Annotated in this window: 43 protein-coding genes and 1 pseudogene (2 of these 44 only partly in view); 17 read left to right on the plus strand and 27 right to left on the minus strand. The window is 52.7% G+C overall.

From position 1 onward, the window contains the following. The 5 genes from IEY39_RS05190 to IEY39_RS05210 all read right to left on the minus strand — a co-directional run. A protein-coding gene (locus IEY39_RS05190; protein WP_188929182.1) for a nucleoside phosphorylase-I family protein crosses the window boundary here: on the minus strand, window positions 1-659 show its 5' portion. It extends 448 nt beyond the left edge of the window; the window shows 659 of its 1107 coding nt (coding positions 1-659); its start codon is at window positions 657-659; its stop codon lies off the left edge, out of view. A 133-nt stretch (window positions 660-792) separates the two neighbouring features. After that, window positions 793-1788, minus strand: a complete 996-nt coding sequence (locus tag IEY39_RS05195; protein ID WP_188929184.1) for a bile acid:sodium symporter family protein — start codon at window positions 1786-1788, stop codon at window positions 793-795. 15 nt (window positions 1789-1803) lie between these two features. Next, window positions 1804-3195 (minus strand): mandelate racemase/muconate lactonizing enzyme family protein, encoded by a 1392-nt coding sequence (locus tag IEY39_RS05200; protein WP_188929186.1) that lies wholly within the window; start codon window positions 3193-3195, stop codon window positions 1804-1806. Window positions 3196-3199: 4 nt separating this feature from the next. After that, complete coding sequence (locus IEY39_RS05205) at window positions 3200-4132, minus strand: RraA family protein (protein ID WP_188929188.1); 933 nt, start codon at window positions 4130-4132, stop codon at window positions 3200-3202. Further along, window positions 4129-8115 carry a hybrid sensor histidine kinase/response regulator transcription factor gene (locus IEY39_RS05210; protein WP_188929190.1) on the minus strand — a complete coding sequence of 1329 codons (3987 nt, stop codon included), beginning with the start codon at window positions 8113-8115 and terminating at the stop codon, window positions 4129-4131. The genes IEY39_RS05205 and IEY39_RS05210 overlap by 4 nt, the downstream gene beginning before the upstream one ends. Before the next feature lie 339 nt (window positions 8116-8454). Here IEY39_RS05210 and IEY39_RS05215 point away from each other — a divergent pair, with 339 nt between their 5' ends. Genes IEY39_RS05215 through IEY39_RS05225 form a run of 3 tightly spaced genes read left to right on the plus strand, consistent with a single transcriptional unit; the run spans window position 8455 to window position 17011 of the window. Continuing rightward, the gene (locus tag IEY39_RS05215; protein ID WP_188929192.1) at window positions 8455-11658 is read left to right on the plus strand and encodes a SusC/RagA family TonB-linked outer membrane protein; all 3204 of its coding nucleotides are present in this window, start codon (window positions 8455-8457) and stop codon (window positions 11656-11658) included. A gap of 23 nt (window positions 11659-11681) precedes the next feature. Then, window positions 11682-13436 (plus strand): RagB/SusD family nutrient uptake outer membrane protein, encoded by a 1755-nt coding sequence (locus IEY39_RS05220; RefSeq protein ID WP_188929194.1) that lies wholly within the window; start codon window positions 11682-11684, stop codon window positions 13434-13436. 41 nt (window positions 13437-13477) lie between these two features. Continuing rightward, window positions 13478-17011: a VCBS repeat-containing protein gene (locus tag IEY39_RS05225; RefSeq protein WP_188929196.1), complete on the plus strand. Its 3534-nt coding sequence runs from the start codon at window positions 13478-13480 to the stop codon at window positions 17009-17011. Window positions 17012-17092: 81 nt separating this feature from the next. Here the strand turns inward: IEY39_RS05225 and IEY39_RS05230 are convergent, their stop codons facing one another. The 3 genes from IEY39_RS05230 to IEY39_RS05240 form a co-directional block, all read right to left on the minus strand. Next, window positions 17093-18844 carry an SMP-30/gluconolactonase/LRE family protein gene (locus IEY39_RS05230; RefSeq protein ID WP_188929198.1) on the minus strand — a complete coding sequence of 584 codons (1752 nt, stop codon included), beginning with the start codon at window positions 18842-18844 and terminating at the stop codon, window positions 17093-17095. A gap of 126 nt (window positions 18845-18970) precedes the next feature. Further along, the gene (locus IEY39_RS05235) at window positions 18971-22138 is read right to left on the minus strand and encodes an efflux RND transporter permease subunit (protein WP_188929200.1); all 3168 of its coding nucleotides are present in this window, start codon (window positions 22136-22138) and stop codon (window positions 18971-18973) included. A 162-nt stretch (window positions 22139-22300) separates the two neighbouring features. Then, window positions 22301-22855 carry a TetR/AcrR family transcriptional regulator gene (locus tag IEY39_RS05240; protein WP_188929202.1) on the minus strand — a complete coding sequence of 185 codons (555 nt, stop codon included), beginning with the start codon at window positions 22853-22855 and terminating at the stop codon, window positions 22301-22303. Window positions 22856-23029: 174 nt separating this feature from the next. On the opposite strand from IEY39_RS05240, the gene IEY39_RS05245 reads away from it, so the two are divergent. Together IEY39_RS05245 and IEY39_RS05250 are read left to right on the plus strand one after the other, a co-directional pair. Next, entirely contained in the window at window positions 23030-23641 is a 612-nt protein-coding gene (locus IEY39_RS05245; RefSeq protein ID WP_188929204.1) for a TlpA family protein disulfide reductase, read from the plus strand. A gap of 22 nt (window positions 23642-23663) precedes the next feature. Further along, a complete protein-coding gene (locus IEY39_RS05250; RefSeq protein WP_188929206.1) occupies window positions 23664-25919 on the plus strand; it encodes a response regulator in 2256 nt (751 codons plus the stop codon). Window positions 25920-26170: 251 nt separating this feature from the next. Here the strand turns inward: IEY39_RS05250 and IEY39_RS05255 are convergent, their stop codons facing one another. Further along, a complete protein-coding gene (locus IEY39_RS05255; RefSeq protein ID WP_188929208.1) occupies window positions 26171-26401 on the minus strand; it encodes a hypothetical protein in 231 nt (76 codons plus the stop codon). Window positions 26402-26420: 19 nt separating this feature from the next. On the opposite strand from IEY39_RS05255, the gene IEY39_RS05260 reads away from it, so the two are divergent. Further along, on the plus strand, window positions 26421-27407 hold the full coding sequence (locus tag IEY39_RS05260; protein ID WP_188929210.1) for an aldo/keto reductase: 987 nt from the start codon (window positions 26421-26423) through the stop codon (window positions 27405-27407). 45 nt (window positions 27408-27452) lie between these two features. On the opposite strand, the gene IEY39_RS29730 is transcribed toward IEY39_RS05260, so the two are convergent. Then, on the minus strand, window positions 27453-28100 hold the full coding sequence (locus tag IEY39_RS29730; protein WP_229688779.1) for a hypothetical protein: 648 nt from the start codon (window positions 28098-28100) through the stop codon (window positions 27453-27455). Between the two features lie 223 nt (window positions 28101-28323). Here IEY39_RS29730 and IEY39_RS05270 point away from each other — a divergent pair, with 223 nt between their 5' ends. Then, on the plus strand, window positions 28324-28509 hold the full coding sequence (locus tag IEY39_RS05270; RefSeq protein ID WP_188929212.1) for a type II toxin-antitoxin system HicA family toxin: 186 nt from the start codon (window positions 28324-28326) through the stop codon (window positions 28507-28509). 10 nt (window positions 28510-28519) lie between these two features. Next, window positions 28520-28897, plus strand: a complete 378-nt coding sequence (locus IEY39_RS05275) for an XRE family transcriptional regulator (protein WP_188929214.1) — start codon at window positions 28520-28522, stop codon at window positions 28895-28897. Window positions 28898-28900: 3 nt separating this feature from the next. Here the strand turns inward: IEY39_RS05275 and IEY39_RS05280 are convergent, their stop codons facing one another. Genes IEY39_RS05280 through IEY39_RS05305 form a run of 6 tightly spaced genes read right to left on the minus strand, consistent with a single transcriptional unit; the run spans window position 28901 to window position 36483 of the window. Further along, window positions 28901-29653: a metallophosphoesterase family protein gene (locus tag IEY39_RS05280; protein ID WP_188929216.1), complete on the minus strand. Its 753-nt coding sequence runs from the start codon at window positions 29651-29653 to the stop codon at window positions 28901-28903. A 4-nt stretch (window positions 29654-29657) separates the two neighbouring features. Then, window positions 29658-31394, minus strand: a complete 1737-nt coding sequence (locus IEY39_RS05285; RefSeq protein ID WP_188929218.1) for a bpX3 domain-containing protein — start codon at window positions 31392-31394, stop codon at window positions 29658-29660. Beyond that, window positions 31366-33984 carry a ribosomal protein L7/L12 gene (locus IEY39_RS05290; protein ID WP_188929220.1) on the minus strand — a complete coding sequence of 873 codons (2619 nt, stop codon included), beginning with the start codon at window positions 33982-33984 and terminating at the stop codon, window positions 31366-31368. Before IEY39_RS05290 ends, IEY39_RS05285 begins: the two co-directional genes overlap by 29 nt. Then, window positions 33981-34739 (minus strand): hypothetical protein, encoded by a 759-nt coding sequence (locus IEY39_RS05295; protein ID WP_188929222.1) that lies wholly within the window; start codon window positions 34737-34739, stop codon window positions 33981-33983. The genes IEY39_RS05290 and IEY39_RS05295 overlap by 4 nt, the downstream gene beginning before the upstream one ends. Next, the gene (locus IEY39_RS05300; protein WP_188929224.1) at window positions 34712-35842 is read right to left on the minus strand and encodes an AAA family ATPase; all 1131 of its coding nucleotides are present in this window, start codon (window positions 35840-35842) and stop codon (window positions 34712-34714) included. Before IEY39_RS05300 ends, IEY39_RS05295 begins: the two co-directional genes overlap by 28 nt. Then, window positions 35839-36483: a conflict system bpX4 domain-containing protein gene (locus tag IEY39_RS05305; RefSeq protein WP_188929234.1), complete on the minus strand. Its 645-nt coding sequence runs from the start codon at window positions 36481-36483 to the stop codon at window positions 35839-35841. The genes IEY39_RS05300 and IEY39_RS05305 overlap by 4 nt, the downstream gene beginning before the upstream one ends. Before the next feature lie 41 nt (window positions 36484-36524). Between IEY39_RS05305 and ppk1 the strand changes: the two genes are divergently transcribed. Together ppk1 and IEY39_RS05315 are read left to right on the plus strand one after the other, a co-directional pair. Further along, window positions 36525-38657, plus strand: coding sequence for a polyphosphate kinase 1 (gene ppk1, locus IEY39_RS05310; RefSeq protein ID WP_188929236.1), 2133 nt, complete (start codon window positions 36525-36527; stop codon window positions 38655-38657). Window positions 38658-38681: 24 nt separating this feature from the next. After that, the gene (locus IEY39_RS05315; protein ID WP_188929238.1) at window positions 38682-39446 is read left to right on the plus strand and encodes a lipocalin-like domain-containing protein; all 765 of its coding nucleotides are present in this window, start codon (window positions 38682-38684) and stop codon (window positions 39444-39446) included. 51 nt (window positions 39447-39497) lie between these two features. Here the strand turns inward: IEY39_RS05315 and IEY39_RS05320 are convergent, their stop codons facing one another. Next, entirely contained in the window at window positions 39498-40730 is a 1233-nt protein-coding gene (locus IEY39_RS05320; protein WP_188929240.1) for a glycoside hydrolase family 5 protein, read from the minus strand. Between the two features lie 62 nt (window positions 40731-40792). On the opposite strand from IEY39_RS05320, the gene IEY39_RS05325 reads away from it, so the two are divergent. Further along, window positions 40793-41953, plus strand: a complete 1161-nt coding sequence (locus IEY39_RS05325; protein WP_188929242.1) for an acetyltransferase domain-containing protein — start codon at window positions 40793-40795, stop codon at window positions 41951-41953. 5 nt (window positions 41954-41958) lie between these two features. Here IEY39_RS05325 and IEY39_RS05330 read toward each other — a convergent pair whose 3' ends face one another. Next, on the minus strand, window positions 41959-42786 hold the full coding sequence (locus tag IEY39_RS05330; protein WP_188929244.1) for a hypothetical protein: 828 nt from the start codon (window positions 42784-42786) through the stop codon (window positions 41959-41961). Between the two features lie 184 nt (window positions 42787-42970). Between IEY39_RS05330 and IEY39_RS05335 the strand changes: the two genes are divergently transcribed. After that, complete coding sequence (locus tag IEY39_RS05335; protein ID WP_188929246.1) at window positions 42971-43519, plus strand: RNA polymerase sigma factor; 549 nt, start codon at window positions 42971-42973, stop codon at window positions 43517-43519. A gap of 86 nt (window positions 43520-43605) precedes the next feature. Here IEY39_RS05335 and IEY39_RS05340 read toward each other — a convergent pair whose 3' ends face one another. From IEY39_RS05340 to IEY39_RS05375, 8 genes and pseudogenes are all read right to left on the minus strand, one after another. Beyond that, a complete protein-coding gene (locus IEY39_RS05340; RefSeq protein ID WP_188929248.1) occupies window positions 43606-44373 on the minus strand; it encodes a hypothetical protein in 768 nt (255 codons plus the stop codon). A gap of 26 nt (window positions 44374-44399) precedes the next feature. Next, window positions 44400-45356: a relaxase/mobilization nuclease domain-containing protein gene (locus IEY39_RS05345; protein ID WP_188929251.1), complete on the minus strand. Its 957-nt coding sequence runs from the start codon at window positions 45354-45356 to the stop codon at window positions 44400-44402. Then, window positions 45353-45700: a plasmid mobilization protein gene (locus IEY39_RS05350; RefSeq protein ID WP_188929252.1), complete on the minus strand. Its 348-nt coding sequence runs from the start codon at window positions 45698-45700 to the stop codon at window positions 45353-45355. The genes IEY39_RS05345 and IEY39_RS05350 overlap by 4 nt, the downstream gene beginning before the upstream one ends. Before the next feature lie 121 nt (window positions 45701-45821). After that, window positions 45822-46661 carry a Rossmann-fold NAD(P)-binding domain-containing protein gene (locus IEY39_RS05355; RefSeq protein ID WP_188929253.1) on the minus strand — a complete coding sequence of 280 codons (840 nt, stop codon included), beginning with the start codon at window positions 46659-46661 and terminating at the stop codon, window positions 45822-45824. Between the two features lie 140 nt (window positions 46662-46801). After that, window positions 46802-46972 (minus strand): annotated as a pseudogene (locus tag IEY39_RS05360) (ORF6N domain-containing protein); the annotation flags it as partial. A gap of 55 nt (window positions 46973-47027) precedes the next feature. Beyond that, window positions 47028-47678 (minus strand): YdcF family protein, encoded by a 651-nt coding sequence (locus tag IEY39_RS05365; RefSeq protein WP_188929255.1) that lies wholly within the window; start codon window positions 47676-47678, stop codon window positions 47028-47030. 79 nt (window positions 47679-47757) lie between these two features. Beyond that, window positions 47758-49143, minus strand: a complete 1386-nt coding sequence (locus IEY39_RS05370) for an ammonium transporter (protein ID WP_188929256.1) — start codon at window positions 49141-49143, stop codon at window positions 47758-47760. 224 nt (window positions 49144-49367) lie between these two features. Further along, window positions 49368-50162: a DUF3108 domain-containing protein gene (locus tag IEY39_RS05375; RefSeq protein ID WP_188929258.1), complete on the minus strand. Its 795-nt coding sequence runs from the start codon at window positions 50160-50162 to the stop codon at window positions 49368-49370. A gap of 178 nt (window positions 50163-50340) precedes the next feature. Here IEY39_RS05375 and IEY39_RS05380 point away from each other — a divergent pair, with 178 nt between their 5' ends. The 4 genes from IEY39_RS05380 to IEY39_RS05395 all read left to right on the plus strand — a co-directional run bounded on the left by IEY39_RS05380 (window position 50341) and on the right by IEY39_RS05395 (window position 56150). After that, on the plus strand, window positions 50341-51363 hold the full coding sequence (locus IEY39_RS05380; RefSeq protein ID WP_188929259.1) for a sensor histidine kinase: 1023 nt from the start codon (window positions 50341-50343) through the stop codon (window positions 51361-51363). Beyond that, window positions 51360-52091 (plus strand): LytR/AlgR family response regulator transcription factor, encoded by a 732-nt coding sequence (locus IEY39_RS05385; RefSeq protein WP_188929261.1) that lies wholly within the window; start codon window positions 51360-51362, stop codon window positions 52089-52091. The genes IEY39_RS05380 and IEY39_RS05385 overlap by 4 nt, the downstream gene beginning before the upstream one ends. A gap of 100 nt (window positions 52092-52191) precedes the next feature. Further along, window positions 52192-54471: a transglycosylase domain-containing protein gene (locus tag IEY39_RS05390; protein WP_188929263.1), complete on the plus strand. Its 2280-nt coding sequence runs from the start codon at window positions 52192-52194 to the stop codon at window positions 54469-54471. A 140-nt stretch (window positions 54472-54611) separates the two neighbouring features. Beyond that, window positions 54612-56150 (plus strand): T9SS type A sorting domain-containing protein, encoded by a 1539-nt coding sequence (locus IEY39_RS05395; RefSeq protein ID WP_188929266.1) that lies wholly within the window; start codon window positions 54612-54614, stop codon window positions 56148-56150. A gap of 81 nt (window positions 56151-56231) precedes the next feature. On the opposite strand, the gene IEY39_RS05400 is transcribed toward IEY39_RS05395, so the two are convergent. Further along, window positions 56232-57257 carry a Kelch repeat-containing protein gene (locus IEY39_RS05400; RefSeq protein ID WP_188929268.1) on the minus strand — a complete coding sequence of 342 codons (1026 nt, stop codon included), beginning with the start codon at window positions 57255-57257 and terminating at the stop codon, window positions 56232-56234. A gap of 231 nt (window positions 57258-57488) precedes the next feature. On the opposite strand from IEY39_RS05400, the gene IEY39_RS05405 reads away from it, so the two are divergent. Further along, window positions 57489-57671, plus strand: the 5' portion of a protein-coding gene (locus IEY39_RS05405; RefSeq protein ID WP_229688780.1) for a family 8 glycosyl hydrolase. The gene runs 1041 nt beyond the window's last position; 183 of the gene's 1224 nt are visible here — the first part of the coding sequence; its start codon is at window positions 57489-57491; its stop codon lies beyond the right edge, outside the window.

Raw genomic sequence — 57671 nt, forward strand, 5'->3', positions numbered from 1 at the left:
CTGAACCCGGGCAACCCGGCAACACCCCAGTCGGCATTCCAGCCATTGGAATAGGTCGGCCATTTGGACTCAGGCTGCCCCGTCTCATACATCGTTCCGGCCCTGACGATACTAACCGTACCGATATGGTCCGCCGGCTTCGCACCGCCCGCCGTACCCGCGGAGATGATCAGTTTTGGTTTTACCACACTGATGATCCGGCTGATCAGATCGGAAAGAAAGGTCTCACCCGGCCAGTCGAGATGGGTATTGGATTTGAACAGCAATACTTTGCTGTTGTTTATCTGTACCAACTTATAATACCCCCAATAGGTCCAGGTGTTGTCCGAATGCGCAGGCATGTCCTTATCGTATTGCTGCCAGCCCGGCCAGGTGCCGTTGGTCCGCTGACTATACGGCATTGCCTTGTCGCTGGCACAAAAGACATGCTCCAGCGCCGCCCATTCGGCACTCGCCCAGGTGATGACGACCGCATCCGCGGCCGGCAATTCACCAGCAGGAGTAGACAACGATTTCGGCGCCTGCTTTCCGATAACGCTCCAATTGATGGCCGGGATGTCAGGGGTATTGGTGATCGTTGGTTCAAATTTTTTTCTTGCTTCGGCGGCTTGGGCCAACTCCGGTGCGAAAAGGCGGGTTACATGAGGTCTGTCTGTCATAAAATGAGGTTTAGCTATAAATGTAGCCACCTCCGGTAGAATTCCCTCCCGTATAAACACGGTATTTTATCCCCCGCAAAAAAAATAACCCTGGGTTAATACAAGCCGTTAGGCCCCGGCTGGCGCCGAAACGTTAGGCCCCCACTGGCGCCGAAGCCCCATTCGCCGCCGGTGCGTCGGTTTGTACCGGCTCGCCGCTCCTGTCCTCCGGTGGTCGCCGATGCCAATACGACGCCAGCAACGACCCGGTCGTATTCATCAGCGGTCCGAAGATCGCAGGCGCAAGCCCCACCGTCGCTATCTTGCCAAGCCCTTTGGCCAGACCCGAAGCAAGCCCGGCATTCTGCATACCCACCTCGATGGCCATCGTCCGGCAATCCCGCTCGCTCATCCTGAACAGCCGCCCCGACCAATACCCCAGGCAATAACCAAGCAGGTTATGCGTAACCACCAGCACGATCAGCAGGGGACCGATCGTCAGCAGGCTATTCCTCCCCGCAGCCGTAATGATGGTGATGATCACCGCTATCGCCCCCATGGACAACAGCGGCATCGCCTTGTCCAGCCATTTCACCTTTCCATGCAGGAAATGATTGAAGATAAGCCCCGCGCCAATAGGGATGATCACCATCTTCATGATGTCCCAGGTCATGGCCGCGACGTCGATGGCGATCATCTGTCCCGCCAGCCATTTCATCAACAGCGGCGTCAACAAGGGCGACAACAACGTGGACACCGCCGTCAGCGTCACCGAGAGCGCAAGATTAGCCCTTGCAAGATAGGAGATGACATTGGAAGCAAGCCCGTTCGGCGAGCAGCCGACAAGGACGATGCCCGCCGCGATCTCTGACGGCAGCCCGCTGATGCTGGCCAGGGTAAAGCCCAGGAGAGGCATGATAAGATAATGACTGAATACACCGATGATGACGCCCTTCGGTGTCTTGATCACCCCCGCGAAATCATGAATGCTCATGGAGGTTCCCATGCCGAACATTATGACCTGCAACAACGGCGTGATCAGTCCCGCCAGTTTGAAACCCGCGATAGCAATAAAATAGCGGGGAAAGCAAAGCGAAATGATCACCGCCGCAATGATGACCAGTGTGTAGGTAAAGTCTTTTCTTTTCAAGCAATACTTTTTTTATTAACTAAAAATCCTGTCGTGGCTGCGCAGGTCATTCCATTCCGGTGTAGGTGCAAAATAACTCTTATCCTTTTCTGTAAGATGTTTTTTTACTTCTTCGTCATTCAATTCGATGCCAAGCCCGGGCGCGCTCAGCGGAACATTGGCAAAGCCCTTGGTGATCAGCGCCCGGCCGTCCGTCGTTCGCACCAGGCTTTCCCACCAGGGCACATCGATGGAATGATGCTCCAGCGCGAGAAAGTTCTGCGTGGCGGCCGCGCAATGGACATTGGCCATAAAGCTCACCGGCGTACCCGCCTGGTGCATGGCCATGGCAATACCATGTTCTTCGGCATAGTCGCCGATATGCTTTGTCTCCAGCAACCCGCCGCTGGTCACCAGGTCGGGGTGGATGATGTCTACGGCATGCGTATCGATCAGCGGTTTGAAGTTCTTCAACAGATAGATGTCCTCTCCCGTCAGGGTTGGCGTCTCCAGCGCATCTGTTATCGTCTTCCACTGATCGGTCAATTCCCAGGAGATGATATCCTCCAGCCAGGCCAACCGGTACTTCTCCAGCGCGCGCCCGAGCCGGATGCCGTTGTTCAGATCGAAATGCCCGTAATGGTCCGTCGATAGCGGTATCTGGTAGCCGACCATGCTGCGGACATTCTCAACTATCTTGGAAAGCTCTTCAAAACCCTGGTCCGTGATCTGTATCTGTGTAAAGGGATGTTCCGTCTCGGCATAAGACATATATCCCCCCTGCCATTGGCTGAGCTTCGGCCCCCAGTATTCCCAATTCACCAGCGTCCCGGGGATGTCCTTTATCTCCTCGATACCCAGGTCCATCTTCAGCCAGGTGTAGCCTTGCTGCTCCAGACGATAGCGGATCAGCCGCCGCTGCTCTTCCGGGGAACTGGCCTCCGGCGTATCGGCATAGAGCCTTATCTTGTCCCGATAGCGGCCACCCAGCAATTGCCAGGCAGGAACATTGTACGCTTTGCCGCACAGATCCCACAGCGCCATCTCCACCCCACAAACCCCGCCAGCCTGGCGGCTGGCGCCGCCGAACTGCCTTATCATCTTAAAGATCATCTCCACATTACAGGGGTTCTGCCCGAGGATGCGGCTCTTTAATAGCAGCGCATAACGTTCGTCTGCACCATCCCTCACCTCTCCCAGGCCATAAATACCCTGGTTGGTGTCGATCCGGATGATGGCGGTACGCCCGACATTCTGGACAACGGCATAGCGCATATCCGTTATCTTTAGATCGGAGGGCGCCGAAGCCCGGCTGACAGCCCGCGTCGTCTCCGCAACCCTGTCTTCAAAAGACAGGTTGAACAGCCCGCCAAGAGCAAGCCCGCCCAGGGCGCTGTTCTTTATAAAGCTTCTTCTGTCGTTTGACATAAGATCAATAATTTCTTTCCTTCAGATAGTCATCCAGCTCCTTCTTCGTCATCGGCAATTTTCCCGGGTAATGGTTCAGCCAGTCCAGGAAATCCTTTTTGATGTCTTCCGTCCACTCGCTGTCGATCTGTCCGGTGAGGTATTTCTTCTCCCGCAACCGCTGATGGCCAAACTCATCCCGTAATTCCGTCACTTCGGAAGTGATCACCACCTCCTGGCAGAGATAGGCGGGTATAAAGATAACACCCCATTTATTAGCCAGCACGATATCCCCGGGAAGCACGGTAGCCCTGCCGACCCTGATCGGCTGATTGATAGAGGTCAGCATCATCTGCTGGATATAGGAAGGGTCCGATCCCTTTACCCATCCGTTGAATCCCTTTATCTCGCTAAGCCCGGCCATGTCCCGGACACTTCCATAAAAGATGACCCCGCGGTGCGAATGCGCATAAATAGAATTTCCCAGATTATCCCCGATCAACGTCCCATCGGCCATTTTTTCATAGCTATCTGCGACATAGACATCGCCGTCTGCAAGGATATCTATCGGCCAGGAATTCGTTCCCCCATGCTGGCCGCGGCCTTCTTTCTTACCCTCTTCTTTGATGAGGTCTGAAAAGTCCGGGCGCAACGGCATGTATTGCGCCGTCACCACGCGGCCCGTCATCACGCTGTCCGGATTCACCACCTGCCAGTTGCCTTCGAATTGATTCTGATATCCCTTATTCCGCAGCACGCTCCACACGTCTTCCAGCGAAAGGGGCTTTAGCCGTTCGAGCAGGTCATCCGGCACCCGGGGCCGGCCATCAGGAAACCGTTCGCCCTTCCATTGCGAGGTCAGGGCCCTGATATACTCCGGGGAAGCGCCTACGGTCTGGGCCTTGGTGCAATAATAGCCAAGAAGAAGAAAGCCAAAGAAGAGCAGTTTTTTATTCATATTTGATTTTTTTTGGTATTCACATATTCGCTAGGGGTCATCCCGAATTGCTTATGGAAATCCCTGGCAAAATTGGATGCCAGGGTGTATCCGACAAAATCGGCCACTTCATATACTTTGTAGTCGCCTTCCGCCAATAGCCGCGCCGCTTTTTGCAGCCGGGAGATATTGATCAGCTCATGGGGGGTTAAGTTCGATAAAGCCTTTACCTTCCGGTGAAATGTCGCCCTGCTCATATTCATCAGCCTCGCCAGGTTCTCCACGTCACTTTCCATATTAGTGAGATTCTGCTGGATCATCGTATCCAGCCGCTCGAGGAATTGCTTATCCGCTTTCGAATGACCCATACTCTTGATGTGCACAAGCGGCGAACTGGCAAAATACTCCATCATCTTGGCACGGTTGGAAAGGAGATTGGATATCTGGGCTTTGAGGTGCTCAAGATCAAAAGGCTTTTCAAGGTAGGCATCCGCGCCCACTTCCAATCCTTCTATTTTGGCATGCAGGGTATTTTTGGCAGTGAGCAAAATGATAGGGATATGGCTATAGTCAAGATCGGTTTTCAACGCTTTACACAATTCGATCCCATCCATGACGGGCATCATGATATCACTGATGATCAGCTGAACGTTCTCATCAGATAACACCTCCAATGCCTGTTTTCCATTCAGCGCCTGCCGGACAGTGTATTGGCATTGAAGCTCCCGGGAAACAAAATCAAGTATCTCTTTATTATCTTCCACGAACAGGATCACCGGCCTCGAAGGGTCCGGGCCTTCTTCCGGGCGCCCGTTCGGCAAGATAGTCGCAGCTTCGTCATTTTGCAAAACAAACTCCTTGTCCTGGTGGATAGGCAACACCAGCAAAAAGATGTTAAGGTCATTTTCCGGTTTCTTCAGGTCGAGTATGCCCTTGTGCAGCTCGGCCAGCGATCGGGCCAACGGCAGACCGATGCCTGAGCCCGGTTGTTTCTCCGTCGCCTTCAAGCGGTAAAAAGGCTGAAATATCTTCTCTTTTTGATCATATGGGATAAGAAGACCATCATTCCTCACCTCGATGCTGAACACGTTATCCTCGCTGTTGAATGCCAGCAGTTGTACAAAGACCTTGCTGCCGGCGTATTTGATGGCATTGTTGATCAGGTTGTTCAATATTTTCCTGACAGCCTCGGGGTCCACGAATGCCTGCAGGGTGAGCCTGGGCATCTCCAGTCTGAAGCTGATGCTCTTTTCCTCCGCGGCAAGCTGAAAATTGGCGAAGGTCTCGCTGATCAGCCCGGAAATATCGGTTTTCACAAAGTTCAGACTGAACTTATCGGTCTCTGTCTTTCTGAAATCGAGCAGCTGGTTCGTCAGGTCGATAAGACGATTGGTGTTTCTTTCCATTGTACACAGGTTTTCATTTATCTCAGGACATTGACTTCGCTTCTTCATCAATTTGTCGAGCGGCATTTTGATCAATGTCAGCGGTGTTCTTATTTCATGAGCAATGTTGGTGAAAAATTCGATCTTCGCATGGTAGATCTCCCGCTCCTTTTCCCTCTCCAGCAGTTCGAGCATCCGCCTGTTCCTTTCTCCGGCCCGAACCACATAATACCGTATGATGAGACACACCAGCAGCACGCCAACAAACGCATACAGCGCATAGGCCTTGGTACTGGCCCAATAAGGCGGCAGTATCTCTATTGCCAGCTCCGCCTCCTTTTCATTCCATATGCCGCTGCTGTTCGACCCCTTCACTTTAAAGATATATTTTCCGGGCGGGAGTTTGGTAAAATACGCCTTTCGGTTCGTCTTCAGGTAGGTCCAATCCTTATCAAACCCTTGAAGCATGTAGGCATACTCATTCATTTCAGGCCCGGTATAGCTCAATGCGGCAAAATCGATACTGATGGTCGATTCGTCAAAAGGCAGCCCTATCGCCCTTGCATAAGTGATAGCTTCCTTTAGGGGTAATTTTTTATCCCTCACCGTGTATTCCTTGTTGTTCACCTGTATCCCGGTGATGTATACCGGTGGGACAAAAGTGTCTTTCCGGAATTGCGCCGGGTTAAACCCGATCAATCCTTTAACACTACCGAAATAGATCGTCCCGTCGACATCCTTAAAGGAAGAATTATAGTTGAACTGATCGCTCAGCAACCCGTCACTTCGCTTGTATGTCCTGATGTCCCTTGTATCCGGGTTAAAACAGACCAGGCCTTTGGATGTGCTGATCCAAAGATTATTTTTCCCGTCTTCCACTATGCGGAATATAAGGTTGTCCGGCAGGCCGTTCTTCGTAGTATACCGGGTGAATTTCCTGCTCTGCTTCTGGTATTGGCAAAGGCCGCCTTCCGTAGCAAACCACAGGTTATTCCTGCCGTCCTGGAAAATACTATTGACATGGTTGTCGCCCAGGCTGTTCGTGTCGTTGGGGTCATACCTGAAATTCCCGTATTGCCCGGTCCGGGGGTCATAATAATAGACTCCTTCGCCCTGCGTACAGCACCAAAGGATGCCCTGCTCGTCCTCCAAAAGGGCCTGGATATGCAAACCCAATGCCGGCTCGGGGGTAAAATCCCCGGTATCCTTGTTATATTTATACAACCCGCCCCATGTGCCGATAAAGATCTCGTGCGCCCTTGTCTGAAAGATCGTAACGATAAAATTGTTTTTCAAACTATGCTCGCCCGGCCCTGCATTATAATGACGTACGACTTTCCCTGTCGTTATATCCAATACATCCAACCCATGCTCAAACGTCCCGATCCACAGTTCGTTGCCCGTCGCCAGCAGACCGTGGATATTATGATAGGCGATGCTGCCTTTCGAAGGTCCTGGCTTGAAACACGCAAATGTCCCTTCTTGCAGATTGACCTTATCCACACCGGCGTCTTCCGTCCCGATCCAGAAATTCCCGAACCGGTCCTTACAGATCTCATGTACCCCGTTGCCGCTGAGGGAGGGCCACCGGAGGCGCGGGAAGAATTTTTCAAAGAAGACGAACTTTTCAGGCAGGTAATTGAGCCCTCCCAGGTAGGTACCGACCCATAATCCCCCTTCCCTGTCCCGGCAGAAAGCAAAAACGACATTATCCGATATCGAATAAGGGTTATCATATTCCCGTTGCAAATGGGTCACCGACCCAATGCTGCTATTATATATGTAGATGCCCGTCTCTGTCCCTATCCAGTACTCATTTTCATTTCGTTTGATAAAAGTCCGCACATAAATACCGGTTCCCTCTTCGTTGAGGGTGATGATATCCCTGTATTTCCCCGTCTTTGTATCGAGCACCTTTACCCCCTCGTTCTTGGTGCCGATGAGGAATGTGCTGTCGCTCATTGGGTATATTTTCTCGATCGAGGTTGAAAGCCGGCCCTTTTGGTAGATGCTATAGGTATAAAAGGAGTCCGGCCCCGGCACGTATTTTCTGATACAACCAGTGGAGGTAGAGACCCACAAGGCATCATCAGGAGTAATCGCGATAGACATCGCCACCGGCGCCTGCCCGGCCATCGGGTAGAATGTCACTTTCCCCGTTTCCGCTTCGAGCCGGTAAACAAGCTGGTCGATGATAAACCAGAAGCACCCCCTTCCATCACATATTATCTCCGTGCTGTTGCCCTTGGGCAAGGTCCTCACCAGCTTGAACTGCTCCCTCAGCTTGTCAAAAGTATACACTCCATTATTGGTACCCACCCATATGATCCCCCGGCTGTCGTTATACAGGCATCGGATGAAATTGCTCCCGATGCTGGTGCTATCCCCGGCATCGTGGTAGAACGTCTTGAAGGTATATCCATCAAAACGGTTCAATCCGTTAATGGTCCCGAACCATAAAAAGCCGTCGCTATCCTGGATGCTGCATTCCACAGAATTATTCGACAGCCCGTTCTCCACCTGGAAGTGATTGAAATAATAGGACTGGCCATCCGCCCTGCCAAACAAAAGGACAGTGATAAAGACAAGCAGCGATATGGCAATCTTGATACTATGCATCAGGCTGTACAAATTAGCCACAAAAACCGGCTGTCATCTTTTGAGCCGGGGGGAAATGATAGAAAATGAAAAGAATTTGATAAATATTGAGCAGGTAAACATGCCTAAAATTACCAAACTTTGCCTTGGCTGACAGCAGCTGAGGCGGGTCACCGACCTGCCTTTTGCATCCATCCGACATGTTCAATTCGATTGCTTATGACCAAATTCAGATTTTCTTCCCCACATTATCTTTCCGGCAATATACATGCAACCGATTTAACTCGCAGGCGCTCATTTGCCTTATAGCAAATTTTAGCAATGCTGCTGGTGGCCATTAATACATTAAAACCAAAACACATGAAGAGAGATTCGCTGCTTTACCAACATGCGTACAGGAGGCTGACCTTCCTCCTGTCGTTGATCTGCATTACGGGTGCCTTGTTCGGTCAAGGCCGGCAGATCACAGGCAAAGTCGTTGAAAATGAGAATGATAGCCTCATTGTCGGCGCTACCGTTGCAGTCAAAGGAAAGAATATCAGCACCCTCACCGCAAATGACGGATCCTTTTCCCTGATGGTGCCCCCCAATTCCATCCTGGTGATCAGCTATGTCGGCTTCACTACCCAGGAAATTCCCGTGCGCAACCTTTCCAGGTTCGATGTCCGGCTTGTTTCCAATCTTCAAAGCATCCAACAGGTGGTTGTCATCGGGTACGGTACGGCAAAACGCAAGGACATTACGGGGTCCATCGCCAGCGTGACTTCCGACCAGATCGCAAAAGTTCCCATCACTTCGGCGGAACAGGCCCTGCAGGGCAGAGCGGCCGGCGTTCAGGTCATCAATAATGACGCCTCTCCCGGTGGCAACACCAGCGTGCTGATCAGAGGCATCGGCAGCCTGGCAAGTGGTGGCAATAACCCCCTGTATGTGGTCGACGGCTACCCTACCACCAGCGGCATCAACAATATCAACCCCAATGACATTGCCTCGATAGACGTGTTGAAAGATGCCTCCGCTACCGCGGTATACGGCATCCGTGCCGCCAATGGAGTGGTGATCATCACCACCAAAAAAGGTCTTAAAGGCAAGACACAGGTTTCCTATGACATGTACGAAACCGTCAATTCCCGGCCAAAAGAATATAACCTGCTGAATGCACAGCAGTGGGCTACGCTGTCCAACCAGGTGGAGGCAGCGGATTCTACCCACACCTATCACGGGTTGTCCATCTGGCACACACCCGCCCAGCTCCACAACGTAGACTGGCAAAACGCGCTTTACCAGGTGGGCCTCACACAGAGTTATAGTGTAGCCCTCCGGGGTGGTAACGATAAAGCCCAATCCGCTTTTTCATTGGGGTATTACGACCAGAAAGGGATCTTGCTGCAATCGTTCTTCAAAAGACTGACTGCCGGGCTGAACCTGGATTACCAGCCGGCCAAATGGCTCAAATCCTCCACCAGCCTGAAGTATACCTACCAGAACTCGAACAATCCTTATGCGGTAGCCTCCGGCAGCCAGGGATCGCTTTTTCAACTCGCAGTAAACCCTCCTACGCTGGATAGCGGCAACCGGCTCACCTACCAGATAAGTGACGGTAAAGGCAACTATGGCTTCTATAATCCTGTAAACCCCAACGTATTTAAATTCAACAACCCTGTCTACTCGGTCGAGACAAACCAGTATAAGAACATAACCAACTTTGTGCTGGCCAGTTCATCGCTGGAAGTAATGCCCGTTGACGGCCTTCGGCTCAAGACCAATGCCGGCATCAACATCAGTGATTATTCAGGTTCCTTTTATCAACCCGAAGATAACCGGGCCAACATCCAATACCCGGGATCGATCGTATCCCCAGCCAACTATCACCAGAGTATGAACAATCTCTTTGAGTGGATATGGGAAAATACGGTGGCTTATGACAAGACGTTCGGAAAACATACGATCAATTTTGTCGGTGGCATCTCCGCGCAGAAAACTACCAACGACATGATGGGTGCCGGCGGTATCCCGCCTAACGGCGTTATCCGCGATCTGGGCCAGCTCACCAACCTGAAATTTGACCAATTCGGCAATGGCGAGAACATCTCGACCCTGGCCTCCGAATTTGCAAGGTTAACCTATCAATATAACGATAAGTACATCATCACCGGTACCATCCGGCGGGATGGGTCTTCCAAATTCGACACCGGTCACCAATATGGCGTATTCCCATCAGGCGCCATAGCGTGGAAAATAAAGAATGAGGACTTTATGCGTGATGTCACCTGGCTCAACGACCTGAAGATCAGGGGCAGCTATGGTTCTGTCGGCAACCAGAGCGCTATAGGCCTGTTCCAGTACCAGGCGCTGTACGCCGGCAACTTTGCGGCCAATGTGAATGGCGGTGGTGCCGACAATCTTGGCTATCCCTTTAATAAAGTCTATCAGAACGGTATTGCCCAAAGTCAGCCCAGTAACCCCAATCTGAAATGGGAAACGGATATCCAGACGGACGTCGGGGTGGACGCGGCCTTTCTCGACGGAGCCCTCTCCGTGACGGCTGACTGGTTCAACAGGGATTCAAAGGATTTTCTGCTGACGCTCGCATCGCCTGCACAAACCGGGTATAACTTTATCACCCGCAATGTCGGTAGCATGAATAACAAAGGCTTTGAAATTGCGGCCAGTTACAGGGGCAACAAAGGAAAGGATATTCACTATGGGATAACGGCCACGGTGTCCGCGATCAAGAATACGCTGACCAGCATCGCATCAGGAACCAGCTTTGTAAGTAATTTTGGCGGCCTTACGCTAACAGGGCAGGGCTGGAACGAATTTTCCCGGTCCTATGTAGGCGGCCCCATCGGCGAGTTCTATGGGTATAAATCCTTGGGCATTTTTCAATCTCAGGCTCAGATCACCGCGTTGAATGCAAAAGCCCCGGGTGGCATCTATTATAGGGCTGCTACCAGCCCGGGTGACCGCTATTTTGCAGATATCAATGGGGATGGCGTAGTAAATAATGACAGCGACCGGGTACGCTTAGGCAACCCCCAACCGAAGTTCTACGGCGGCCTTAACCTCGACTTCTCTTACAAAGCATGGGATATCAACCTGTATTTTTACGGTACCTATGGCAACAAAATTCTCAACTACATCGAAAGTGACCTCGAATCCTTCCAGAAACGGGGTTCGGAAGGAGTGGAGAACGTTTCTGTGAATTATTATCAGAACCACTGGACTCCTACCAACCCATCGAACAAGTATCCCAGGGCGCTCGCCAATGATGACAATACCCTCAATGCTGTTCCATCCAGCGCCTTTGTGGAGAATGGGAGTTACCTGAAATTGAAAAACCTGACGGTTGGGTATACGCTACCGGAGTCCCTGGCCAAAAGCCTGTCGATTGCCAGGCTGCGGGTCTATTTCTCTACGCAAAACCTGTTCACGATCACCAAATACAGCGGGCTTGATCCGGAGATCGGGATACAGTTCGGTAATGCTACTCAGAATGGGGTGGACAACGGAACCTATCCTTCATCCAGGTCCTACACCTTTGGCCTGAACGTAACATTTTAATTAAAGATTGAAAAATCAACGATATGAAAAGAAGCAAAACAATCATCATCCTGACAGCCCTTTCCCTGACGATGGGCCTGTCGGCATGTAAAAGAAGCTTCCTGGTACAGACCAACTCGTTTCAGGGTACCGCGAACGCTACGTTCAATACGCCGGCCGATGTGACAGCCCTGATCAACGCCATTTACGATACCTACCAGAACAGCGATCTGCTCAAAAAATGTCTCTGGTACAGGGCCAATTTCGGCAGCCATGACTTTTTCAACTGGGGCGGCGACGTGTTCTGGAACAACTATCAGATCCCCTCTACGTTTGGCGGATTGATCACCTTTTGGAACCAATCCTACATCGGCATAGCAAGAGCCAACTCAGCATTTCCCATCATTACGTCCGCCGAGCAAAGGGGTATCATCGATGTCTCGTTGGGCAACCGCTTAAGAGGAGAGGCCTTTTTCCTGCGCGGCCTGACGTATTATTACCTGGCATCTTCCTTTGGCGGCGTTCCACTGGAGGTAGACACTACCGGCAATGTAAATCTTGGTCTGAAACCAAGGTCTGCCCGGGATTCGGTGTTTCAGCAGGTGGTTAAAGATATGCAGCTGGCGGAAGGTCTTCTGCTGTCAAAGACGACATTGGCCACTGCCGATCTGGGCCGGGCGACAAAAGGCGCAGCATATGCCTACGAGGGCGCTGCCCGGATGTGGTTGAAAGACTACACCAACGCATTAGCCGCCTTCAATAATCCGGAGCTGACCGGTAACTACCATCTGATGCCGAATTTCGCCGATGCGAATGAATACAACCACCAAAACAATGATGAGTCGCTGTTTGAAATCCAGTTTGAAAAGAAGGCCGGCGATCCGCAGGACTGGGGTGGCAGCTGGCAACCGCCTGGAGCCGAACTCGCATGGATAGATGATTTCAGCTGGCCTCAGGAGCTAACCGGGCAAGGGTATGATTATGGCAACCCTGCCCTGTGGAATTCTTATCAATCCGGGGACAAACGTAAGCTGCTTACCATCTGTGGCCCCGGCGACACCCTGGCAAGTCCGGGAATAGTCGCGGCGCTTGGCGGACTAAAAGGGTATTACCAGGTTCAACAGGGCTTTGCAGCCGGTAACCCCATCTACACCGGGGATGACGGCAAGATCCTGAATACGGTTGGAACCCTGACCAGGCCCTGGTATGGTGACGACAAAGGCCGTAGCGGCTATTATTGTGCAAAGAAATGGCGGGATCCGAATCTTACTGGCGGCAATTCGAACGCGGCGGGTAAGAGTAATCTGTTCGGCGATCAAAATCAAATACTCCTCCGCTATGCGGAGGTGCTCTTGGACAGGGCCGAATGTAAAGTGCGCACCGGGGATGTCACCGGGGCGATGGCCGATCTGGCCACCGTGCGCAACAGGGCATGGGGTGGAACAGCTCCGGCCATAATGCAGGACAGCGCTAATTTTGACGGTACCCCCGGCAAACCGATAACAGATCCGCTGCAAATGGTATTGAGCGAATACCGGCACGAGCTCAGCGGCGAATACTCTGTTTTTTATGACCTTTGCAGGGCGGGACCCGATGTCGCGATCGCTTTTATAAAAGCAGCCAACGGTACAGTGGATGGAAGCTATCTCCCCGTTCCTAACCCGGCGCCGGGTCCGACCCATGATGGCAAGCAACATGGCCTGTACAATACGAGCCTTACTTTAAATGGTGTCATCCTTCCGATACCCTCGTCGGCGATAGCCCTTAACCCGAACCTGACGCAGAACCCGGGATATTGACGAGACTCCGATCCATATTTGTTTTTGTATCCCTGTGTTGGATGTCGGCCTGCCATAGCAAAACCACGCTATTCGAGAAGCTGCCGGCCTCCCGCACAGGGATTGCTTTCAATAACCAGATCACAGAGAGCGACTCCCTCAACCCGATGGATGTGGTGAATATCTACAACGGGGGTGGTGTGGGCATCGGGGATTTCAACAACGATGGATTGCAGGACATTTTCCTCACCGGCAACATGGTGCCTTGCAGATTATATCTGAACAAGGGTAACTTTCAATTCCAGGATATCACCGATGCAGCGGGCGTCGGAGGGTTGGGAAGATGGGCCCGGGGCGTATCGATAGTAGACATAAACAACGATGGCCTGATGGATATCTACATCTGCAATACCATTTACAAGGATTCTCTCCGGCGGCGGAATATCCTCTATGTAAACCAGGGCATCGGCAAGGACGGCATACCGCATTTCAAAGATATGGCCGCCGAATACGGCCTGGATATCCACGTACAATCTACCATGGCCAGCTTTTTTGATTACGACAACGATGGCGACCTGGATATGTACCTCACCGTTAATGAGGCTTCCAACGGCTATAATTCCTCCGTTTTTACCCGCCGTCATGAAAGCACCAACAGCGCACCCAACAGAGGCAGGCTGTATCGCAACGACATGGACCCGGTTTTGAAGCACCCTGTTTTCCATGACGTTTCCGACGAGGCGGGGATAAAATACGAGGGCTATGGACATGCGGCCACCATTTGCGACATCAATAACGATGGATGGAAAGACATCTATGTTTCGGATGATTTTTTGTCGAACAATATTCTCTATATCAACAATCACGACGGAACTTTTACCAATCGCGCAAAGGAATATTTTAAGCATACATCGTTCAATTCGATGGGGCAGGATGTCGTAGACATCAATAATGATGGCCTTCCCGACGTAGTGGAGCTCGACATGAACCCTGAAGACAACTATCGCAAGAAGATGATGTCGGCGTCCAATAACACCAACACATACCAGAACTTCGATCAGTACGGCTACCAATATCAGTATGTACGCAACACGCTCCAGCTGAACCAGGGACCGGGCCTTAAACAAAATGATTCCATCGGCATTCCGGCGTTTAGCGACATCGCCTTCATGAGCGGGATATCCCAGACAGACTGGAGCTGGACCCCTTTGATCGTCGATTTCGATAATGACGGCTATCGCGATCTCATCATAACCAATGGATTTCCGCGTGACGTGTCGGACCATGATTTCATAGCCTACCGGGAAAGATCAACCGGCCTGGTAAGCAAAACGGAGATGATCCGGCAGATTCCACAAATAAAGCTGCACAACTACGCCTTCCGAAACAACGGCGATTGCAGCTTCAGGGACGCGACGGTTGAATGGGGACTCGAGACACCTGCTTTTTCCAATGGGGCGGCTTATGCAGACCTGGACAACGACGGTGCGATGGATATGGTTGTAAACAATATCAATGATCCGGCCTTTGTCTACCGGAATACGTCCCGCGATAAAGACACGGCAACCACGCACTTCCTGCACATCAGATTCGTGGGTAATAAACAAAACGTCAACGGACTTGGAGCAACCGCAACTATCTTTTACGACCACGGGAAAAAACAGGTCTATGAGAACAATCCCTATAGAGGCTATTTGTCCACGATGCAATATGGGGCCCATTTCGGTTTGGGCAAGACGCAATGGCTGGATTCTGTCGTCATAAAATGGCAGAACGAAAAACAACAGACGCTGAAGAACGTACGATCCAACCAGGAGCTGACGGTAAATATCGCCGACGCAAAGGATTCGTTTACGTCAAAACAGCCGGTTCTGGCCTCGGGCGCCCTGTTCCGGGAAATAACGGATTCCCTCGGCCTTAGATACACGCATAAAGATGTTGAATACATAGATTTCAATATCCAGAACTTATTGCCGCACAAACTTTCCGAATATTGTCCAGCCCTCGCAGCAGGCGATGTCGATGGAAATGGACTGGATGACCTTGTCATCGGTGGCAACGCCTATACCCATGCTCATTTGTTCCTGCAACAACCAAACGGAAGATTTATACAAAAAGACCTGCTTCCCGGGGCCCCCATGGCGACAGAATATAGAAAGGACGAAGGGATCTTGTTGTTCGATGCCAACGGGGATGGCAAGCCCGACCTGTACATCGCCAGCGGAGGATATAAAGGCGCCCCGGACATCAACGAATTCCAGGACAGGTTATATATCAATGATGGTAAGGGTAATTTTACGGAAGACTCCCTGGCATTACCGGTCAATCACGCCTCCAAATTCTGTGTCAGGGCCATGGATTTCAACAATGACGGGAAACCCGATCTCTTTGTATCCGGCCGCGTGGACCCGGGCCATTATCCGAAGCCGGTAAGCAGCTTCCTGTTCAGGAATGATACCGAGAACGGTCATGTAAAATTTACCGATGCGACGGCCGACCTCGCTCCCGCGCTGAAGGACATCGGGATGGTATGCGATGCCTTGTTCTCCGATTTTGACGGCGACGGGCAAACGGACCTTATCCTGGTAGGCGAATGGATGCCCGTCACATTTTTAAAAAATGTCAACGGAAAATTTGTAAACGTGACTTCGTCCTCGGGGATAGCGGGCAAATTCGGTTGGTGGAATTCCATCGTGGCCGGAGACTTTCGTCATACGGGCAGAATGGACTACATCGTAGGTAACGTGGGGCAGAATACGCTGTACCAGGCAAGCGACAGCTTTCCGGTGTACATCACGGCCGCAGATTTTGATAAGAGCGGTAATTATATTGCCATTCCTTCGCTGTTCCTGAAAGACATCAATGGCGAGAAAAAAGAATTTCCCGCGCCAGTGAAGGACGATATTGCAAAGCATTGGACCAGTATCAAGAAAAGATTCCCTACCTATAAACCCTTCGCCCTTGCCACGATGGATGACCTGTTGACGCCCGAACAGCGTAACGGCGCCCTGCGGCTAAAGGCAAATATGCTGCAGTCCTGCTATCTGAGAAATGACGGCGGCGGAAAATTTACCATGATACCCTTGCCGCCAATGGCGCAAATGTCCGTCCTGAATGGGATGGTCGTGGATGATTTTGACGGGGACGGCAACCTTGATGTGTTGATCAACGGTAACGATTTCGGCACCGAAGTCGGTATTGGCCGCTATGATGCCCTGAATGGGTTGCTGTTAAAAGGTGACGGGACCGGGAATTTTACTCCCCTTAGCATTCTTCAGAGCGGCATCTATATTCCGGGCGATGGCAAGGCATTGGTGAAGCTGCGCAGCGCAGGGGGCGGCTATCTGGTGGCGGCCAGCCAGTACAAGGATGCGCTGAAAGTATTCGAGGGAAAGAAAAGGGTGAAGAACATTCCGGTTGGCCCCGGCGATGTCAGCGCGATGCTACACTTTGCCAACGGCAAAACGCAAAAGGTAGAGTTCTACTATGGTTCCTCCTTCCTGTCCCAGTCCTCACGCTTCCTTTCACTTGGACCAACGGTGGTGAGTGCCGTGGTCACCGACAGTAAGGGCAAGAGCCGCAACGTATGGCCCTGACACCGGCTGCCGGCGCCCACAGCCCCAAGCCGGCTGCTACAGTAGGCGCCTGCGCGCTGGCAGGAAGCCCCAGGCCGGCCGCTACAGATGCGGTGGGCCAGGTTTATTCGGCGCTTCGAATGGATTACAACCCCGTACATGCAATTGCCGGCGATATACTTTATCCCCGCTGCTGACATAGAGGATGTCGAAGTCCGGTCCCCCAAAACAGCAATTCGATGCCTGTCCCGAAGGCACAGGAACTATCGCATTGACCCGGCCCAACGGGTCAAGCACCTGGATCCCAAGCCGGGTAGCCACATAGAGCCGGCCCTCACGGTCGCATTTCATCCCATCCGGCCAGGCCGTCTCCGAATTGTCGGGACAATGCAGCCAGCCAAACCGCTGTTTGTTCGCCAGCCTGCCATCGGGCATCACCGTATAGATCCAGATCCAGTGCGACGCCGATTCGGCAACGTATAGTTGGGTCTGATCAGGCGTTAGTGTAAGCCCATTGATAAATTTCAGGCCGCTGTCGACGACCAGCTTTTCTCCGCCCGGCCGGATTAGGATCAGTTTACTGGGTCGTTCCGTACCGTCGGGCGCCGTGACATAGACATTCCCGTTGCGCGTGACAAGCAGGTCGTTGCCGGAGATGCCATCCGCAATCACGTTCATCGTCCCGTTCTTGTCATAACGCAGGATTTGTTTTGTCGCACCGGCCACTTCATACCGGCTTCCATCAGTGGCAAAACAGGTACCGCTGGCCCGCCGGGCATCGGTGGAGAGCACGACAGGCCGGCCATCAGTGCCTACCCGGTAAGTAGTGGAGGCAGGTATAGCCTGGAAGAAGACGGTACCGGCCGCATCCGCGGCCGTCCCTTCGGTGAAACCATATTTCTCTCCTACCAGTTCCCAGTCCTTGCCCGGGATAAGGATGTCGCGCAGGGTCTGGTTGCCGGAGCTGCCCTTTACAACAGGTTGCGGCCAGCCCTTCCACAGCCACCGCATCGCTTCTGGAAAAAGGGCGGTTCCCTGCGCTCCGCTGTGAGCACCCTCACCCCATACATGATTTACCTCATAGCCAGCGAAAACCAGCGCCCTTTCCATCATCTGGTTCGCCATCCACCAGTCCCCGCCGTAAATATTGTTGTCATGACTGCCATCCTGCAGGAAGATACGCAGGCCTTTGGGTTCATATTTCCTGATCAGTATCGGATAACGGTCGCCACCCCTGAGCCCCACGTAAGTTCCGATGGCGCTGTACACCCGGGTAAATTCATGCGGCCGCTCCCAGGCAGCAGTGAAGGCGCAGATGGCCCCGCTGCTGCTGCCACCGATGGCCCTGTCATTGCCATTGTGCGAGAGGTGGATGGCCCGACCGTCGCCGGTCTGGTGCTTCTCCACATCCGGTAATATCTCTTCCAGCAAAAAACGCGCATAAGCATCCCCAAGGCCATCGTATTCAAAGCTGCGGTCAAACCGGTCAAGCGCAGCCGCCGTGTCTGTAACCGGCACCCGGCCCGGCTGGATAAAGACGCCGATGGTGACGGGCATCTCCCCCGAAGCGATGAGATTGTCAAAAACCGTAGGTGCTTTCCACTGAACGCCGTCCTGGTTGACATAGACACAGGCCGGATGGTCGGGCCGGTATTGCGCCGGAACATAGATCCAGTATTCACGCCTGGTACCCGGGAAGATGACCGAATGGTCCCAGCGGCAATGGATCAACTCTCCCTTTGGTACACCCGCATGTTCCACCGATGCGGAATCGACCGGGTATTTTTCCGCGGGCGCCTGGGCAATTGCGCACATCTGCAATAGAACGGCAGCAACCGTTGTAATGATCTTCATGGAAGGAAGGTACTAAATAAGCATCAAGCGCCATCCCTATCTTTTACCTTAGTAAGTCCTCACCAATTCACCCGCGGGTCTATTCTTGCAGCGTCAGCATCCCGAGACGGCATCCCTTATCCGGCGCTAATGCCAGTGTTGCATCCCCGCCGCAGCCAGGTATTCCCGGCTTGCCGCATCTTCCGGCTCCAGCGACACCGATGCCGTACCCGACTTCTCGCGGCCCCAGGCAAACACCAGCGGCAGGATGAACAGGGCGGCAAAAGTAGAGGCCACAAGCCCGCCGATAACGGCGCGGCCCAGCGGAGAAGACTGGTCACCGGCTTCACCAATACCACTCGCCATCGGGATCATCCCCACCACCATCGCCAGCGCCGTCATCACTATCGGCCGGATACGCAACGCCGCAGATTCCCGTGCAGACAATTGCGCATTACCGTTATCCTTCCGCAGATGCTCGGCATTGGTGATCAGCAATACGGCATTGGAGATGGATACCCCCACCGACATAATGATGCCCATATACGATTGCAGATTTAGCGTAGAACCCGTGGCCAGCAGCAGGAGCAGCGAACCCAGGATGACAGCCGGCACCGTTGCCAGGACGATGGCGCTCACCTTGAAGGATTGAAAGTTGGCCGCCAGCATAAGAAAGATAACGACAATCGCCACCACCAACCCGGTTTGCAGGCTGTCCAGCGTTTCGGTAAGCGTCTGGCTCATCCCGATAGGCTCTACCGTAAGCCCACGGGGCAATGATCCCAGCGAAGCAATGGCCGCCCGTACATCCTTGGTGGCGGCCCCAAGATCTTTTTTATTGAGATTAGCCGTTACCGAAAGGACAGGAATGGCGCCCAGGTTATCGCTCTCGCCATACGTAGTGTCCTCTTTTATGGTCGCCACATCACCCAACACCGGCCGCGCGGCATTACGCAGCAAGGGTATCTCGCCGATGTCGCCAAGCGACTTCATCTTGTTCTCCGGCACCTCCACCTGCACGCTATAGCTGTTGCCCACTTTCTGATCCACCCAGATATTTTTGTCGGTATACCGGGAAGAAGAAGTAGAGGCCGTCAGCGACCGGGCCACATCGTTGATGTCCACACCCAGCTGGGCCGCACGAACCCGGTCGACATCGATGCTTATCGCCGGATAATGCGTCGACTGCCCCAGCTGAACATCCCGCAGATAGGTTATTTTTTTGAGCCTGTCGATCAGCTTCAGTGCGTAAGTCTCGTTGTTCTTCTTGTTCCGGCCCGAAAACCGCACTTCCACCGGTGTCGGCGAGCCCTGGCTCAGTATCTTGTCCGTCAATTCTATCGGCTCGAAAGATAGGGCTATATCGGGCAGGATGCTATCCACCCTGGCCCTGATCTTTTCTTTCAGATCGTCCAGGTTGACTTTGTAGTGTTCGTCCAACCCCACCTGTAACACCGCTTCCTGCGGCCCGGCCATCCACAGATAGATGGGGTTGACGGAGAACAGCGAAGGATGTTGTCCCACATAGGCCGAAGTGATCCCGACATGTTGAGCCCCTACGATATCCTTTATGATCGCAATCGTTTTGAGGGTCTTCTCTTCCGTCCGTTCGATCCGGGTCCCTTCCGGCGCGCGAAGCCTCACCTGGAACTGACTGCCATTCACCTTGGGAAGAACATCCTTACCGATGCCGCGCAGGAGAAAGACCGCAACTACGCTCGTCAGCAACAGATAGGTGATGACGATGGGTCTCCGGTAGGGCATCATCCGGTCGACGAAACGCAGGTATCGGGCGCGTACCCTGTCAAAGCCTCCGGTCTTGCCTTCCTTACCATGCGGCCGCCCGGACAATATCCAGTTGGCCATCACCGGTACAAAGGTCTGTGCAAGGAAATAGGAAACGATCATGCTGAATCCGATGGCCAGCGATAAGGGCAGGAACAGCGAACCCGGAATGCCGCCCATCGTAAAGGCCGGGGCAAAGACGGCAAGGATACAAAAAAGGATCAGCAGCTTTGGGAACGCGATCTCCTTACACGCATCCCATACCGCCAGCCGCTTGGGCTTACCCATGTCGAGATGCTGGTGGATATTCTCGATGGTTACCGTACTCTCATCCACCAGGATACCGATGGCAAGCGCAAGTCCGCTCAGGGTCATGATATTGATAGTCTGGCCGAAGAGGTTCAGGAAGAGCACCCCGGAGATGATGGAAGTGGGAATCGTCATGACCACGATCAACGCCCCCCGCAAATCACCCAGGAACAGAACTACCATCAACCCTGTGAGCACGGCGCCGATGGCGCCTTCCGAGATAAGACTCTTTACGGAATTGAGCACATATACGGACTGGTCGAATTCATACGACAGCTTCACATCCTCCGGCAGTTGGGCCTGCATCCTGGGGATGGCCGCCTTTAACTTTTGAACCACCTCCCAGGTAGAAGCATCCGCACTCTTGGCGATGCTGAGATATACGCTGCGCTTGCCGTTGACAAGACCATAACCCGCCGTTACATCGGCCCCGTCTTCAACGGTCGCCACATCCCGGATATAGAGATTTTGCACGTCCCCTTTATAAATAGGGATATTGCCGAAGTCTTTGACATCCCGGATGGTCGTATTCACCGGGGTGATATAGTTCTTGTCCCCAATGCGGACATTACCCGAAGGCGCCATCTGGTTATTGACATCGATAGCCTGTACGAGCTGGTCGGCCGTGAGATTATGCGCCCGTAACAGCTCGGGGTCCGCCTTTATCACCACCGTTCGGATATTGCCGCCAAAAGGCGGGGCCGACAACAGCCCGGGAATGGAGGTAAACGAACTGCGCACATATAGGTTAGCCAGGTCGAGCAGTTCATTATTGCTCCGCACCGCGCTGCTCAACACCAGTTGCCCCACCGGCAGGGTCGACGCGTCAAAGCGGATAATAAAAGGTGGGTTGGAACCCGGCGGGAAAAGCACCTGGGCCCGGTTGCTCACCGCGCTGACCTCTGCCGCCGCCTGCGCCATATTGGTGCCGGGATAGAAATTCAGCTTCATCAGGGTAAGCCCCTGTATATTCTTTGTCTCAATGCTCTTGATCCCGTTGACAAACAGTAATACATTAATGTATTGTTTGGCAAAAAGGGTCTCCATCTGTTCAGGAGTAAAACCACCATATGGGTGAGCGATGTACAATACCGGGAGGTTGAGCGCCGGAAAAATGTCAACCCTAATCGAACGAAGGGCGCCGATACCAAAGAAAAAGAGGGCGGCAACCACCACCAAAATTGTGATTGGCTTGCGTAAAGCAAAGAGGATCAATTTCATAGACTGTAGTTGATAGACATTGAAGAAACCTTTCCACCAGGTGGGCAATCGTCTGCTATCAGTTTGAGCAGACAAGTCTATCTACTAAATTTGAAGTAAATTTGAAATTCCGGTTTAGCACCGGTTTTTTTATCCCGAACCATGCGTTTTAATGGCTGACGGTTACAGCAGCGATTCCGCAATCTGCCGGGCCTTTTCGGCATCATTCGAACTCCGAAACGTAGCTCCCAGGACGATGCCGCCTTCCTGCAAAAGGAAAAGCGTATCCGTCAGCCTGTCGTCATCCATCAGCCGCCGGTGCTCTGCCTGTAGCACCAGCTGGCGAATCGTATCACGAATCTGCTCCTTGTGTACCTTCACCCGCTGCAATACCTGCTCATCATCACTGGTCTCTGCCGTTATTTTGTTGAAAGGACAGCCCTTGTACCCGTATCTCCGCTGCCGCTGGAGGCGATAATCAAACAAAGCGAGCAGCTTCTCCCGGGCCATAGGGATGGGCGCCAGGAATTCGTCCAGTTCCACGAACCATTCTTGGTGGGTCCGGTCCAGGTAAGCCAGCAACAGATCGGTCTTGGAAGGAAAGTGGTTGTAGAGGGAGGCCCGGGCAATATCCGCCTCTTCGATGATCTGGTTGATCCCGGTGACATGGTATCCCTGGTCATAGAACAGCCGCGAAGCCGTATCCAGGATCCTGTCTTTTACTGCTGACTCCCGCATCCGGTAAAGGTAGACGTTTTATTCAAAATAGATAAGTCTGTCTATTTTCAGCTTCAAATTAAATAATTTCTATATTAAGTACTTCCTCCTAATAAAATAGCCCCAAATTACGTTATTGGTCCGGCTGTGTAAACCCCTAGTACCAGTCCAATTCCGATGAAAGTAACGAACAGTATGAGGAAAGGGCTCGCTCTCACCTGGCTGGTCCTTCTGTTTGCGGGCATTGCCGCCATTTTTTGGTGGTATGACTGGAAATATAGCCTGCCCACCCCGGTGCCGGTCAACTATCACGCCGTTGGAATAGGTACCCCCGTCACCCTGCCACCTTCGGCCGCAGCCCTGCTACCGGCAAATGAAAAGCCGCTGTTCCTGCACTTCTTCAATCCCGACTGCCCCTGTTCGCGTTTCAATATGCCGCAATTCAGCGCGCTTGTAAAGCAATATGGCAAAGAGGCCGTTTTCGCCATCGTCGTCATGAGCCCAAAACAATTTTCAGCCGAAGATATCCAGTCGAAGTTCAACCTGCCCTACCCTGTTCCCGTACTCCGGGACAGCGCGGTAGCCGCCGCCTGTGGGGTATACTCTACTCCCCAGGCCGTCATCATCGATCAGAACCGGCATTTATACTATAGAGGAAATTATAATCGAAGTCGTTATTGCAGTGACGAAAAGACAGGCTTTGCACGACTGGCCCTGGCCGGATTGCTTGACTACCACTATTCACAGACCTTTAGCCCCCTGGCGCTAACAGCCTATGGGTGCAGCTTACCTACCTGCCACAAATAGATGCAAAGAATCCTTTACATCCATGCAAAAGACCTTTATCACCGAAAAGACCCAGGCCGACCTGGAGGCGCAAACGGAATACTTCCGGGGGGAAGTCAAACGGCGGAGTGACAAGCTCGCCAACTATTTCCTCATCTCCTTCTTCATAGTCGGGTTCCTTCTCGCGGGTTATTTCAACACCTGGGGCATCGCCCTCGGCGTAGGCGGCCTGTCCCTCGTCGCCTATTATTCCATAAAGTGGGCCTTCCCCTACTCCGATCTGTACCAATATGTACTGAGTGCCGTGCTGGCCATCTTTATGGCGCAATATATTTACCAGATGCACGGGCTTTTTGAAATGCACTTCTTCGCCTTCATCGGTTGCGCTATCCTCATCACTTACCAGAACTGGAAATTGCAGCTCCCCCTGGTGATCATCGTCGTTGCGCATCACTCCATCTTCAACTATTTGCAGTATGCCGGCAATACACAAATTTATTTCACCCGGCTGGACTACCTGGATTGGCAAACATATACCTTCCATATCGTGCTGACCGCAGTCATCGTCTTCGTATGCGGTCTATGGTCCTACCAGCTGAAGCGATCGGGCGAGGTCCAGATCGCCCAGTCCGTGGAGATGGCGGCGCTCCAACGCGAGGCCTTTGTGCTGACAGAACGCAAACGCAATGCGGATGCCCTCGAGGCCGCTTATCACAACGCGGAGAAAGCAAGGGAAGAAGCCGAACGCGCCAACCGGGCAAAGAGCATCTTCCTGGCGACGATGAGTCATGAGATCCGCACTCCCATGAACGGGGTCATCGGCATGGCATCCCTCCTGGCCGAAACAACACTCACCGATCAGCAACGGGCCTATACCGAGACCATCGCCGTATGTGGCGACACCCTGCTGAATGTCATCAACGACATCCTCGACTTTTCAAAGATCGAGTCCGGCAGCATGGAACTGGAAGAAGAAGATTTCAACCTGCAAAGCAGCATCGAACATATCCTCGACCTCTTCGGCCCCCGCGCCGCTACAACGGGCATCGAATTATTGAACCAGGTGGAAAGGGACGTGCCGGCCTATATCCGCGGCGACGACCTGCGGCTGCGCCAGATCCTCACCAATCTCGTCGGCAACGCCATGAAATTTACCGAACAGGGCGAGATATTCATCGGCGTCCGGGTGCTGGAGAAAGCCTCCGACGAAACCCTGACCCTTGCCTTTGAAGTAAAGGACACCGGCATCGGGATCCCGGCGGATAAGCTCGAACGCCTTTTCAAAGCCTTCTCCCAGGTGGACTCTTCCACCACCCGCAAATACGGCGGCACAGGTCTGGGACTCGCCATCTCCGAACAGCTGGTGAAATTGATGGGCGGCAACATCAGCGTGCAGAGCGAGCCCGGTAAAGGCTCGATCTTTCACTTTACCATCCACACCCGCGCGGGCATCAATCAACACCCCGAGATCAGCACCGGCGGACTCGACGAACATGCAGGAAAGAAGGTCCTCATCGTGGATGACAACGGGACAAACCGCACCATCCTCAAGACCCAGCTCGAATACTGGAACTTACGGCCAGTGCTGGCCGCCTCCGGAATGGAAGCGCTGAACATTTTGTCTATGGACAGCCGCTACGACCTCGTGCTGACCGACATGCAAATGCCCTACATGGATGGTATCCGGCTTTCCGAATCCATCCGCGATCGCCATCCGCAGATCCCTATCATCCTTCTCAGTAGTGTAGGCGATGAGTATAAAAAGAATCACCATCAGCTTTTCAACGCAGTGATGACCAAACCCATCAAGCAGCAGATGCTCTACCGCCAGATTATGGCAGGCCTGCAAAACCAGGGACGCACCACCGGCGACGGCCGGACGATACAAGCCCGGCTGCCTAGCGAACTGGCATCTACCTTTCCGCTCAATATCCTGGTCGCCGAAGACAACCTCATCAATCAGCAGGTGATCCAATACATCTTACAGAAACTGGGCTATGCACCCGTCATCGTGGAGAACGGCAAACAAGCAGTCGATGCTGCGCTCACCACCGGCTATGACATTATTCTCATGGACTTGCAAATGCCTGAAATGGATGGTATCGAAGCAACCCGCGAGATCCGCCAGTCACGGCTCCTCGATCAACCCGTCATCATAGCCTTAACGGCAAACGCCATGGAAGGCGACGAAGAAGAATGTATCCAATCGGGGATGAATGATTATATCGGCAAACCGGTGAAACTGGAAGAACTGCTGGGCAAGCTCCGCAAATGGGCCCTCCACCGCCAGATGTCCTGAAAGCATCGCCCCCCACCGCCGGATGCCCGAAAGAAATTTTATCCGTTTAACCGTCAAATTGAATTTTTTTCGGTAACTTCATGCCTATCGTTCACCAAAAAAAAGGAGGTATTCATGCTATCTACAGATAAATCATGGAAACCTTCGGTTAATTTCGCTTAACCGGGTTGCTCCAAAAAATAATCTGCCGGCAAGAGCCGGAAGAGGCTGTCTTCCAAAGACAGCCTCTTTTATTATTACAGTCTGACGAACTATTCGACAAGATATTTGTATACATTCCGCTTATATGTCTCGAAATCGTCGAGATTGGTAAATTCCTCAAAACGATACGATGTCCCATCCCGCTGCTCCCGTACCAACGCCACCGTTCCGCCGCCGACCAATACCCGCTTTGCCCGCTGAAATAGCTCATCGAGCGATGGGATGTCCTTGATCATCTGCCATTCTTCAATTTTTCCGACATTTATGATATAATCATCCATAATACTCAAAATTACGACAATGCAATATAGAACACTCGGCGACACCGGCATTCAATTGTCTGCCATCGGTCTTGGTTGTATGAGCATGAGCCATGCTTACGGCCAGCCCGATGACCCGGAATCGGTCGCGACGCTGGAAAAAGCCATCGAACTCGGCATCAACTTCTGGGACACGGCAGACATCTATGGCAACGGCGCTAACGAAGAGTTGATCGCACGGGTCCTTCAACCCAACCGCCAAAAGATCTTCATCGCCACGAAATTCGGTTTCCTGTCCTATACCGACGGCAGACTGGGCGGCTTCGACGCCTCTCCTGCCCATGCCAAAAAAGCCGTGGAAGCAAGTCTGCGCCGGCTAAAGACCGATGTCATCGATCTCTATTATGCCCATCGCATCGACCCCAACGTTCCCGTGGAAGATACCGTTGGAGCCATGGCTCACCTGGTGCAGGAAGGAAAGGTCCGCTATCTCGGCCTCTCGGAAGCCTCCCCGGAATCCATCCGGCGGGCCCATGCCGTGCATCCCATCAGCGCGCTGCAAAGCGAATATTCCATTCTCACCCGGGATGTCGAAAAGGAAATATTACCCCTGTGCAGGAAACTGCGCATCTCCTTCATCCCCTTCAGCCCGCTGGCCCGGGGCCTGATGACCAATACGCTGGATGTCGCCGCGCTCGGTGAGACTGACTTCCGCAGATCGCTGCCACGATACCAGGGCGAACATGCCGACAACAACCGCCACCTTTCCACTGGCTTTGCCGAACTGGCCCGGGTTAAAGGCTGTACTCCCGCTCAACTGGCGATCGCCTGGGTATTGGCACAGGGTACGGACATCATCCCCATCCCGGGCACCAAACGCCGGAAATACCTCATCGAAAACGTGGGCGCCATCGACGTCCGGCTTACCGAAGACGACTTTGCGGCAATTAACGCGCTGCTGCTTCAATACCCCAATATCGGCGATCGTTACAATCAGGCAAACCAAAAGTTCGTAGACAAAAACTAAAAATAGCCCCGTTTCCCGCGGGGCCATTCCAATCAGCACGATCGCTTATTCAGGGATGTTTAACCTCCGGCAGATCTCCGAATAGCTCATCTGTCTGTAATTCCTGGCTACTTCGCTAACCGCATCGGAGGAGAGCTGAGTACCTCTCCCCGAATGTAAACCCGGGCTCACCGACGCCACAGTGCTTTTCATTCCACCCGGAATAATGACATAACGAAACTGGTGCTTGTTGGAGATGGAGCTGTAGTAATTCTGATCGTCGACAAAACGGATCTTTAAGTTGCCGACCGTCGCCAAGGCGCTCCAGGTATCGTTATAGATAGTGGAACCTATCCGGTATGTGACGGTTATCGGTAATTGTGCTACTTGGGCAGAAGGCCAGATAGCAACGTTATAACCGTCCAATTTTCCAAAAGTCAGGACGACCCCGCTGTCGAGCACCTGCTGGGTGATGTCGGTGGTAGCTTTCGTATAACTGAACCCGTATTCACCAAAAATGGTGTCTTTTGTATAGGAGCCGGGAGTGAACCACTGGGAATAGATGACATTGGCTGTCCCGGCTGGGCCCTGCGGGCCCTGAGGTCCTGCCGGACCTGCGGGTCCTGCGGCCCCGGCCGGGCCCGTATTTCCTTTCTGGCAGGAAATGATAAAGAAAGGCAAAAGGAATACCAGCATCGAAAATTTGACGCGCATACATAAATTTTTAAGGTTTGAGATTGATTACAGCTGCAAAGCTAGTCTCACTTTATCCCATCCACAATACCACTTAAGTGTAAATATGGATGCGATTTTGCCCGGTAAATACCCATTTCAACGAATTAATACTACCGCTTCGTGGTATACCACCTGCTTTCCATATGAATCCCGTAAAAAAAACATTTCGCCGGAGGTAATAAATTTATTACTTTCACACTCTATGAAGTCGAGCGAGCTTGTGAGGTTGTTGAGAAGAGATGGATGGTTTGTAGTACGGCAGTCCGGAAGCCATATGATCATGGAGCACCCTACGAAAAAAGGACAGGTGGTTTGTCCCTCGCATGGAAGTAATGAAATCGGTAAAGGCCTCGAAAAAAAGATCAGGAAGGACGCCGGGCTTAAATAATATATAATTTATGAAAATCGAAATAATAATCGAAACAACTAGAACAGGCTATTCTGCTTATGCGGTAAAGTATCCTGTTTATACAACCGGGAAGTCTTTCGAAAAGCTTAAATCCAACATTTTAGAGGCCCTTAATCTTTATTTTGACCAGCAGGGAAAAATAATTTCTGAAGATGATCTCCAGATATCGCTGGACTTGCCGCAATTTTTTGAGTTCTATAAGGTGATCAACGCAAAAGCTCTGTCTGAAAGGATCGGCATGAATCAAAGCCTCCTGGCCCAATATATAAAAGGCATTAAAAGGCCGTCCACATCCCAAACGAATCGCATCCTGAAAGGAGTGCGACAGGTAGGTAAAGAGCTGGCAAGTATCCGCTTTCTGCTTTGATCGTCAAAGGTCTTCATCGTTTAACAGTTTTACTTTATTCCTACCGGATTCATCGGGATACAATTGTTGGACGATATCACTCTGAATAACTTTTTTTGTTGCGATATCTATCATCGATATCCTGCCGGTAAAAGCGGCGCCGGTATCGATATTCCATACATTGCAGCATTGCATGGGGATGTCGAGGTCATAGTTGGTGGTAGGGGTATGACCGATATAGATCTCCTGGTACAGGAGAAGCCTTCGCGGATAGAAGATGCTGTCCCTGGGGATGCGGTCATCGACAGCCAGGGCCATCTCCCACAAGGTCCTGTCCCAGCCAAAGTTACTCACGTAAGGTTCCTGGGCGGGACCGTGCATGGAAGAAAACCCGGCATGGATAAAAAGACGGCCGGCTTCTTCATAATACCACCGCATGCGGTTAAAGAATTCGAGATGCCGGTCAAGCTCCGCCGGTGTAATCCCGGCATAACTGTCGATAGTGGCCTTGCCGCCATGAAACAACCAGCTGGGGTCGGGCCCCAATCCTTCCAGCCACTCTTCACACCACGTGTCGTGGTTGCCGCGTAGAAAAATGCAATCATACGAAGCATCCATATCCATCAAAAATTCTATCACCTGCCGTGACTGCGACCAGCCGTCCACATAATCACCCAAAAAAATAAGCCGGTCCTCCGGCTCCAGGCCCGCCCGCTGGATCACCTGCTGCAACGCCCTGTACGCGCCATGAATATCTCCTATTACGTATGTCTTCATTTGGCTATCGCCTCGAGTGTTTATATTTCAGGATATCCCTTACGATATTACGGTCCTCCTTGTTGAAGGCCTGTAGTTCCGCAACAACCGAAGGTTCTTTTTCGACCATTTGGGCAACGATCTCATAGGCAATATCCCGGGCAACCTCCGTGGACTCATCCTGCGGCCGGTAGATACACTTCATCACATCGAGATAATACGGCCGGTTGGACCCATCCGTCTCTTCCTCGTATACCCTCCGCACCTCCGCCTGAAGCAACTCACCATCACCCAAATGCGAAAAATAGTTGTTCAGACATTTGACGGCGTCCTTCCCGCTGCGCCATCCTTCCATCAACAGGCGCTGGGCGCGATCGCCATCTTCCATCTTGTTACGCAGTACCAGGGATGCTTTCACGTATTGCCCATTAACGGTATATTCACCCGCCACCTTTTCAAAATAATGATTGGCTTCTTCCCGTCTGTTGATGCTCCGGTAGAGATCACCCACCTTTTCGTCCTTGCCCAGCTCTTTATAGAGATCGATGGCTGGTTGTATCATCCCCCCCTTCTCATAACACTCCGCGGCCTTTACCCTGTCACGGTTATATTTCAAATAGACGGAAGCCGCCTCGGCATATAGCTTCCCTTCTTCCAGCGTCTGGGCCGCCTGGGTATAGGACTTCAACAGCCGGAGATAAATAAATGCCGCTTTCTGGTATTCGTTGTTCTTTATAAGTTGTTTCGCCGTTTCCTGGTATTGCTGGTTCAACCGCTGAAACTCATTCCCCAGCTGGATGCTCCCCCCTCCTGCCTTATCCTGCAGCGAACGGCCAAACAGCGATAGGTCGAGCCAGCGCCGCGTCAGGCTAAAGCTGGCAGCCCCACCCTTTCCCCGGTGGGTACCACCGCTATCGAGAGGGATGGCATACTTCAACGCTTCTTCCGGGTCTTTCTTAAACAGCTTAAGCAGTTTATCCACCTCTGTCTTATTCCGCTCTTCCAGGTCCATAAATTTTTCTTCCAGCCGGGACACCACCGGAGACACCAGCCGCGACCACCAGCTCCGTTTCCCGGAAGCCTTGGAACCGGAGGTCTTAGAACCCGAGGATTTCTTTTTAAATGGAAGAAAAGGCAACGGAATAAAACCCCACGAAAATATCAACCTCAGCAGCAGCAATACCAGTCGCTCAAGGATGGACAAGGGCCCCTTATCCCCGGGGCGTTTCTCGGGAAATAGCTGCGTATCCAGCTTTTCCAGGACTTCCTCGGGCGGTAGACCTAGAATATGAAAACTACGCACAGCGCCAGGAACGACGACAGTATCCGCGGGCCGGGTCACCATCCTTTCGGCCAGCCGCGGCGGGTTGATCACACCAACCCAGTCGACAGGCTCCCTCAGTTCAACCCAACCGATGGAAGGATGAAAGAAATGCGGAGTTCCCTTTACCATCTTGTCCAGCTGCTGCGGGGTAAGCGTCGGCGCCAACCGGCTGTTCTCAGGGATATACAGCAGCGGATGCACCCGCTGACAATAACTGTTCCTGCCGATATCGGCCGGTAGCCGACCCTCCTTCGGGACAAGCAAACATCCCCAAAGGCTGTTGGCCCTGGTCCCTGGTAAGGGATAACAAGTCGTTTCAGCGAGGGAAAGCCCCAGCGACTGCAATTCGCCGATCCAGGACGAAAGGGTTTCACCCTTGACAACTATCGCCGTCAACGGATAGTCGTTCTTATGATGAGGTCTTATGTTTAGCTGCATAACCCATGATATGGTTGATAAAAGGTAAGATATTTTGTCTGAAAAAGGTTTGTGGTTCAATCTTCATCAACGGACGCTCCGCCATCGCAGGGTAATAAAAATCGTTACCGGAGAATTCATTTTCCGTGGCAATACCGAGTGAGGTTCCCAGTGCCGCGGGAATATAGATCTTTGTAATGCTTTCGCGTATCTGCACCGTGGCCCCTGCCGCGCTGACCGCGCCTTTTAATATTTCCGCTGCCTCCAATTCCATTCGCCGGTCTATTATACCCCCACCATCGACAATAGTTTTGGCTTCTTTGAGCCCCATACTCAAATGATCTTTCATCGTTTTAACGACATTGAGCTTAGTAGGCCCACCGCTTAGCAAATGCACATCCCAGCCAGGCACCTTACCCTGCAGCCACTCCAGCGTCAGCATCCCCGATCGGTCTATCCTTACCCGGATGCCCCCGGGAAATACAAAACTGCCGTCCGATGTATCCCATTGGGCGTGCGCAAGCATATTCCCCGTAGCAGGATAATTAGCCAGATCGAGCACGATGTGCCCGGAAGGCCTGCACACCAACTCATGCTTATTGAACAGCAGGTTACCCTCCTCAGTGAGAGCCACCCGGCTGAGATTGCGCAGGATAGAATGGTTATACCTGCTTCTTCCGGCTGCTCCTTCCCGCCGCAACTGACTGCGCTTGGATATTTCGGCAAACGTCTCCTGTTCGGGCCGGTCTTCCTGTCGAACCGCGACAACCTGGTCATCGACGATCGTCCAATACCCCGATGTCCCCTCAAAATAAAAAGCTCCCTCGTGAAAAAAGAAATTGCCCCGCACCGATCCGTTCCATCCATTCAATCTTATCGCCCTGGCCTCACCCGTATAAAGCGAATACAACGTGAGCTTCCGCGAACCGGCATTAAAACAAAGGAGGAGGCAATAACTAGCCCTATCTTCCCCCATCTCAAAATGTGTAATGTTTCCCGGTAGCCCCTCGAAAATTAATTCCCAACCCCTTATCACAGTGAGGTTGGCATCCCTGTAAAGCCGGAATACCTTTCCCACTTTGTCGACATAATAAATCTCCCCGTCGGGCGGCGTCATATGGGCCTTAATAGGCAAAGAGGGCGGATATAGCACCGGTGCATAGGCAGGGCGTGGAACCATCTTCCCTTTATCACCATCCCGGCCGGCATTGGCAGGGTGAACCCACTTATTTTCATTCCAAAGCTGCTCCAACGGCAATCGGATCTCCTGCACCAATCTCCGGCTGTTGTTTTGATTCTTGTACAGGCATATCTCCCCCTCCCTGTCAACAGTGATCCAGTATTTAAAGGCGGCATAATGATCACTCACCACCTTCTTTACCGCCGGATGCGCCAATGTTTCCGGCGGAGCGATAAAGATCACCTCCAGCTTCTTTTTTGCCGGCTGCTTTTCAAAGAATTTTATCAGTCCTTCGGCAGGATGAAGACATCCGTCCAGCACCTGCAGACTCCCGATCAGGTCATCCACCGTATCGAAGGCTATCGGATAATAACCATCCCCCACCGCAAAAGCCGTACAATGGATATCGGTGCGCGGGTGCCTGGCGATCGCCAGCAAAATAGCATAGGCCAACACCTTGGGCGTGCCCCAGCTCTTAAGCGAGATATCCAGCAGGAGTATACGTTGGAGATCATCGGCGCCGGGGGGTATTTCCCGGTGCAAAAAGAGCGCTTCATTATTCGCCAGGCGGGAAAGCAGCAGCCAGTCATCGTTGGCGAACTCGGAGATCAGCAGCTTGTCGAAGTCCCCCTTGTTGGTAAGATCGGAAAATCCACCAAGCGGCTGCTCCCCCGGAATTTTGTGGTGGATGGGGATGTTGAGCCCCGACCAGATACTCCTGATCAGGATGCCGATCGGGAAAGTGCTATGGTGCTCAATGAGAGAATCGACAAATTCCGCCGGCGCCCGCTCCCTCTCTTCCTCCAGCTGCAGCGTCTCGGGAATAGCAGGGATGGCCGTAAGCTTTTCAATGATAGCAGCCTCATTGGGAAATTGTCGCGCCAGTAAACCGATGCACTTGAAATCACGGAGAAATTTCGACCGGGTTATCTCCCCTTCGACACGCATTTCCTTGAACCTTCCTCTGACATCAACCCACTCTTCAGCCTGCAGCAGGAGATTCCGCGAATCGTCGACAGACACCTGCCGGTGGCATTTTGCAAACAGTATTTGGAAGAGTTGTATCCGCTGGTCACCGCTGGTATATTTCAATGGCAGCGCAGCCACCGTTCGAAGAAAATCTATTGCCTCGTCCAGTGTATTCTCATAGATCGAAAGCTCTTCTTTGCGAAATCGGAGAATAGTGCCCCGGATGATATCCTCCACTTTTTGCAAGGGATCTTCGTGGGAATGGTTGGTGGCGATCAGCGCCAGCAGCAGCGCGCCAAGCGGGGGTAACCCCTGCGGAGCAAGGTCCTCCACAATACGCATCAGAAACTTGCCATACGCAATGGTATTGCCGCCGGGAAGGCTGAAGATGGTAGTCCCCTCTTCTTCTTCCGGCTGCCAGAAGTAATGCGTACTGGGTTGAAAATATTCCTGGAATTTCATGTCATACGGTTAAGGTTATGGTCATCTGAAGCACCCGTCGTTTGCCGCACAGAACTACGCGACAAAGGACAGAACATATCCCTGCCGATCCGCAAGCAGCCCCCCTCCTTGTCCCATAACAGCAGACAGGCGCCCGGGCTGCCCACGTTGGCGCCGATGGTCTCCACCAGGAAGGGAAATTCAAAGGCAAAACCTGCCGGCAGCAGATGGTGTCCCTGCCGCCAATAGACTTCGCCCGGAAGGGGCAACAAGGGTTCACCCACCACCAGCGCCTGGTCATCGAGGACAACCCAGTTCAGTCCCTTCAGCCGGATGGAGCTAGCCATGTCGGCATAAGCCCGAAGGACATCCAACGGCGCCAGCAAGGCAGCAGGTGCCTTTTCAATGGATGCCGGAACAAGCCGGATGGTCAGCCGTTCCTGGATGCCAAAATAATTATGATTAAAAGAAGGTAGTTGCAAGGGCAGCCCTTTCTCCAGGGGTATCCATGCCAGGCCGGCAGGCAGTTGTTTCAGCGGCACCAGGCCGCCTGCAGGAAACAGGTGCTCGTCCCGCAGATAGAGCAACCTTTTAAAAGGGATGCTGGTGATCTCGGGGCTTTCGAGATCTTCCGGTCTGAACCCCTTTACCCAACAGACACCGGGCCCCGACGCCATCGACAAAAAATCCCAATGCCGGACAGGCGCCAGGAACTCCAGGTGCGCCTCATCGATCTCCAACAGCCAGGTCACGAGGTTTGAAGGATGTGCTGCCATAATACCTCTATTTCTTTTTGGATATAGGTCTTCTGTCCGGCATCTTTTATCCAGCTGCAGCGATTCTGTACAAACCGTAATTTGTCTTTGATGACATTCCGTTCTTCGAAAGAAAGCGTCTCGCCATTCCATTTCGACGACAGGAAAACCACCTCTTTCATTATCTCTTCGGGATCAGGCACCCGGTTATAAAGCGCCTGTGGATGCGCAGGCCCCGCCTCATCCTTTTCGATGATGGCATCGATGATGCCGGAAAGTATCTCTATCTGCTCTTCCGTGTCCCAGATATACTTCAACACCCACAGATCGGAAATGATCGCCGTTGTCCGGTTGCTGATCAGCGCACTGGCGGCGATGATATTCTGCAGCTTCACCGCCCGGCGATCGGAGACCTTTATCCCCGTACTGCGAAGGCTGTGAACAATGTCGATATATTGTTTCCGGATAGGGGCCAGGTCAACCCGGCGGCATTCCTGCTGCAGCCCGATGATGGCCGACGCGGAAATAACAGGTCTTTCCGCCGGTGTTTCCGCTTCCAGCCGCCAGCCGGCAAGCAACACTTCGTGTAATTTATCCGGATCGACATAGTCGCATTTCACCCGCAGCAGAAACCGGTCGAGCAAGGCAGCCAGCGCTTCGTCCTCCGGCAGCATATTGCTTGCGCCGACAAACATCAGAGCGGGAAGCCGGCGGGTCTCCTTTCCCCGGCGAAAGATCCGCTCGTTCAACGCCATCAACAGGCTGTTGAGAATAGCGCTGTTGGCATTGAATATCTCATCGAAAAAAACAAAAGAAGCCTCCGGCATCATGCCTTCCGTATTGGTGATAAGCTCACCTTCTTTCAACTTGCGGATATCAAAAGGACCAAATATCTCGTTTGGCTCGGTAAACCGGGTCAGGAGATACTCGAAGTTGCGGCCATCTTCCAGGCACTGTGACAACAGCCGGACAATAGCGCTCTTTGCCGTGCCCGGCGGACCCAGCAGAAAGAGATTTTCCTTGGCGATCAGGCTGATGCCAAGCAGATCGACGATCTCGTCCTTGCCGATGAAAGCATGTTTGATGTGCCGCAGCACATCGTTCAAACGGTCTGTAGGATTCATATTTTCCATTCTAATTCTTTCCAGAAATAACCTCCCCAATCGCCAAGCGCTGCATCCACATCCCGTCGCAGCACCGGCAATTCCGCAAGGGCCTTTACCTTCCGGGCAATAACCCTGTCGACATACAATTGCCGGACACAGTCATCGGCCGCCATCACTTCCCAGGCGAGCACTGTCGGGTCCAACGGATAGCCTATACCCGAATAATGCCACACCCGCAAATGCTGCTCGAGGATGACGATGAGCCAATCCTCCGGGTTCAGCTCTTTTGCCTTCTCTATGACACCGGGCAGAAATCGTAGACAGACATCGGCGGACAGGATAGCCCCCGGCGTAACGACCCCCGCATAAGGGGGAAGGTGCTCCCTCACCCCTGCTACTTCTTTTTCCCGAAACAGTAAGAACTGCGCCGCAGTATACACGATACGGGCCGACCAGCAGGCTGCTTCCCGCTCGAAGGCCGGTGGAACACCAGGATATTCCAGGCTTTCGCGCTCATATTGCATCCGCAGGAATTCCGTCACGCCTTCCTCATCAGCCTTCTTATTATTCGGGGTAAATCTATCGTAAATGACCATCTCTTCATGATTGCGCAGATGGCGGATGGTATCGAGAAAATGGTTGATAGAGGGGACAGTCATGGGAGTTTACAAATATACAAAAAAGGTATATTTTGCAATATATGGCCCATCACTCCTATTTCGATCGTGATCTCAGCTGGCTCACCTTTAACTACCGGGTCCTCGAAGAAGCGGCAAGCGAACAGACCCCGCTGCTGGAAAGGGTTCTGTTCTTGTCCATCTATTGCTCCAATCTGGATGAATTCTATCGGGTACGCATTCCGGCCATCGCGGCCCTGCAAAAGATAAAAGAGACAAGAGAAACCTTTATTTCTGCAAGCGGCGTCCAACTCTTAACAAAAATTTCATCCAGGCTCAACGGTCAACTGGAGCATTTCGGACAGTTGCTCACCGGCCGGGTCCTGCCGGCACTGGCGGCAAAAGACATTCACTTCGTTTATCACCGGCCGATCCCGGCAACAGTGCAAAACGCGGCGACCAGCTACTTCCTCAACCAGGTGCTCGCCTTTCTGCAACCGGTGCATCTCCCGCATGCCGCCCCCGACTTCTTCCCCGAGAACGATCACCTTTATTTCCTTGTCATCCTCGACCAGGACAGCCCTGCCGAAGAAGTGGTCATCCTCAATATCCCTTCGGACGATCTTCCCCGTTTTTATTCGACGGGCGAAGGGCAGTCCCGACATATCCTGTTTATCGATGATATCATCCGCGAGAACCTGTCTTTTGTATTTCCTTACGCAACGATCAGCACCGCGTACAGTTTTAAGATCTCCAGGGACGCCGAGCTCGACCTCGAGGATGAATACCAGGGCGACATCGTGGAAAAGATAGAAAAGAAACTGGCCAAACGGGATGCCGGCCTGGCTACCCGTTTATTATACGAACCCGGTATCCCGCTTCGCATCCTCCAGACCCTTATCCGGCAGCTCCAGCTCGAAGGAGCAACGGTTGTCGAAGGTGGCCGGTATCACAACCTGCGCGACCTCGCCGGCTTTCCCGTCAAAGACCCGGCCCTCTCCTATACGCCCTGGCCCGCGCTTCGCAGGAATTTCGACCACCGCCCAAGCCTGCTACAGGCTATCATGGAAAAAGACCTCCTCCTGCACGTCCCGTACGAAAGCTACGATCCCGTCCTTCGATTTTTCAACGAAGCCGCGATACATCCTCAGGTGGAAGAGATCTACCTTACCCTCTACCGCGTCGCGAAGGACTCTCGCATCGTGCATGCCCTCATCAGCGCATGCCGCAACGGGAAAAAAGTGACCGTCTTCGTGGAGTTAAAAGCCCGTTTTGACGAGGCCAATAACATCCGCTGGGCAAAAAAGATGAAAGAAGCCGGGGTAAAGATCATCTACAGCATACCCGGACTGAAGGTCCACGCCAAGATCGGGCTCGTAAAGAAAAGGGTCGATGGCCGCATCCACTATTGCGGGCTGCTCGCCACGGGTAACCTCAACGAGAATACCGCCCGCGTGTACACCGACCACATCCTGCTCACTGGTCAGCACGACCTCATGCGTGAGCTCGAACTATTGTTCATCTTCCTCAGCACACGCAAAGACCCGCGGAAAACTGAAAAGATCACCTTCCAGCATTTATTGGTAGCCCAGTTCAACCTGCTGCCAAAGTTTCTGTCGCTCATCGACAGGGAGATCGCTCATGCCCGCGATGGCAAGCCGGCATCCATCATCATAAAGATGAACAACCTGGAGGAGAAGGTCCTCATCGACAAACTCTACGAAGCCTCCCGGGCTGGTGTGCGGATACAGTTGATCGTTAGAAGCATCTGCTGCTGTGTCCCCGGCATCAACGGCGAAGGCATCAACACCGAAGGCAAAAACATCACTATCCGGCGCATCGTCGATCGCTATCTTGAACACGGCCGCGTCTTCATCTTCCACAATGACGGCCAGGAGGAATTTTTCCTGGGTTCTTCGGATTGGATGAACCGCAACATCTACCGGCGCCTCGAGGTCTGTTTCCCCTTGTACGAGCAGGAGCTGAAGGACGAGATCCGCGAGCTGATCCGGTTGCAGCTCGATGATACGGCCGCCGCCACGGCTATCACCGCGGAAGGAGAGAATATCGCCGTCGATGCCCTACCCGCCGAAGACCGGGCGACAGCCACCCAACCGGAGGAAACCCTGGCAGCTGCCGGCAGCGCCATCCGCAGCCAGGAGGCTATCTATCAGTACCTGGCCGCGCGGCGGGGCAACACTTCCGACAAAACCTGACCCTCAACGTATAAACAGCTCTGCATGAAAAGACACCTCTATTGCTACATGACCCTCGCCGTCATGACCGCCGCCGTAATCAGCTGCTCTGGTCCTGCCAAACCCGGGGCCGGGTTGTATATCTACAATCCGGAGGCCGATGGAGACCCACAAGCCGACACCCTGCTGACAGTGGCCAGTTTCCTGGAATTGCGCCCGGATGGGACCTATACACAGGACTTCGGGCATTTTGACTACGGCAACTGGAACTTCACCGGTACCCGGCTTTATCTGACCAACCAGCGAAAGAAAACGTACGTTTATTATGTCGAGTCCCTGACAAAAACCGAAATGGAACTGATACTGGCCAACAAAAAGGACGGCCATTTCAATGTTCACCTTATGCCTTCTTCCCGGCCGGAGAAAGACCCGTTCTCCACCTACAACAACCAATGGCGCATTCCCGCTACCCACAAGGAAAGCGATGCCGAGATCCGCAAAAGGCTATTTAATCATTGCCAGTTCTGGGAAGCATTCTTCTCCTGGGTAGACAATAAAAACGAAAGTGTCGTCGATGTCGGCGCCTTTCCGACGCCGTTAAAAGTCTATGGGAATGGTTTCGGCCTCAAGCATTATGATGATCTCCCCGCCGCCTGGAGATCTTATTTCTTCGACGAAGAAGACTGTCACAAGGCCGATACGCTGATCAAGCACACCTTTCGGCGGAACAAGATCAACTGGCCGCAAACCGATGATGATTTTAAGAAATTGATCAGCGGCTTTCGTCAGTTGCAGGGATTCCTACAGTAGGCATCCGGCATCACCCGCCGGGCGGGGCCTCTGTCATCCGCCAGAAACTGCTCATCTGCCGAACAGGGCGTCCGTCACCTCCTTATGGTAGATATTGTTTTCCAATCGCACATTCTGCAACAACCCCTTTAGCGCCTCTTCCGTCTCCTGCTCTGTCGGCTTTGGCCCCTTGCCGGTGAGATAATCCACCAGCCGCTGATATTCCGGTGTCATCCGCACCTCGAGGGGGTTGTTGGTTCCGATCTTCTTCAGCGGCCACCACGACCAGCCGATATCATGGCTTTCCACAAGCTGTATGCATTCCCTGTACCAGGTGTTGTTGTTCTCGCCCGACTCACCAAGCCACAGCGGGATATTGTATTGCTCACGCAATTGGAGATAGGTGCGTATCGCGTCCTCGGTATTCGGGTTCCAGTATTTGTGAAAGCTCAGCACCATATTGTCATCCCAGGGCGGAAGCACGCCGCGATAGTTGTTGCCCCAGCCATTACCTTCGATGATGATGATATGCTTTTTGTCTACACTGCGGATGGCAGCGGTGATGTCCATCATCAACTTGCGCAACGGTGCATTCTGTGTCTCCTTCAACCCATTCCTGTCCTTTGCATCTTCGAAACCCCAGTTGGGTTCGTTGATAATATCAAAACCGCCGATGAAGGGTTCGTTGGCATACCTTTCGGCCAGCCGGCGCCAGAGGGCGATCATCTTCTGGCGGTTGGCCTCGCTGTCCCACAGGGAAGGTTTTGTCGAATCGCGATCGGAGATATTATAATCATGGCCCTGGCCCCCCGGGGTGGCGTGAAGGTCCAGAATAAGATACATATGGTTGGCCTTGCACCAGCTAAGCAGGCTATCCGTAAGCGCAAAGCCTTTTTCCAGCCAGGTGTTCTTACCCGGGACAGGTTCCTCTTCCACCGAAAGGGTGTACAACCGATAGTGCATCGGCAGGCGGACAGAGTTGAAGCCCCAGGCCGCCATCGAGTCGATGTCGATCTTCCGGGTCTGACTGGCAAGCCAGCCGTCATAAAAAGCGGCTGTCTTTTCTTTACCGATAAGCTCTTCTATTCTTCGTTTGATCCGGTACTGAGGCCCCACCGGGCCCACCTTGAGCATATAACTTTCCTGTAGCATCCACCCGCCGAGGCCCATACCCCGCAGGATCACCTTTTCTCCCCTTTCGTTGACGATCAATCGGCCCTGAACTCTTAAGATGCCTTGCGCCTTACCGTCCGTCATAAAAAGCAATAGCAGTAAACAACAAGCAAACCGTTGAATGATATTCATGGCAAAGAATTAAGTTTTTTCCTAATTTGGTAAGAACCTGCCAAAACTACACTATTCAGCCGATGAAACGGATATCCTCCATCGACATTGCCCGTGGCCTCGTCATGGTGATCATGGCCCTCGATCACACGCGCGATCTCCTGCATACCCAATCGCTGACCCAGAGCCCTACCGATCTCACAACGACAACACCCATCCTGTTCTTCACCCGCTGGGTCACCCATTTATGTGCGCCTGCCTTTGTATTCCTTGCCGGAACATCGGCATGGCTTGGCCTGGAGGCCGGAAAGGACAAACGCGCCGGACGCCGCTTCCTGCTCACCCGCGGTCTGGCGTTGATAGCGATCGAATTTACGCTGGTGAATTTCGGGATGAACTTCGATATCCACTTCCGGTACTTCCTCTTCGAGGTCATCGCGACCATCGGCGCGGGATTTGTCCTGCTCGCCTTCCTCTCACGACTGTCCTGGAATGCCATCGCTGTCATCGCCGCGGTCCTCTTCTTAGGACACGATTTGCTTGCCCGTATACCCCTTCCAGGTAACCCAATTTTACGCTTTATCGCCACCCTGTTCTTCACGCTTGGCGTCTTTCCCGGCAAAAACGTCACCTTCCTCGTGGCCTATCCCATTCTACCCTGGTTCGGGATCATGCTGGCGGGGTTTGTCGCCGGCCGGCTTTTTACGCTGACGCCCGAGCAGCGGTCGCGCATCTTGTTCCGCCTCGGGCTGGGTACATTGGCCCTGTTCGTGCTATTGCGTTTCTCCAATTTGTATGGCGACCCTGTGCCCTGGTCGCACCAGAAAAATGCGATATTCACCGTCCTGTCCTTCCTCAACGTCAACAAATACCCGCCCTCGCTGCTTTTCAGCCTCGTAACCCTGGGCATACTGCTGCTCGTGCTGGCCGCGGCCGAGGGTAAGGACAATGCCGCCACCCGCTTCCTGCTGGTCTATGGCCGGGTGCCGCTGTTCTACTTCCTGGTTCATTTCTACTTGCTCCACCTGCTCATGTTCGTGATGGTCTTTTTACAGGGGTTCCACCCGGCAGACCTCCGTTTCGGCCCCTTCCTCATCGGCCGGCCGGAGCAGGGATCGGGCATCCCGCTGTGGGGAGTTTATCTGGTGTGGATAAGCGTAGTCATCGCGCTCTATCCGGTATGCCGCTGGTATGGGCGATATAAAGCGGCACATAAAGAGAAGAAGTGGTTGCGATATTTGTAGCCGGCTCAGCGTCCGAAGAATTTAAATCCCAGCGCAGCCGTCCAGGCGCCATACTTTATCCCCGGGGTATAATTTATCCCCGAGATGCCATAGGACTCATCACCAAAAATGCCGTCCGTGCCGAATTTGGCAAACAGGATAGTACCACCCTCAGATTTTGTGGACTCGCTGATCGTCCAGTCTACGCCCAGCCCGGCCTGATAGCTCAAGTGACTACTATATTCATCCACCGACTGATTGTTTTGCACGATACCGGCAACGCTGTTGAACGTGTTGTTGAGCACCGCCGGTTTAGAAAATTGTATCTGGCTGCTCCGCCCGGATAGACCGGCATATGGATAGATGGACAATCCCCGGGTATTAAGAACAGCATAACCCAGCTGCAGCTGCAGGAGATCAGAAAACCCTGCATGTATCGCCGCATTACCATAACTAGTGCCCCGGTTGATCCCGAGGGCGAAGAAGTTGAAGTCGATCATCAGTCCATTGTAGCTCTTGTGGCTGAGGCCCATTCCCACCCGCCAGATGGGGCCGTTCAAAGCTCCAAAGCCATCCTTGGCGATAGCCGCATTGAACGTGCTGAAATCGGCGCCCGCCGCCTCTGTAAAGAGCACGAAGGCGGTATAGGATTTCGACCGTCGCTTGGCCTTTTTAAAGCCCCGCGCATAGTAGACAACAGAATCCGATTTACGAAGGGAATCCCATGTTTGTCGATAAAGCCTGTATAGCTGCGATTGATAGTAGTTGACGGAGTCTCTGGCGGCGGACTGCGCATTGACGTTTGCAGAACAAAAGATAAGAAGTACGGTAAGAATAATAATCGTAGGGCGCATATGGTCTGGTTTAGGATCAGCAAATATACAGTAAGATATTGGCCACGACCAGACCCCGGGGTTCATAGCGAAATGTCGAAATTGTCAAAAAATCAAAAGATCATTAGAACAATAACTACAATATATTAAATACTGTAATACATTTGTTCCAATCCCCTATACTGTTAGCTAAGCTGAATTCAATATGCCTAAACTATTGTGGTCCGAGCACGAACTTGTAGACGCCCTGAAAGAAAGGAAAAGCCACGCCTTCGGCTTCCTGTATGAAAATTATGCCGCAGCGCTTTACAGTATCATTAAACCCATCGTTACAGACGACTCCGAATTGGCTTGTGATGTTTTGCAGGAGGTATTCATCAATATCTGGCGGAAGATAGAAACCTACGATCATACCAAGGGACGCCTCTTCACCTGGATGTTGAATATCGCCAGGAATGCCTCCATCGACACCCTCCGGTCGAAACATTACCGGCAGGCACAAAAAAGCCAGCAGTTATTGGAAAATAGCTCGATGCGAGGTGCCGCAGGTCAGATGACTGAGCAGCAGGTAGATACTATCGGGATGGAAAAGGTGCTGGAAACCTTGCAGCCTGAGCACCGCACGTTGGTCGAACTGGCTTACTTCAAGGGCTTCACGCATGAGCAGATCGCAGAGATGATGGACATTCCGCTCGGCACCGTCAAGACGCGCATCAGGCACGCGTTATTGCAGCTGCGCGAATATCTAAGATGAATTATTCATATATATATCCGCAAGGATGCCCCTCAAAAACTATTTTAGAATCAGCCCCCTATCCGCTAGATAGGGGGCTATAATTCCTATTCTCCCCCCTTCCCCCTTCGTTGAGTCTTTCTGAACTCGTCCTGCGACGCCTTTACCTTCTCCTGCGACTCCCGTAGTCCTTCTTTGTCATTCTCCAACTGCCTGGCAGCCTCCCATTCTTGGCGCTGACGCTCTTCCTCACCCTCCGTTGCCTTTTCAAACTTATCAGGGTCCGCGATATAGGCGCTGTCCACCTGGTGCAACAGCTTTTCCAGGCCGGTATTATTCAGTTCCTCCAGGTATCGGTATTTAAAATCCCTTCCCTTCTCCAGATCGATACGGCTCCACGATCGGCCCAGGAAGACGCATAACACGATACACACCAAAAGAAGAACAACTGCGGCAGCAATACTCCAGTGCGTATGGTGATGATGTTTCACCTGCTGAACGGCAGGATGCTTCAAAGCCTGCTCATGAGAATCCATCCTGAACTTAAGACCATCGATCACCATCGGCAGGACGGATTCTTTCGCGGCAAACTTCCGAAGTTCCCCCTCCAGCGACTCGGCCGCCGTCTTCAACGATTCAATGCCGGCGGGCAGTAGCTTTACCTGCTCTTCCAGTCCATCCAGTTGACCGGTATTCTTCTGCACCACCTTTTCCATTTCCCCGACTGCCGTTTGTACGGATTCCACCCGTTCATGCAACTTGTTCAAAAGCTCCTGCGAGGGAGGCAGACGCCGCACCAGGAGGTTAAGATCGCTCATTTCTTGCAACGCTGTCGATACCTTCTCTATCAGCTTCTCTACGACTAACACACTCATTTTTTCAGATTTTAAGGTTTAAATAATTAATGTATACGTAACCGGTAGTGATGTTTCGTCACCTCCTGGTCAAGCCTTACCTGCTGGTGCAACCCCAATTCTTCCCGTTGCTTTTCTTTTTGTGCCAATTCCTTCTGTTGCCTTTCCCTCTGCGCCAATTCTTCCCGTTTCGCTTTCTCTTGTGCCAGTTGCTTTTCCGCCGCCTGCTTGTCGCGCAAAGCCAGCTTCTCGTGCTGCCAGAGGGCAAGCCGCTGCTGTTGCGCAATCGTTTCTTCGAGCCGCGGAAGCGAAAAATCCTCGTCGACCCGGCTTCCTTTAAACGCTTCTTGCTGATATCGGAAGCTGATCCCGATCTTCCTGCCCGTCTCCTCATCGATCCTATACCGGGTATCCACACCCTGTTGAAGCAACCGCTGCTCCAGCTCCTCCAGGCTTTGACAGCCGGGCAGGCATTCTTTTATTCTGCTGTAGACGATATACAGCCGGGTCTCCGACTGGTCCAACGCATCCCAATTCGTTTGCCGCAGGTTCTTCTTCCCGGCTTCCAGGAGACCATATTCGGCAACCAGTTTTTCAACCGCGTCCTTGCTATTTAACTTTATCGGAAAGGTTTCGATAGGATTCCCATCATAATCGAGCCGGTTGGCGACAATATGCAGATGCTCGTGACGCCTGTCGATATGCTTTACAAAAGCATATTGCGTATTCACCAGCTTTAATTCTTCCAGGTACTTCCGGGCGATCTCCACCATCCTCTCGTTATCCACTTTCTCTTCGGGGTGAAAATCAAGCACCCCATGAAACACAGGGCGGCTCCTTCCCGGTCGCAATGCATGTATCGCCTCGAAATCCATTGCCATCAATGCATAATGGTGCCCCCTGACCCCTTCAACCTGCAAGACCTCCGACCTTTCCTCGTCCTGGCACAGATACTGGCAGACACGCCCAAAGGAAGCCGTGAAAGGAAATATTCTTGCTATCATAAATGCATCTGGTTTAATGATTTGTCGATTCGGTTACGATAGCTCTCAAACACCGGCAGGATACTCGTTATCCCTTCCGACCTGGCCAATTGCACCAATTGATGCAGGTCGTTGGACAGCCCCACTGCCTCCTTGAAAAAGCTACGCTCTTCTTCATTCAACCGGGCCTGAACATATCCCTTTAAGGTCATTTCCTTGATATAAAGGGCAATTCCCAACCCCGCTTTTGCGGCACTTTCCTTCACGAGACGATATTCCGCCTCCGTCAGGTTGACTGTCAGCCGCTTCTTACGTAGCACCGCCACCGCTTTTTTGCGGTAATCCGTCCTGATGATGGTATTCATGATTGCTTATTTTCCCGCAATCTAGAATGGAGAAAAAACAAAAAAAACCCCAGGGACACCCTGAGGGTATCCCTGAGATATACCTTTTGTAATAAAGGCTTGTAAGAAAGTAAGGATCAGATCAAAAATATTCCACTAAAATTCTCTGTGCGCGCTGCGCAATCGGCTTTCCAAAGACGTCGGGGTTCTCCGACAATTGCCGGAAAAAGGGCTTGAGCTGACCTTTCCGGCTTTCATTGTCGCCATTCAGCACTGGCTTGTAGGAATATCCTCTTAAATCACTAAAGGTGCCGGGCAGACGAACCGTATGAAATTGCTTTTTGACAAACTCCGCCAGCTTATTTGTCCGGCGGGAAAGGGATTCAAATTCCGCCTGCTGTCCTTTAAGTTCATAATAGAGCTCGGCGGCAATAAAATAGGTTTTGGCAAACAAATTCCGCTTCCTGGCCCCTTCGACCGACCCGGCAGCACTCGCGACTTCGACCGACCCCGCAGGCTGCTCCGGCTCACCCCCTGCATCCCCCGCAACCCCAACAGGCTCCTCCACCGTCTCTTCTTTCACCACTCTCGTACCACCAAGCCCCGGCTTCCTAACCCTTTCGATCTTATCGATCAGCCCGGCACTCAACGCTGAGGAGAAAGAGGGCGCCTCAAGAAACGTGATGATCATCGAATACAGCTCCGGATCAGCCGCGGCATACAAAAACCTTAGGTACAAACGCCTTTTCTTCCATGCAAGACGGGCGTCCGCCATAGCTTCCTCCATAAGCAAAACCCTATCATTCAGGAAAATATCGGCCGTTGTGTCAGCCCTTACAGCCCTCATATGCAAATAACCATACCACAGGTCCAGCATAAGGTTCCTTGCTGAAGGGAAAAAATAGAATTTGCCCGCTTTCAGAAAGATCAAAAACTCCGCCATCACCCGTCTGAAGCGCTCGCCGAAAAAAGAGGTACTCATGCTCATTAGTATACAGTAAATACTAATATAACCCTATTTAGGCTACCGGCGAACACTAATCGAAAAATGTAGGTAAACGCCCGTAAAACTGCGCTATCCCTGCAGGTTCAGGAGAACTTTTAAGGTGCCAATTTGGCTCCTTAAACCCCTACCCCACCAGCCGCTCGTACGCAGCCCATCAGCACCCCATGTTCTGTAAACGCGTAAGGTAAATACTTGGAGTGGGCTCCCTGTTTTATGGTCGCATTTTGCGACCTTAAGTTATCATGCTCCTCTTTGGTCAACTCGAACACAAAATGAACCGGGAACCGATTAAGGTTTCTGAAATCCCGCTATTTCGCGTGTGCATCGTTGCTCCATAAAACCCTAGCCCGCCGCCAGGTGCTTGTCGAACCCCAGGGACACCAGTCGCTCATACGCAGCCCACACGTCATCGGGTATCTCCTGCGGTATCTGGAACCCCTTCCCGGGATAGATCCTGATCCGCTGCAAATCACCAACCATGAGATTGATCACCTGCTCGATCGGCATCTCTTCGGTGGCATAGTCTTCAAACGCTATCTGGGGAGAAGTAACGATGAGGTCTTTATCAGGCCAGTGTTTCTTAAAAGTAGCATAGCTGCGGCGCTCCATATAAGGCTTCTGCACCAGCAGGAAAGATTGCGGATGGAGCCCCTTGTCCTCCAGCAATTGCCGGGTGAACAGGATATTCTCCCCCGTATTGGTCGATCTGTTCTCGATAAAGATGGCCTCGGCCGGCACCCCCCTGTCGAGCGCGATCCGCGCCATAAGGTCCGCCTCGGTGTCCCGAAACATTTTTTCGGTTATTTTGCCAAGGCCCCCGGAAAATATGAGGATAGGGGCCCGGCCCTCGAGATATAGTTCAGCGCCTCTGTCGGCGACCCGCAGATCGAGGCTGCCTAAAACAAGGATACAGTCTGTTTCCGCGGGGGTATGATGCATGTGATGATAGTCCCACAGTTTTCTTGCTTCTACGAGTACTTCTTGCGTGATCATAATCACCCAAAAATATAAAAAAAGAGGCCGTCTCAAACAAAAAGTAGACGGCCTCCTTTTCTATTATCAAAAAAATAACTTACATAATCTCCTGCTCCTTCAACCCTTCCGGCGTAGCTACCAGCAGGGTACCCTGCGTGTACTTCTCGTCGTGCTGGCTGGCATCGAGCCCTTCCAGTTCCTCTTCTTCGCTGACCCGCAGGGGAACGATGAAGTTAATCACCTTGAAGATCACCCAGGAAACAGCGAAGCTATACCCGACAGCGATCAACATCGCCTTCAGCTGGATAAAGAAGAAACCGGGATTACCGTTGAGCAGACCATTGGCGCCGGCCTTGTTCACCGCCAGCGTACCAAATACCCCCGTGAGCAGCATCCCGACCATCCCGCCGATACCATGACAGGGGAACACATCGAGCGTATCGTCCAGCACGGTCTTGGTAGCCTTGAAATGAACGGCCATATTGGAAATGACGGCGGCAAATGCACCGATGAAAATGCTTTGCGGTACAGCCACATAACCGGCCGCAGGAGTGATCGCCACCAGACCTACAACGGCGCCCACACAGAAACCAACAACCGAAGGCTTCTTACCCCGCATAACGTCGAAGAACATCCAGGAAAGACCCGCAGCGGCAGCGGCCGTGTTGGTAGTGGAGAAAGCAGATACGGCGAGAGAGTTGGCAGCCAGGGCCGAACCGGCGTTAAAGCCAAACCAGCCAAACCACAACAGCCCCGTCCCGATCAATACATATGGAATATTAGCCGGATGCGTCTCTTTACCTGCGATATGCACCTTCCTGCGCTTCAGCACCAAGGCGCCGGCCAGGGCCGCACAGCCCGCAGAGATGTGTACCACCGTACCACCGGCAAAGTCAAGCGCGCCCATCTTGGCGAGGAAGCCATCCGGATGCCAGCTCCAGTGAGCCAGCGGCGCATAGACCAGCAGGCTGAACAGTACAGTAAAGAGAACATAAGCGGAGAAGCGCATACGCTCGGCAATCGCGCCTACCACCAGCCCGGGGGTGATGATGGCGAACATCAGCTGAAACATCGAGAATAACGCCTTGGGGATCGTAGGCGCCGGTCCCCACACCGGACCCGAAACTACTCCTTTATAAAAAAGGTGCGTCAGCGGGTTGCCGATGATGCCATGAATAGACTCGCCAAAACAAAGACTATACCCGACGATGATCCACAATACCCCGACCACACCGGCCGCAACCACGCTCTTCATCATCGTGGAAAGTACGTTCTTCCGGTTTACCATGCCGCCATAAAAGAAGGCCAGAGCCGGGGTCATAATAAATACCAGGGCCGTTGCAACGAGTAACCACGCAATGTCAGCCTGGTTGTACTTACCGTCATCCACGCTGGGTGCAATGCTTGGAATAAAGATCGCCGCCACTGCAGCAGTTGCCAGCAATAAGAAGGGTAAGTACCTTTTAAGAGTGATTTTGCTCATAGTCTCCGTTTTCATATTAATTTTAAATTAATACATCAAATATCACAATAAAGGTATGCAAAAAATTTAAAGTCAATGCGGTTATACGAATTAATAAAATCAATAATGTTTATAAAAGACTTCATATTTAGTTAACATTCATCAGTTTACTGGAGACTCGCAAAATCCCTGTTTATAAATAATTTGTTATTTTAAGAAAAAAAGGGCCTGTTTTTTGAATTTTTCTATTGCAAACCGGCCCGGATATCAGGAGTCGATATGGGCATCAATAGCTTATACCGGATCATCCCATTAAAATGATCCTCCTCCTTTAAGAAGGCATGCTCCTTTTTGCTGATCCAGTAGGTTTCGGTATACTCCGTCCCGGTGGGTGACTTACCCTCCGTCGACAGGATCCAGCAATCCATTTGCACCCCATCCTGCAGGGTCACCTTCTCGCTACCCTTTACGGTATAGCGCTGGTATTGCGGCGGATCGAGACCCGCATCATAGAAATTGATCAGGAAAGACCGGCCCTCCGCCAGCGGCAGCATCTCAAAGGTTTCGATATCCAGGTTCCAATTAAGGTTCGGCTCCGTAAAGGCCAGCGAGAAACCCTTCCGGGCATTGTCCGGCACGGTGTCGGCGCCGCGGATCCCCTCCTTTCCCCAGTCATAGGCATTCAGCTTCCCGTGCACCAATTCACGATGATAGACAGGCGAAAAATCCCGCGCATCATTCACGGAATACACCTCCCGGTAAACTCCGGTGTCACTGCCATACCAACGCTGGGTGATAAAGAATACGGACTGCCCATTCCGCTGACCCGAAGCGATCTCGCGCACCCAGTACCAGAAACGCAATTGCCGGACATTGTGTTCCGGGTCGAGATAGACAAGCAGGTATTGCCGTACCCCCGGACGTAGTGTACGCGTGACCAATCCGCCTTTCCCTGGTCGTATGGTATCCGTCTGTGCCCGCGTCACCGTTGAGATCAGCAGCAGGATAGCGATCAGCAACATGTAGAGAAACTGCATCATAAAAGATCATTTTGTTGCCCTAAATTCCCTTACCCGCCGCGGTCGGACAAACGGATTCAACCGGCGCCGGCGGCTTTTCAGCCCACCCCTCGCCGGCTTCAATAGCCGGACGATTGAAGCAAGAGCACAAGTCATTGAAAAGAACGGCCCGCCTGTCGAAAGGATAGTAAATTTGTTTATGCGTCTGTCTCTCAAAAAGGCTACCCCCCGGCAATTAGAACTCCTGGTCTGGCTCTTCGTATTCCTCATCACCTTCATGAGCTATCTGCCGATGGATGGATTCTGGCAAGCCCTCATCTATGGCACCATGAATCTTTCCTTTTACGCAGCCATCATCTACGGGAATATCGGCCTGCTCTACCCCCGGCTCTATGAGAAAGGACATATCGTCCTTTATGTCCTCGGCTCGGCAGCCCTGCTCATCGCCGTCGGCGTCTCCCGCACCTGGCTTTCCGTCACCATCTACAACCGCTGGTTCGCCACCAAACCCGAAGCTCTCGACATCTGGAGCTATTTGTACCATTCCATCACAGGTGTAGCCATCTTTGTCCTTAGCTTTGTCTTCCGCATTGCCATGGCCTATTTCCGGCTCAAACGACAGGCGGAACAGATGCTCGAACAAAAAAGCCAGGCCGAGCTCAATCTCCTCAAATCACAGGTGCAGCCGCATTTCCTCTTCAACACCCTCAACAATATTTATTACGAAGCCTATCGGGAAGCAGCACCCCAAACCGCGCTGCTCATCGGCCGGCTGTCCGATATAATGCGCTACTTCGTGGATGAAAGTCCGCGGGAAAAAGTGGCCCTTTCCACCGAGATAAAATTCCTGGAGAACTATATCGCCCTCGAAGAGATCCGCATCCGCCACGGCGTCACCGTCAACTTCCATAAGGATTATGAAGGCGAACCTTTCCTCCCGCCGATGTTGCTGATGACCTTTGTAGAAAATCTCTTCAAACACGGCATCGATCGCAGCGCAACCGGCAACAGCATCCATCTTTCCCTCGCTCAGCAAGATGGCCACCTGATCTTTACCACGGAGAATGCTCTCCCCGAAAACGCTCCCGCCCCAAACAAGCGAGGCTTTGGCCTCCAAAACCTCGAAAAACGGCTTACCTTGCTATATGGAGACCGCTTTGTCCTGACCACGAACCGTACGACAACGCATTTTAAAGCTTTGTTAAAAATTCCCCTCGTATGAACCTACGTTGTCTCATCGTCGATGACGAACCAAATGCCGTAAGCCTCCTGGAGATGTTCATCCGGCAAAATACCGTGTGGCAGCTGGTGGGCAAATGCTACGACGCCCCCGAAGCGTTATCCTTTCTAAAGACGCATCCCGTCGACCTCATCTTCCTCGACATCAATATGCCCCACCTCACCGGGATGGAAATGGCCGCTCTGCTGCCGCCTTCGACAAGCATCGTCTTCACCACCGCCTATTCCGAATACGCCGCCGACAGCTATAGCTTCCCGACGATCGACTATCTCCTGAAACCCATCACCCTCAAACGATTCTACGCCGCACTACAAAAAATAGAAGCACACTTCGCCCGGCCAGAGGCCGCTGCCCCTGTTGCCGACAACCCACCCGCCGCCGCACCCAGGCCCGAAACGGAATATTTCTTTATCAAATCCGGCCGCATGCTACACAAGGTGTTGTTACAGGATATCCTGTACTTCGAAGGCGAGAAGGAATATGCCCGGCTGGTGACGCCCACCCAGCGGCTGCTCATCTACCGGCGCTTGAAAGACATCGGCGAACAACTCTCCGGCAGTTTTGCCCGGGTGCACAACTCCTATATCGTCAACATCGCGCGACTCGATTCCATCCGTGATAACCATGTGTTCATCGGCAGCAAACAAATCCCCATCAGCGAGAAATTCCGCGAAGCATTTATGGAAAGAATAAAAGAAAAAGTATTTTAGCTAAAATTTGGGCCCGCAAAAACGCCCTATTTCTAATGGTTGGGCATTTTCAGCACATTTTTTGCGCTAAATACTCAACTCGTTCGTTATTAATATACCTATGTCAAAAGCTAAAGCCGTCCGCATTTTCTGGATTCTGTTATTCTCCGGAGTAGTCGCCTTTGCCGGTTTCATCGCCCTCATCGCGACAGGAGCTTTCGGTCAGCTGCCTTCCCTCCATGAGCTGGAAAACCCTTCTCTAATCCTGGCATCGGAAGTCTTTGCCGCCGACGGCAGTTCGATGGGGAAGTATTACACCGCTAAAGGCAACCGCCTCGACGTTGAATACAAAGACATTTCCCCCAATGTGATCCATGCGCTGGTATCGACAGAGGACGAACGCTTTTACGAGCATTCAGGCATCGATGGAAAAGCCGTTTTACGGGCCATCCTGCGCTTTGGCCGCGACGGCGGTGGCAGCACCATCACCCAACAGTTGGCGCTCAACATGTTCAACGGTGAAAGATCGCATAACCGCATCAGCAGGGTCATTCAGAAATTAAAGGAATGGATCATCGCCATCCAGCTCGAACGCAACTTCACAAAAGAAGAGATCATCACGCTCTATCTCAACGATGTCTCCTTCAGCGATAATGTCTATGGCATCCGTGGCGCGGCCCGCACCTTCTTCCGGAAAGAACCCGACAGCCTCAGCATAGACGAAGCGGCCGTTCTCGTCGGCATGGTCAACAACCCCAGCCTCTTCAACCCCCGCACCAACCCGAAAGCCGCTATGGACAGACGCAACGTCGTACTCAACCGGCTGGTCAGTAATCACTGGCTTTCCGAAGAGGAAGCCACCACGCTAAAAGCAAAGCCCATCGACATGTCCCGCTACCGGAAGCTGGACGAGAACAATGGTGTGGCCCCATATTTCCGCGATCAGCTGCGCAACGATCTGAAGAAATGGTGTAAAGAACATACCAATCCCGCCACCGGGAAGCCCTACAACCTCTTCCAGGATGGACTGAAGATCTATACCACCATTAATCCGCGGATGCAGGCCTATGCCGATAGCGCCGTTGTGCGCCAGATGCCCATCCTGCAGCGCGAACTGGACGCCCAGCGCAGCGTCCGCAACGGAGACGTCTGGGCAGACCATCAGAATATTCTCGATGCGGCCATGCGCAATAGCGAAAGATGGCAGAACGAAGAAGACGACGGGCTTTCGGATGCGGCCATCCGCAATTCCTTCAATGTCCCGGTGAAGATGAAGGTATTCGCATGGAATGCCACACGCGAGAAAGATACCGTAATGACGCCGCTGGATTCGATAAAATACTGCCGCCAGATGCTTCAAACGGGTTTCATGGTCATGGACCCCTTCACCGGGGCCGTTAAAGCCTGGGTGGGCGGCATCGATTTCCGCAACTACAAATTCGATCACGTCAATATCAACACCAAACGGCAGGTCGGTAGCTCTATCAAACCCTTCCTCTACGGGCTGGCCATCGAAGATTTCAATTTTACCCCGATGACCCAGTGCCCGGCCGTCCAGCAATATTTCCCCGACTACAACGCTTATGTACCGGCGAGAAATGGCTCCCACTGGGAACCCGGCCCTTATCCGATGGCCTATGGCCTGGGCTGGTCCATCAACGAAGTGGCCGCGTATCTCATGAAGGAGATGGGTCCGAAAGGCCCGCAGCGGTTCGCCGAATTCCTGAAACAGATAGGTATCCCAACCTCGGTGCAGCCCTACCCCTCCCTGGCGCTGGGCGCCTGCGAGCTCTCGTTGTATGAGATGCTGGACGGATATACCATGTTTCCCACCGGCGGCTTCAACACCCAGCCTTACTACATCGAACGCATCGAAGACAAACACGGTAATATCCTGGCCAACTTCGCCTCGACTCCAAAAGAAGTGCTCAGCCAGTCGACAGCCTATACGATGGCGCGGATGATGCAGGGACCCGTCGATTTCGGCACCGCCAAAGGACTACGCGAACGACTCGGCCTCGCCGAAATGGGAGGCAAGACCGGCACCACAAACGACAACTCCGACTGCTGGTTCATCGGTTATACCCCCCAGTTGCTGGCCGGCGGCTGGGTAGGATGTGACGACCGATTTATCCACCTCGAAAGCCGGTCGGCCGACGGCGGCCATGTGACAAGACCCATCTGGGAATCCTTCTTTGCAAAGGCCCTGGCGGACAAATCGCTTGGCCTCAACAGGAATGCCCTTTTCACCAAACCCGACAGTGTCCGCCCCGGCGAAGAGCTCCAATGGAGCAGCCTCGAAAAGCCCCCGCCCCCCGGCGCAGAAGGGGTCGACCAGGGCAACGGCAACGCCAGCCAATACAACGACACCACCAAGGCCAAACCGGTGAATCCATATTAACTCTCCTGCCGATAGAAAACCTTCCCTTTTTGGGACATAGTTAGATCATTGTACATATGTAGTAATTTTTGTAGCACCTGCTTAGAGTTTGGCACTAATCTGGTTCTAAGGGAATCACCTATATAAAACCGTAATATCCAATGATCCCTTTGACCTTAACCCGCCTGAAAAACCTTTTCCTGCCCCTCCTGTTCCTTCTCACAGCTCATCACCGCCTCACCGCGCAGGCCTGCTCAACCGCCCAGGGCAACCAAACCACCTACGGCACGGGCAACGTCTGGATCGGTTATGTCTACACCGGCATGAACTTCAACAACTACCAGGGCTATGTCAACGAAGGCTCCGCCTCCAGCCCCAATTTCGACGAAAACTTCAACGGCGGCAACGGCGGCGCAACGTATAACACCAACGGCTGTTCGATAACGACCCTTCAATTCAGCGTCCGGTATAAGCTTACCCAGTCCTTCACCGGCAACTATACCATCACCGTCGGCGGCGATGACGGCTACCGCCTGAGCCTCGACGGCGGCGCCACCTGGGTCATCAACAACTGGGCCGACCATGCTTACACCACTACCAGCTATAGTGTCGCGCTCAACGGCAGCACCAACTTCGTACTCGAATTCTACCAGGATGGCGGCGCCGATCGCGTCACCTTCAATATCACTGCGAACTGCACCGGTACAGGCGACCCCACCGTCTACGGAACAGGGAATGTCTGGAACGGCTATCTCTACCAGGGCATGAACTTCAACCTTTATAAAGGAGAGGTCAACGAAGGCCTCGCCTCCAACCCAGCCTTTGACGAGAGTTTCGGCAACCCCGGCGGCACTGCCGTCATCTACAATACCAACAGTTGCACCATTACGACCCAACAGTTTTCGGCCCGCTATCGCCTGACCCAAAACCTTGCCAATGGGAACTATGTCTTCACCGTCGGCGGCGATGACGGCTACCGCCTGAGCCTCGACGGCGGCGCCACCTGGGTCATCAACAACTGGGCCGATCACGCCTATACAGTCTCCAGCTACACCACCCCACTCAGCGGAACGTACAATATGGTCCTCGAATATTACCAGGACGGGGGACTCGACCGCGTCAGCTTCGCCCAGGCCTTCTCCACCCTGCCGGTAACCCTCACCCGCTGGTCGGTCAGCGCCCTGGACAACAACCAGGCACTGCTAAAATGGTCGACCACCGATGCCGTCAACTTCGATCATTTTGTGATCCAGCGCAGCACGGATGGCTCCACCTTCGAAGACATCCACACCGTTGCCGCTGTCCCCGGCGATTCGACGGCGCAAAACTATTCCTACACCGACCAGGACAATTGGGACGGTAAGCTGTACTACCGGCTCGCAATGGTAGACCTCGACGGGAAAACAGCGTATTCCAACATCGTCAGTCTCTCCCTGCAGTCCGCCCAAAGCATCCGCATCTACCCCACACAGGTGGAAGGCGGTAGTTTCTTTGTCCAAACAACCACATCCATCCACCAGGCAAGACTCGAGCTCTTCGATATGTCAGGCCGCAGACTGCAACAGAACGACTGGTCCCTGCTCCAGGGCCGCCAGCAGGTTACCCTCACCAATGGCGCATCCCTGCCCGCAGGCGCCTATATCGTAAGGCTCTCGGACCACCAGTCTATACTGGCAAAACAGATCGTTGTCATCAAATAAAGCATCAAATAAATGCCTCCGGGCAAGTCCCGATCCTGCAGGCCTCGATCCCGGTCAGCCCTGGTCCCCGGCGACCACTGATCAATAATCATTGGGATTATAGACCCGATTCGGCACAAACAGATCGAAATCATCAAAAGTTCCGTTGTTGCCGTTGTTCCCGGTGCCAACAAAACTGCTGTCCTTCACCGTAAACGCGATGGCGCCGCTCCGCGGCGCACGTGCCCAGGGCGTCCTCCGGCTCCAGCGATCGCTGGCAATATCATAGGCCCACGTAGCAGTGACCATGGTCCCGTTGGTGCCGGTCGCCAGGTAAGCCGTGCTGCCATTGACAAAGATCGTTGCATACTCCCGTTCGATATCCGTATAGCCATCGTCAAAAGTCTCAGAGCTCGTATTGGTAATATTATTCAACTGATGCCAGGCAGCGGTCCGGGAAGGATCGAATCGCCAGAAATCCCTGACCATTCCACCGCTATTGGCGCCCGTAACAACATAGGCCTGATCGTTATATACAAAGGCCACCGCACCCTGCCGCTTGGAAAAATCCCCGCTGGTGCCAGGCGTCAGCGACCATTTGTCCTGCGCCGGATCATACTGGTAAAAATCATTCATCCAATTGACGTTAAAACCCGTGCCGATATACCCCTTATCCCGGATGCCAAAACCGACGGCATCATACCGGGGCGTGCCGGGAAAATCCGCCTTCCGGGTCCAGACATTCTGCACCGGGTCATACTGGTAAAAATCACGGTAGACATTGACAAGATCAGTACCCGTGCCTACATACCCATAATTACCCACGCTAAAGGCGGCAGCCTCACTTCTGGGCGCGCCGGGGAAGTCCGCCACCTGTTGCCAGCCACTGTCGACGCTAAATCGCCAGAAGTCTTTCAACCGGCCCGTACCACCAACCGATTGATTATAGCCCAAACCCACATACGCATCCGTCCCGATCACAAAACAGGAAGCATTCCCACGGGGCGGGTCCCCTATCGGCGCACCCGCCACCCAATCACCTAATTGGGTGGCGGAAATACTGCTGCGATTACAGGAGAACATAGAGAAAAACACTGATCCGAATAAAATAGTAAAAAATGAGCGCATATACATAAACGTTAGTTTACGGGCATTAAAAAAGCGGGAATTCCCCAAAAACCCGATGGTAAGAGCGAGACACCGCTCATCCCGATGCATCGCCGCTGTTAATGTTTCCTATAAAAATTGTTAACTACCCGGCGCGCATCATCGGCACATAAATTGCTAATGGTTGATGTGACAATCTTATCTCCCATGTACAGTATTAAAGGAGTTTTGTGGTGCTTGGCTATACTGACCATGCTTACCGGTTCCGTGCCCACCACCTCCACCGCTTTCGCTGCACCGGATCTTCCAGCCCGGCCATTTCCGCAACATACCACCTATCAGGAAGGGGCCATCCTGCCCAACCATATCAGCCAACAGGGGCTGGACGACAGCGTCCGGTCATTCTACCTGGCCTGGAAAGAACATTATATCCGA

The sequence above is a fragment of the Puia dinghuensis genome, assembly GCF_014642875.1.
Lineage (GTDB): Bacteria > Bacteroidota > Bacteroidia > Chitinophagales > Chitinophagaceae > Puia > Puia dinghuensis.

What these genes read in the sequence shown, in the direction of transcription:
- IEY39_RS05200 (WP_188929186.1), bottom strand. Translation starts at nt 3,195, where the DNA reads ATGTCAAACGACAGAAGAAGCTTTATAAAGAACAGCGCCCTGGGCGGG.
- IEY39_RS05205 (WP_188929188.1), bottom strand. Translation starts at nt 4,132, where the DNA reads ATGAATAAAAAACTGCTCTTCTTTGGCTTTCTTCTTCTTGGCTATTAT.
- IEY39_RS05210 (WP_188929190.1), bottom strand. Translation starts at nt 8,115, where the DNA reads ATGCATAGTATCAAGATTGCCATATCGCTGCTTGTCTTTATCACTGTC.
- IEY39_RS05215 (WP_188929192.1), top strand. Translation starts at nt 8,455, where the DNA reads ATGAAGAGAGATTCGCTGCTTTACCAACATGCGTACAGGAGGCTGACC.
- IEY39_RS05220 (WP_188929194.1), top strand. Translation starts at nt 11,682, where the DNA reads ATGAAAAGAAGCAAAACAATCATCATCCTGACAGCCCTTTCCCTGACG.
- IEY39_RS05225 (WP_188929196.1), top strand. Translation starts at nt 13,478, where the DNA reads ATGTCGGCCTGCCATAGCAAAACCACGCTATTCGAGAAGCTGCCGGCC.
- IEY39_RS05230 (WP_188929198.1), bottom strand. Translation starts at nt 18,844, where the DNA reads ATGAAGATCATTACAACGGTTGCTGCCGTTCTATTGCAGATGTGCGCA.
- IEY39_RS05235 (WP_188929200.1), bottom strand. Translation starts at nt 22,138, where the DNA reads ATGAAATTGATCCTCTTTGCTTTACGCAAGCCAATCACAATTTTGGTG.
- IEY39_RS05240 (WP_188929202.1), bottom strand. Translation starts at nt 22,855, where the DNA reads ATGCGGGAGTCAGCAGTAAAAGACAGGATCCTGGATACGGCTTCGCGG.
- IEY39_RS05245 (WP_188929204.1), top strand. Translation starts at nt 23,030, where the DNA reads ATGAGGAAAGGGCTCGCTCTCACCTGGCTGGTCCTTCTGTTTGCGGGC.
- IEY39_RS05250 (WP_188929206.1), top strand. Translation starts at nt 23,664, where the DNA reads ATGCAAAAGACCTTTATCACCGAAAAGACCCAGGCCGACCTGGAGGCG.
- IEY39_RS05255 (WP_188929208.1), bottom strand. Translation starts at nt 26,401, where the DNA reads ATGGATGATTATATCATAAATGTCGGAAAAATTGAAGAATGGCAGATG.
- IEY39_RS05260 (WP_188929210.1), top strand. Translation starts at nt 26,421, where the DNA reads ATGCAATATAGAACACTCGGCGACACCGGCATTCAATTGTCTGCCATC.
- IEY39_RS29730 (WP_229688779.1), bottom strand. Translation starts at nt 28,100, where the DNA reads ATGCGCGTCAAATTTTCGATGCTGGTATTCCTTTTGCCTTTCTTTATC.
- IEY39_RS05270 (WP_188929212.1), top strand. Translation starts at nt 28,324, where the DNA reads ATGAAGTCGAGCGAGCTTGTGAGGTTGTTGAGAAGAGATGGATGGTTT.
- IEY39_RS05275 (WP_188929214.1), top strand. Translation starts at nt 28,520, where the DNA reads ATGAAAATCGAAATAATAATCGAAACAACTAGAACAGGCTATTCTGCT.
- IEY39_RS05280 (WP_188929216.1), bottom strand. Translation starts at nt 29,653, where the DNA reads ATGAAGACATACGTAATAGGAGATATTCATGGCGCGTACAGGGCGTTG.
- IEY39_RS05285 (WP_188929218.1), bottom strand. Translation starts at nt 31,394, where the DNA reads ATGCAGCTAAACATAAGACCTCATCATAAGAACGACTATCCGTTGACG.
- IEY39_RS05290 (WP_188929220.1), bottom strand. Translation starts at nt 33,984, where the DNA reads ATGAAATTCCAGGAATATTTTCAACCCAGTACGCATTACTTCTGGCAG.
- IEY39_RS05295 (WP_188929222.1), bottom strand. Translation starts at nt 34,739, where the DNA reads ATGGCAGCACATCCTTCAAACCTCGTGACCTGGCTGTTGGAGATCGAT.
- IEY39_RS05300 (WP_188929224.1), bottom strand. Translation starts at nt 35,842, where the DNA reads ATGAATCCTACAGACCGTTTGAACGATGTGCTGCGGCACATCAAACAT.
- IEY39_RS05305 (WP_188929234.1), bottom strand. Translation starts at nt 36,483, where the DNA reads ATGACTGTCCCCTCTATCAACCATTTTCTCGATACCATCCGCCATCTG.
- ppk1 (WP_188929236.1), top strand. Translation starts at nt 36,525, where the DNA reads ATGGCCCATCACTCCTATTTCGATCGTGATCTCAGCTGGCTCACCTTT.
- IEY39_RS05315 (WP_188929238.1), top strand. Translation starts at nt 38,682, where the DNA reads ATGAAAAGACACCTCTATTGCTACATGACCCTCGCCGTCATGACCGCC.
- IEY39_RS05320 (WP_188929240.1), bottom strand. Translation starts at nt 40,730, where the DNA reads ATGAATATCATTCAACGGTTTGCTTGTTGTTTACTGCTATTGCTTTTT.
- IEY39_RS05325 (WP_188929242.1), top strand. Translation starts at nt 40,793, where the DNA reads ATGAAACGGATATCCTCCATCGACATTGCCCGTGGCCTCGTCATGGTG.
- IEY39_RS05330 (WP_188929244.1), bottom strand. Translation starts at nt 42,786, where the DNA reads ATGCGCCCTACGATTATTATTCTTACCGTACTTCTTATCTTTTGTTCT.
- IEY39_RS05335 (WP_188929246.1), top strand. Translation starts at nt 42,971, where the DNA reads ATGCCTAAACTATTGTGGTCCGAGCACGAACTTGTAGACGCCCTGAAA.
- IEY39_RS05340 (WP_188929248.1), bottom strand. Translation starts at nt 44,373, where the DNA reads ATGAGTGTGTTAGTCGTAGAGAAGCTGATAGAGAAGGTATCGACAGCG.
- IEY39_RS05345 (WP_188929251.1), bottom strand. Translation starts at nt 45,356, where the DNA reads ATGATAGCAAGAATATTTCCTTTCACGGCTTCCTTTGGGCGTGTCTGC.
- IEY39_RS05350 (WP_188929252.1), bottom strand. Translation starts at nt 45,700, where the DNA reads ATGAATACCATCATCAGGACGGATTACCGCAAAAAAGCGGTGGCGGTG.
- IEY39_RS05355 (WP_188929253.1), bottom strand. Translation starts at nt 46,661, where the DNA reads ATGAGTACCTCTTTTTTCGGCGAGCGCTTCAGACGGGTGATGGCGGAG.
- IEY39_RS05365 (WP_188929255.1), bottom strand. Translation starts at nt 47,678, where the DNA reads ATGATCACGCAAGAAGTACTCGTAGAAGCAAGAAAACTGTGGGACTAT.
- IEY39_RS05370 (WP_188929256.1), bottom strand. Translation starts at nt 49,143, where the DNA reads ATGAGCAAAATCACTCTTAAAAGGTACTTACCCTTCTTATTGCTGGCA.
- IEY39_RS05375 (WP_188929258.1), bottom strand. Translation starts at nt 50,162, where the DNA reads ATGATGCAGTTTCTCTACATGTTGCTGATCGCTATCCTGCTGCTGATC.
- IEY39_RS05380 (WP_188929259.1), top strand. Translation starts at nt 50,341, where the DNA reads ATGCGTCTGTCTCTCAAAAAGGCTACCCCCCGGCAATTAGAACTCCTG.
- IEY39_RS05385 (WP_188929261.1), top strand. Translation starts at nt 51,360, where the DNA reads ATGAACCTACGTTGTCTCATCGTCGATGACGAACCAAATGCCGTAAGC.
- IEY39_RS05390 (WP_188929263.1), top strand. Translation starts at nt 52,192, where the DNA reads ATGTCAAAAGCTAAAGCCGTCCGCATTTTCTGGATTCTGTTATTCTCC.
- IEY39_RS05395 (WP_188929266.1), top strand. Translation starts at nt 54,612, where the DNA reads ATGATCCCTTTGACCTTAACCCGCCTGAAAAACCTTTTCCTGCCCCTC.
- IEY39_RS05400 (WP_188929268.1), bottom strand. Translation starts at nt 57,257, where the DNA reads ATGCGCTCATTTTTTACTATTTTATTCGGATCAGTGTTTTTCTCTATG.